The organism is Luteimonas gilva (assembly GCF_005239095.1).
Lineage (GTDB): Bacteria > Pseudomonadota > Gammaproteobacteria > Xanthomonadales > Xanthomonadaceae > Luteimonas_C > Luteimonas_C gilva.
In genome coordinates, this window is record NZ_SZUA01000002.1 from 1 (window position 1) to 53,785 (window position 53,785).

The window sequence follows — 53,785 nt, forward strand, 5'->3', positions numbered from 1 at the left end:
GGCTTCAGCCGCGAGCCTTCCTTTTCAGGTCGCGACGACGTGTGGGAAAGAGCTCGCGGCTGAAGCCGCTCCTACAAAAGCGCGCATCAACGCCGGCGTATGGGAATCCGGTCCAGCGGCACCGCGGTGACCTCGTATCCGCCGATCCGGATCGGCGCGCCCGGCGGCGGCGCCCAGGCTTGGGCGTAGAGCACTTCCCACGTCGCCGGCAGCAAGCCGTCGCTACGGCGTTCGGCTTCGTAGGCGGATGCTGCCGCGGCGAAGCGCGCGCGTCCGGTCAGCGTGTGCCGGCGCGTGCGCAGCGCGTTGGTCGCGCCAAGCGCGCGCAATTCGCGCATCAGCGCGGCCAAATCGGGATAGCCCGGCACGAACAGGTCGCGGTCGAGCACCGGGTCGCGGAAACCGGCCTGGACCATCGCATCGCCGAACTGCGCGATCGACGCGAACGGGCTGACGTGCGGCGCCGAATCCGCCCGGGCGAAGGCCGCGCGCAATTCGATCAGCGTCTCCGGACCGAAACTCGACACCAGCAAGCGCGCGCCCGGCTTGAGCACACGCCGGAATTCGGCGAACAGCGTCGGCAGATCCTCGATCCACTGCACGCACAAATTGGAGAACAGCACGTCGACGCTGGCGTCGGCGAGCGGCAGGGCGCGCGCATCGGCGCAGACGCGGTCGAAGGATCGCCACCAGCCGCCCTGCTTCTTGGCTTCGCGCAGCATCGGCAAGGCGAGGTCGAGCGCCAGCACTCTCGCTTTCGGCCAACGCTTGCGCATCGCGGCGGAAGCGCGACCCGGACCGCAGCCGAGATCGACGACGATTTGCGGCTGTCGATCTTCCAAATAGTCGAGCGATTCGAGCAGGCGCGATTCCACCTCGCGCTGCAGCGCGGCGGCGGCTTCGTAGCCTTGCGCCGAGCGCGAGAAGGCGCGGCGGACTTGGCGGGTGTCGAAGACTTCGTTCATGCCTTTGGTTTTAACCCTCTCCCGCTTGCGGGAGAGGGTTGGGTGAGGGCGCGCGGCGCTGCGAACCCGCCTCGTCGCTTTCTGGAGAAGCCAAAGTCGCTGGATTCCAGCCTTCGCGGGAATGACAGCTTGAAGCGGAAGCAAAAGTGTCGATGGCCGCCGCGACTTCGTCCGCATGTCCCAAGAACGGCGCATGCCCGCCGCCGGCGATCTCAAGAAATTCGGAATTCGGCGCGAGTGCCGCGGCGGCGCGCATGCCGGCGGGCGGCACCAAGCGGTCGCGCCGACCCGAAATCCACAAGCTCGGTACCCGCAGTTGCGGCAGCGATTCGCGCAAATCGGTTTCGTCGAGCAGCGACAGCCCTTGCTGCAGCACCCGCCGCGCCGGCTCGCCGCGCGCGAACAATTGCTGGCGCAGCGTGCGCAACTCTTCGCGGCCGTGTTCGGCGCCGATCGTGTCCAGCACCAGAAAGCGGTCGAGCGTGCTGCGGTAGTCGCTCTGCAAATCCGCGGCGAACTGCGTAAACACCTGCGGCGAGACCGCGTGCGGCCACGGCCGGCCGTCGGCGCCGTCGTCGACCACGAAGCGCGGCGTGGCGCTGATCATGACCAAGCCCCGCACCTGCGCCGACGTCGCCGCCGCGCGCAGCGCGAACAAGCCGCCGAGCGACCAGCCGATCCAGATCGCCGGCGGCGTGCGCGCGGCGATTTGCGCGACGGTCGCGTCCAGCTCGAGCGGCGTCGCGTCTTCGCGGCTGTAGCCGTGGCCGGGCAAGTCGACCAGATGCAGCGTGTAGCGATCGCGCAAGCGCGCGACCAGCGGCGCGAACACGCCGCCGTGCATCGCCCAACCGTGGACGAGCACCAGCGCCGGACCAGAGCCGGCGACTTCGATGTGCAAGCCGGCGTTCAAGCGGCGGGGGCCGCGACGGGCGCGTCTCCGAGGCGGTCGCGCGCGCGCGACAGCGTGTCGATCAAGCCGTCGATCTCGGCCGGGCTGTGCAAGGCCGACACGGTGATGCGCAAGCGCGCGCCGCCTTCGGGCACGGTCGGCGGGCGGATCGCGGCGACCCAATAGCCGGCGTCGTCCAGCGCCTGCGCGTAAGCCAGCGCGCGCGCTTCGCTGCCGCAGACGAAGGGCTGGATCGGCGTGTCCGAAGGCAGCAATTCCAAGCCGTGCGCGGCCGCAGAGGTGCGCAGGCGCACGATCGATTCGCGCAGCTTAACCCGCCGCCATTCCTCGCGGCGCGCGATCTTCACCGCGGCCAACGACGCCGCCGCTTGCGCGGGCGGGATCGCGGTGCTGTACACGTAAGGCCGCGCGGTTTCGGCCAGATGCCCGATCACGGTTTCGTCGCCTACCAGCACCGCGCCGTAGCCGCCGAGCGCTTTGCCCAGCGTGACCAATTGCAACGGCACGTCGGCCGGACCCAGGCCGCTGAACGCGACGCTGCCGCGCCCGCTCGGGCCGAGCACGCCGACGCCGTGCGCGTCGTCCACGTACACCAGCGCCTGCTGCATGCGCGCGGCCAGCATCAGCGCGCGCAACGGCGCGATGTCGCCGTCCATGCTGAACACGCCGTCGGTGGCGAGCATCGCCGCGCCGTCCGGCACGCTGCGCAACTGGCGCAACGCGCCCTCGGCGTCGGCGTGCGGATAGCGGCGCAGGCGGCAGTCGGCCAGGCGCGCGGCGTCGATCAGGCTGGCGTGGTTCAAGCGGTCTTGAACGCAGATGTCGTCGTTGCCCAGCAGCGATTGCACCACCGCCAGATTGGCCAGGAAGCCGCTGCCCATCAGCAGGCCGCGCGGATATTCCAGCCACTCGGCGATCTCGCGCTCCAACGCCTCATGCACGGCGTGATGGCCGCAAACCAGATGCGAAGCGGTGCTGCCGACGCCGTCGCGCGCGGCGGCGTCCTGCAATGCGGCGACCACGCCGAACTGCTGGGCCAGGCCCAGGTAATCGTTGCCGCAGAAGCCGACCCGCCAGCGCCCGTCGACTTCGTAGCGCGCGCCGTCGCGCCGGGTCACGTTGCGCCGCACGCGCACCCGCTGCTGCGCCTCGCGCAACGCGCGCGCCTCGCGCAGACGTTCGTGCAGGTCGGCGCGCGCCATGCTCAGGCCGCCGCTTCGACGATGTCGGCGTGGACGGTGGCGGCTTCTTCCACGATCTGCATCGGCCGCAGGCCGAGACGCGCGAACAACGCCATGTCGCGCTCGGCGTCCGGGTTGCCGGTGGTGAGCAGCTTCTCGCCGTAGAAGATCGAATTGGCGCCGGCGGCGAAGCACAGCGCCTGCAGTTCGTCGCTCATGGTCTCGCGCCCGGCCGACAGCCGGACCATAGATTGGGGCATCAGGATCCGCGCCACCGCGATGGTGCGCACGAATTCGAAAGGATCCAGTTCCGCGGTGCCGGCCAGCGGCGTGCCTTCGACCTGGACCAAGCGGTTGATCGGCACCGAATCCGGATGCGCCGGCAGATTGGCCAAAGCCTGCAGCAAACCGGCGCGCTGCGCACGCGACTCGCCCATGCCGACGATGCCGCCGCAGCAGGTCTTCATGCCGGCGTCGCGCACGTGCGCGAGCGTGTCCAGGCGGTCCTGGTATTCGCGGGTGTGGATGATTTCGCCGTAGAACTCCGGCGCGGTATCCAGGTTGTGGTTGTAGTAGTCCAGGCCGGCGGCCTTCAGCGCCTGCGCTTGGCCGTCGCTGAGCATGCCCAACGTGGCGCAGGTTTCCAGGCCCAGCGCTTTCACTTCGCGGATCATCGCCGCGACTTTCGGGATGTCGCGGTCCTTCGGCGAACGCCAGGCCGCGCCCATGCAGAAGCGCGACGCGCCGGCGGCCTTGGCCTGCTTGGCTTTTTCCAGCACCGCTTCGGTGCTCATCAGCTTGGTCGCATCGACGCCGGTGTGGTAGCGCTGCGCCTGCGGGCAGTAGGCGCAGTCCTCGGGGCAGCCGCCGGTCTTCACCGACAGCAGCGTGCTGATCTGCACTTCGGCCGGATCGAAATGGCGGCGATGGACGCTGCCGGCGCGATGCAGCAATTCGGTGAACGGCAGCGCGAACAGCGCTTCGATGTCGGCGCGCGACCAATCGTGGCGGAGGGCGGGCGCGGCGGAGAGCGGTTCGCTGACGGCTGGCATGGGTTTTTCCCGACGGACAAGGGCTGGCAAGCCCGGCAGTCTGGAAACCATGCCGGGTCCTGTCAACCGAATGCCGCCCGTGGATGTTGACGGGCTCGGCCGGCGCTTGGCGGCCCTGCTGTGGCCGCCGCGCTGCCTGCTATGCGGCGAATCGGGCCGCGGAGGCCGGGATTTGTGCCGCGACTGCGACGCGGCCTTGCCCTGGAACCGCAACGCCTGCCTACGCTGCGCCCTGCCCTTGCCCGCGCCGGCGCCCGCTTGCGGCCTTTGCCTGCGCCGGCCGCCGCCGCTGGCCGAAACCCATGCCGCCCTGGTCTACGCCTTCCCGGTGGACCGGCTGCTGCCGCGGTTGAAATTCCATGCCGACTTGGCCTGCGGCCGGCTGCTCTCGCAATTGATGATCCAAGCCTTCGCCGCCTTGCCGAGGCCCGACGCGCTGGTGCCCTTGCCGCTGCACCGCGGCCGTTTGCGCAGCCGCGGCTACGACCAAGCCTTGGAATTGGCGCGGCCGCTGGCGCACGCCTTCGCCTTGCCGCTGTTGGACGATGCGCTGATCCGCAAGCGCGGCACGCCGCCGCAATCCCGGCTCGACGCCGCCGCGCGGCGGCGCAATCTGCGCGGCGCGTTCGCGGTCGATCCCGGCGTCGTTCTGCCGCCGCACGTGGCCGTGATCGACGACGTCGTCACCACCGGCGCGACTCTGCATGCCGCGGCGCAGGCCTTGCGTCGCGCCGGCGCGCAACGCGTGGATGCGTGGGTGTGCGCGCGAACGCCGTGACCGCTTTTTTCCTTCTCCCATCGGGAGAAGGTGCCCGAAGGGCGGATGAGGGTTCGGTGTGCGATTGAAGCTACGCGCTCGCGCCGTACCCTCATCCGGCGCTACGCGCCACCTTCTCCCGATGGGAGAAGGAGAAGCAGCGCCTCAGCGCTCCGGCGCTTCCTGCTCCAGCAATTCCAGATAAGCGCTGGTCAGTTCGAGGTTGCCGGCCTTCTGCATCCGCACTTGGTAGAACAAGGTCTTGATCAGCTCTTCGTCGCTGGCGCGGCCTTCGCGGCGGGTCGTGAACTGCACCAGCGCGTCCATCGCCGATTCCTGCTGGCGCTGGTACAGCTCCTGCAGTTCGTAAGCCTTGGCGACCTTGATCCGCCAGGCCGGCGACAAGCGTTCGACCGCGTTGTTCGAATTCTGCGTGGTCTGCCAGGCGGCCGCGGTCAGCACCGCGGAGGTGACCTCCAGCCGCGAAGGCTGCTCGGCGTCGGTTTCCGATTTGACGACGTGCTCGGCTTCGGCCAGGTTCGAATTGATCTTCGGCAGCACCCGCTGCAATTCGTCCAAGTTGCTGCGCATCTCCGCCGCCACGGCTTGGCGCAGCGCGTTGGCCTGGCGATTGAGCGAACGGTCTTCCTTCCAATTGTCGATCGCCAGCGCCAAGCCCACGGCCAGCGCCACCGAGAACGCTTCGACCGCGATCTCGGGCAGCTTCTCGCGGATATGGTCGCGCAGGCGCGGACGCGGCGGCGGGTCGGCGGCGGGAGTCATCGGCGCATCTTACCCAGACCGCCCCCGACTTTCGGCAGATACCGCGCCGGCCGGAACGCTGCATCTTCTGCCGACCTTCCCCAACCGGCATCCAAGATGAAGACGTTCACGACCGCGGTACTCGCCGCCGCACTGTCGCTCGGTTCCCTGCAGGCCGCCGCCGCGGATTCGACGGCCGATGCCGAAAAGCAACTGATCGCGGCCAGCGAGGCGATGATGAATGCCCAGCTGCAGTTCGATCTGAAAGCGCTGGACGCGATCCTGGCGCCGGATTACGTCGAGATCTCGCCGGTCGGCGACGTCGACGAGCGCGCCGAAGTGATGAGCTTCTACACGCCCGAAGCCAAGGCGCAGATGCTGGCCGCCGGGATGGAGCCGGTGTCGACGGTGATGGAAGAGCCGCGGGTGCGGGTGTACGGCGACCAGGCCATCGTCGTTTCCAAAGACACCGCGACGCTGAAGGTGAAAGGCGTGGAGCAGAAACGTCCGGCGCGCGTGCTGTTCCATTTCCGCAAGCTCGGCGGCAAGTGGCTGCTGCAGTCTTCGCAGTTCACTTGGATCAAGCCGGGCGGCTGAGCGGTTATTGCTATTGTGGGAGCGGCTTCAGCCGCGAGCTCTTTCCTTCAAATCGCGACATCGCGTTGAATACAGAAAAAGCTCGCGGCTGAAGCCGCTCCCACAAAGCTAATCGGCCTTGGCGGGTTCCGGCTTGGGAATATCCGCCTTGGCCGCCTTGCCCGAACCGATGATCGCTTCTGCCCGCATCTCCACCGGCGCGTCCTTCGAGAACAGCGCGGTGGTGCCGACCGCGGTCCAGGCGGGGTAGTGGTCGCGGAACACTTCGCGATGCACTTTCAGCATCGGCTCGATTCGCTTGCGGAAATCGTCGTGGTCCTTGGCGACGTGGAAGCTGGTGATTTCGACCACATCTTCCATCGTGGCGCCAGCTTTTTCCAGATGCGCCTTCAGCTGCGCGAACATCCAGCGGATCTTCTCTTCGTCGGTCTTGCCCGGACCGCCCGCCGGAATGCCGGACACGATCACGCGGTCGCCGATCTTCACCACCGGCGAGTAATGGAAATCGTAGTAGGAACCTTCCCAGCCCGACGGCGCCAGATGCTCGCGTACGACCGGAGTTTGCGCGCCGGCCGTAGCGCACAGCGACAGGCCGAGCAGGGATAACGTCAATAGGCAGGCGCGCATCGTCGATGTCCTCGAACCGGGGAATCGGATTGCAGCGCGGGCCGATGTCCGGTGCAAGCGCCGTTCGGCGGAGGCCGGCGCGGACGCCGGCCTCCGTCGTGCGGTCAGCTCGCCGGCACCGCTTTTTCGCGCTTATTGCCCAAGAACCATAGGATGCCGCCGACCACGACCAGCGCGATCCGGATCCCGACGCCGACGTCGGCGCCCCAATGGTCCACCCAAGACAGCAGCTTGAATTCCATGTTCATGAAGTGCAGCACGAACGAACCCAGGCCGAGCAACAGCATCAGGCCGCCGATCGATTTCATCGCTTACCCCTTTGGCAATGGACCCGCTCCCCGCGGGCGAGCCGAGTCTACCCCGCAAAGGCGACGCAGGGCGTAGCCGGGCAAGGCCGCAGGCCGCACCCGGCTACGTTCAACCCGGATTGCGGAACGCGTAGTCCAGGGCAATGCCGGCGAACACCGCCATGCCGACCCAGTGGTTGTGCAGGAAGGCGCGGAAGCAGGCGTCGCGGTCGCGGTGCCGGGCCAGGACGAATTCGTAGGCGACCAGCAGCGCCGCCACGCCCAGTGCCGACCAAAAGTACACGCCCATCTGCGCCTGCCGCCCGCACAGCGCCAGCGCGGCGAAGAACATCGCGTACAGCACGCCCTGCGCGATCAAGTCCAACTCGCCGAACAGGATCGCAGTCGACTTGGCGCCGGCGCGCAGATCGTCGTCGCGGTCGACCATCGCGTACCAAGTGTCGTAGGCGGTCGACCAGAAGATGTTGGCCACGTACAGCACCCAGGCCAGCGGCAGCAGCTCGCCGCGCACGGCGGCGAAGGCCATCGGAATGCCCCAGCCGAAAGCCATGCCCAGATAGACCTGCGGCAGATAGGTATAGCGCTTCAAATACGGATAGCTGGCCGCCAGCACCACGCCGACGAAGCTCAAATACATCGTCAGCCGGTTCAATGTCGCCACCAAACCGAACGCCGCCAGCATCAGCGCCGCGAACACCAGCAAGGCTTCGCGGCCGGACACCGCGCCGGTGGCCAGCGGCCGATGCTTGGTGCGTTCGACCTGCGGGTCCAGCCAACGGTCGGCGTAGTCGTTGATCACGCAACCGGCCGAGCGGGTCAGCCAGACCCCGGCGCTGAACACGAACAGCGTCCACAGCGGCGGCACGCCTTCGGCCGCCATCCACAGGCCCCACCAGGTCGGCCAGAGCAGCAGCAGCCAGCCGATCGGCCGGTCCCCGCGCACCAATTTCCAGTACTGGCCCAGGCGCTCGCGCCAGCGCGGCACGGGCAGGGGGACGGGCGAGCTGTAGCGTTCGTAGCTCATGCGGGCGCAAGGTTAACGGCTCGCGCGGCGCGGCGCGATGATGGACAATAGGCGGCTCGGCGCCTGTAGCTCAGCCGGATAGAGTAGTGGCTTCCGAAGCCATTGGTCGGGGGTTCGAATCCCTCCAGGCGCGCCAAATGCTTGATCCGCAGGCTTTTCTGGCGGTTTTTGGGCTGGGGCGATTTATTTATACTGTGGGCATGCACGGCCTCGATTAGCGGCCGCCAAAGGTGGAACGTGCGCAATTACGACCTCGATTTTCTGAAGAAATTCTCGTTGGTGATCGTCTTCCTGATGGCGGTCACCCTCGGCCTGATCCTGTTCGCCCACCATCTGCAGGGCGTGATCCCGCCGGAAGTCTCGCCGCAGGCCGCCAAGCGCACCGAGCAGCGGATCGCACCGGTCGGTTCCGTCTACGCCGGCACCACCGGCGCCGCGCAGCAGGCCGCAGCCGTCGCGGCGGCCGCGGCCAAGGCCGCCTCGCAAGTCGCCTACGGCGGCACCACCGACGGCTCGGTGATCTTCGGCAACCTCTGCACCGGCTGCCACACCTCCGGCGCCGGCAACGCGCCGACCATGGACAAGGCCCACTGGGGTCCGCGCATCGCGCAGGGCAAGGACACCTTGTACAAGCACGCCATCGAAGGCTTCACCGGTCCCGACGGCGGAGTGATGCCGCCCAAGGGCGGCAACCCGGCGCTGACCGAAGCGCAGGTCAAGGCCACCGTCGACTGGATGGTCGACAATCTGAAGTAAGCGCCGCAAGGCATTCCGCGACGCGCACGACGCCGCCTTAGGGCGGCGTCGTCGTTATCGGGCGGCGAACGTCGGCGATCGGCACGCCAAACCCGCCGTCATCGGCGCTTCCCGCCCGCCTTGTATCATCGCGCCATGGTCCTGCCCGCCTTCCCGAACGAATCGGCCACGCTCTCGCTGCCCGGCCCCGCCGGCGCATTGGAAGCGGCCGTCGAAACCCCGGAGCCCGATGTCGCGCCGCTGCCGGTGGTCGCCGTGGTCTGCCATCCGCTGCCCACCGAAGGCGGCAGCATGCACAACAAGGTCGTGACCATGGCCGCGCGCAGCTTGCGCGAGCTCGGCGCGACCACGGTGCGCTTCAACTTCCGCGGCACCGGCCATTCCGAGGGCGAGTTCGACGAGGGCCAGGGCGAGACCGACGACTTGCGCGCGATCGTCGCCTGGGTGCGCGCGCAGCGACCCGACCATGCGCTTTGGCTGGCCGGTTTCAGCTTCGGCGCCTATGTATCGATCCGCGCGGCGGAAGAACTGAAACCCGCTGTGTTGATCTCGATCGCGCCGCCGGCCGGGCGTTGGGATTTCGAAAGGGTAGCGCTGCCCACCATGCCGTGGCTGGTGATCCAGGGCGAGAACGACGAGATCGTCGACCCGCAGGCCGTCTACGATTGGCTGAAGAAATCCAAGGCCAAGGCCGACGTGGTGCGCATGCCCGACACCAGCCATTTCTTCCACCGCAAGCTGATCGATCTGCGCGGCGCGATCAAGAACGGCGTACGCGCCTACCTGCCCGCGGCGCATGGCTGACGCGGGCGCGACGGCGACGCCGTCGGAAAACTACCGCGCCGGCGTCGCGCGCGGCGATTGGCAGGACGATCCGGCGCAGCACGCGGCCTTGCGCGAACTGGACCGCATCCACGCATCGCTCGTCGCGCCGCCGAAATCGCGCGGTTTGCTGGCGCGCATGTTCGGCGAAGGTCCGCCGCCGCCCGAACGCGGCCTGTATCTGTGGGGCGGCGTGGGCCGCGGCAAGACTTTCCTGATCGATCTGTTTTACGACGGACTGCCGATAACGCAGAAACGCCGCACCCACTTCCACCGCTTCATGCGCGACGTGCACGAACGCCTGCGCGCGCACGCCGGCGAACGCGACCCGCTGGCGATCGTCGCCAAGGAATGGCGGCGCACGCTGCGCGTGCTGGTGCTGGACGAATTCTTCGTCAGCGACATCGGCGACGCGATGCTGCTCGGCCGTCTGCTCGACCGCCTGTTCGCCGAAGGCGTGGTGCTGGTGACCACGTCCAATACGCCGCCCGGCGAGCTGTACAAGGACGGCCTGCAACGCGCGCGCTTCCTGCCGGCGATCGAGCTGATCCAGCGCTATTGCATCATCGCCCATCTCGACAGCCCCACCGACTACCGGCTGCGCGAGCTGACCCGCTCGCCGGTGTATCGCGCGCCGCTCGACGCCGGTTCCGACGCCTGGCTGGAAGCGCGCTGGCATGCGCTGGGCGGCGACGACGCTCATCGCGACGGCACCATCGAACTGGACGGACGCAAGATCGCGGTGCGCGCGCGTTGCAAGGGCATGGCCTGGTTCGATTTCGCCGAGTTGTGCGAAGGCCCGCGCGGCGCCGCCGACTACATCGAGATCGCGCGCGAATTCCACACCGTGCTGCTCGGCGGCGTGCCGCGCCTGGACGAGCGCCGCGACAATCCCGCGCGCCGCTTCATCACCCTGATCGACGAACTGTACGACCGCCACGTCAACCTGGTCTGCACCGCCGACGCCGCGCCGCCGGCCCTGTACGAAGGCGCGCGCCTGGCGGCGGCGTTCGAGCGCGCCGCTTCGCGCCTGATCGAGATGCAGTCGGCGGAATACCTCGCCCTCGAGCACCGCCAATAGTCCCCGGCGCGCCGTTTTTCGCTTTCGCCGCGGCTCGCCTTACCGGCCCGCGTCTGGAATCAAGCCGTGATCGCGGACGATGCGGCCGATCTCGCGCTCCTGCTCCATCACGGTCGCGTATAGCCAGGTGTAGTGGTCCTGGGACCAGAACTCCATCACCTGCCGGGCGCGCAATTCTCCCAACAGGGCGCGGTTGGCGCGGTATTCCAGGAATATCACCAGCAAGTGGTAGTAATTGGACTCCGCATCGCTCGAGCCGCGCGGAAAGCCGACCGGTATGTCGGGGTAGCGCTTGCGCAGCTCGCCCACGGCGGCCTGCGACTTCGCCGCGTTCTGGCCCAGGTACCAGTGCAATTGCTCGTGGACGAACGTCGACAGCAGCAATTCGTCGTCCTTCAGATGGCGCGTGTGCAGGGTCAGCACCGGATGGCTGTGCGGCAAGGCGCGCTCGTCGACGACGATCTTGCGCGTGAACAGCCACGGCGACACGTCGTATCGCGCCACGATCCGTTCGATCTGCGCCTTGGCCGCCTTCTCCGCTTCGCTGCCGCGCGCGAGCGATATCTCCAACGGCATCTGCGGCGCTTGCGCGCGCGCGACCGCGCAGCCCAGCAACAGCGCGCAAGCGAGCAATCGTCCGATCTTCATCGTCGCCCCCCTAGACCTCCGAAAGATGCGCATTATGGAATCCGCTCCGAACCGGCGGCCTACCGCCGGATGAACGGCCGCTTCCGCCCCGCGCGACCGAGCTTCGCTAGACGCCCAGGGAACGCAGGAACGCGGCGATCTTCTCGGTATAGGCCGAAGCTTCGCCGAGCGTGCGGTTGACCTGCATGTGCGACAGATCCTGCGGCAGCGTCTCCACGCGCACGCCCAAGCCCGCCGCTTTGCGCTCGAACGCCCGGGCCTGCGCGCAAGAGGCCATGACGTGACGGGTGGAACATACCGCCAGCATCGGCAAAGATCGGCGCGTCAACAGCGCATACGGCGATACCGCGCGCCATGCCGCGGCGTCGGCGCCGAACGCGCGGTCGTACAAGCGCGGATGCGGCCCCTTCATCAATCGCTCGACGTCGTAGGCGGCGCTGTCCAACAGCACCGCGCCGCGCGGCGGCGCCGCTCCGGCTTCGCGCAGCCATTCCGGCGATGCGGCAAGCACGGCCACCAAGTGCGCGCCCGCCGAGTGTCCCATCAGCGCGATGCGGTCGCGGTCCACGCCCCAGGCCGCCGCGCGATCCTGCACCGCCGCCAGCGCGCGCGCCACGTCCTGCGCCTGCTCGCGCGGCGGCGTATCGGGAAGCATGCGGTAGTTCACCGAGATCAAGGCATAGCCCTTGGGCAACCAATAGCCGGCCTTGTTCGGGATCAGCCCGGGATGGTCCTTGTCGCCGAAATTCCAGGAACCGCCGTGCACCAACAGAATCGCCGGCGCGCGCCGCGCGGCGGGCGGCAGATAGACGTCGAATCGCTGCCGCGGATCCGGGCCGTAAGCGACGTCGCGGATCGCCCGCGTTCCCGCCGGCAAGGCTTGCGCGCCCGCGTCCTCGCCGGATGCGGCCGCGGAGCGCGCCTCGGGCATTGGGGCGGCCGCGGCCAAAAGGAGCAATGCGATCGCGATGATCGACCGTTGGCGTTTCATGTCCGTTCTACCTTCTGCGATCCGAATAACGTTTCAGCTGCCGCGCAGCACGAGCGTCGCCGACAGCCCCTGCGGCGACCGGGGCGAGAGCCGCAGTTCGCCGTCATGCTGGCGCGCGACGCGATCGACGATGGCCAATCCGAGCCCGGTGCCGCCGCCCTCGCCGCGCGCGAACGGCTGGCGCACGCGCTCGGCATCGCGCGCCGACAAGCCGGGCCCGCCGTCCTCGACATCGATGCGCCAGGCCTCGCCTTCGCGGCGCAAACGCAGGCAGAACGGAGGCGCGCCGTGCTTCTGCGCATTGACCAGCAGGTTCTCCACCGCGCGCAGCAGCGCCATAGGCTTGCCGATCATCGGCGCGTAGGTCGGCGTTTCGAGCCGCCACGTCTGCTCCGATGCGCTGGCCGCATTGCGGCACAGCACCGCCAAATCGAGCGGCTCGGCGGCTTCGTCGCGTCCGTCGCGCGCGTAGGCGATGAACTGCGACAGGATCGCGTCGATCTCGGCGATATCGCGATGCATGCCGGCGCGCAGTTCCGGATCGGCCTCCGGCAGCAGCTCGGCGGCGTACTGCAGGCGGGTCAGCGGAGTGCGCAGGTCGTGCGAGATGCCGGCCAGCATGAGGCTGCGTTCTTGTGCGGCTTCGCGCACCTCGTCGCTCGCTTCGGTCAGCACCTGGGCGAGTTCCTGCACTTCGCGCGGGCCTTCCATTGCGCCGAGCTCCGGCGCTTCGCCGCGCACCAGTTCCGGCGCCGATCGCGCCAGGCGCCGCAAGGGCAGCACCAGCCGGCGCGCGTAATAAGCCGCCGCCAGCCAGACCAGCGCCGCGCCGGCGCACAGCATCAGCACCGAGAACCGCAGCACGCCGTCGCCGCGGCGATCGAAAGCCAAGGACGCCCATAACGCCGGCTGCGTATCCAGCTTCAGCCAGACCGCGTTGGCGCGGCCGACCCGGCCCAGCCGCACTTCGCGTCCGGGATCCAGCTGCTGCGGCGCCTGTTCCAGCAATTCGCGCATGAACGGCGCTACGCGCGGCGCGGGCGATGGCGGCGGCGCATCGCTCACTTCCAGGCCGGCGCGGCGCAGGTGCTCGGCTGCGCGATCGCGCGATTGGCTGCGCGCGAGTTCTTCGGCCACATCGGCGAACCCGTCCATCGCGCGCAGCAGGCGTTCGGCGGCCGGCCGCGTGGCCAATTCGCGGCCCAGCGCCACCGCCAGCACCGCCGCGCCCAGCAGCACCAGGCCGATCACCAGCGCCAGCTGGCCGAACACGCTGCGCGGCAAGAGATTCATGCGGCCGGCTCCGGCGGCACGTAGACGTAGCCCACGCCCCATACCGTCTGGAGGATCCGCGGATGGCGCGCGTCGTCTTCCAGCAAACGCCGCAGGCGCGCGACGGTGACGTCCATGCTGCGTTCGAAGGCTTCGTGTTCGCGGCCGCGCGCCAGGCTCATCAGGCGATCGCGGCTCAACGGCTGGCGCGGATGCCGCAGCAATACCGCCAGCACCGCGAATTCGCCGGAAGTCAGGCGCAGCGGTCGGCCGTCGCGGCTCAATTCGCGCCGGCCCAGATCGAGCCGGAAGGCGCCGAAGCGGATTTCGCCGCCTTCGGCCTGCGGTGCGCCCGGCGCCGGGTTCGTGCGCCGCAGCACGGAGCGGATCCGCGCCAGCAATTCGCGAGGATTGACCGGCTTGGGCAGGTAATCGTCGGCGCCGATCTCCAGACCTACGATCCGGTCGATTTCGTCGCCTTTCGCGGTCAGCATCACGATCGGCGTCGCGTCGCCCTGGCCGCGTAGGCGCCGGCAGATCTGCAGTCCGTCCTCGCCCGGCAGCATCAGGTCGAGCACGATCAGATCGTAATGGCCGCGGTCCAAGGCTTGCCGCATCTGCGCGCCGTCGCCCACGCCTTTGACCTGGAAGCCTTGCGTTTCCAGATAGCGCGTCAGCAGTTCGCGCAGGCGCAGATCGTCGTCGATCAGCAGTACGCGCGGCGGTGATCCGTTCATGTCGTCACTATCCAGGCTCGATCGCGGCGCGCAAACCCGGTGCGGACGCCGAGTTGTAAACGAATGTTTCTTGCCTGCGTTGACGACACATCTGCTCACCGGCGCGACACGTCTGACGGCCTGTGCGGGCTTAGCTTGGGCTCTCCGCGATGCGCCCCGCCTCGCGCCGACCCCACGGAGATCCCGATGAGCAAGACCCCCCTAGTGCTAGCGCTGCTGACGTTGATCGGCCCTCTGACCGCCACGATCCCGGACGCCTCCGCACAGGGCCGCGTGCGCGGCCACGCCGTGGTCCACGGCGTCGACGGCGGACGCGCCGCCGCGACGCGCGCCGCCGGGCGCGGCGAACGCGGCGCCTATGTTCGCGGCCGCAACGTGCTTAGCGACGGCCAAGGCAATGCCGCCGGCCGCAGCGGCGCTTACGCCGTGGGCGCCGACGGCGGCACGGCGCAGCGTCAAGGAAGCTTCTACCGCAACGCCGACGGCAGCGCCGGCCGCCAAGGCAGCGCTTCGATCGACGGCGCCAAAGGCGGCGGCCTGAACACCAGCGGCAGCATCGCCCGCAACGCTAACGGCGACGTCAGCGGCAGCCGCAGCACCAGCGCCACCGGCGCGAACGGCAATACCTACAACGGTTCGACCACGGTGCAGAACGGCGTCGTCACCCATACCCGCGCCTGCACCAATGCCGCAGGCGAAGCCATCGCCTGTCGCGGACGCTGACCCTCCTCGTCCCCCCGGCCAAGGACGGCCGTCTTTTTCCCATCACTGAAGAGATCGACCCATGCCCGCTTATTCCCGTTACTTTCTCGCCGCGATCCTGCTCGCCGCCTCCGCCACCGCCTGCGCCCAGAATGGCGAACGCGGCGCGCAAGCCCGCCAGAAGATGCAGGAGCGCCTTAAAGCCGCCGATGCCAACCAGGACGGCTATATCGACCGCAAGGAAGCCGATGCCGGGCTGCCGCGCGTAGCCAAGAATTTCGATGCGCTGGACAAGGACCAGGATGGCCGGCTCTCCACCGGCGAATTGCAACAGGCGGCGCAGAACGCACGCCAACGCTTCGGCCGTTGATTCTTCGCGAGCGATGGAATCTTTCGGACTCCTGCTGGTTCCGCTGCCGCTGCTGGCCGCGATCGCCGCGATCGAAGGCTGGTTGCGGCAGCGGAGGGGCCACGGCTACGACTGGAAGGCGTATTGGGCCTCGCTGGGCGATGCGCTGGGCCGGCTGGCGATCAACGGTCTATTGAAGGCCGGCATCGTCGGCGCGGCGCTGTACGCGGTGTGGGAATGGCGCATCGCCACCATGGCGATGGATCGCTGGTGGCACTGGGCGCTGCTCTTCCTCGGCCAGGAGTTCTGCTACTACTGGATGCACCGCGCCGACCACCGCATCCGCTGGTTCTGGTTGAACCATTCCGTGCACCACTCGCCGAACCAATACGCGCTGTCGGCCGCCTACCGGCTCGGCTGGACCGGCAGGATCACCGGCGCGGCGCTGTTCTTCGCGCCGCTGGTATGGATCGGTTTTCCGGCGCCGCTGGTGCTGGCCGCGCTGGCGCTGAATCTGCTGTACCAATTCTGGCTGCACACCGAACTGATCGGACGCCTGCCCAAGCCGATCGAATACGTGTTCAACACGCCGGCGCACCATCGCGTGCACCACGCCAGCAATCCGGAGTACTTGGATTGCAACTACGGCGGCGTGCTGATCCTGTTCGACCGGCTGTTCGGCTCGTTCCGCGCAGAACGCGAGGGCTTGTCCGTGCGCTACGGCTTGACCGTGCCGATATACAGCTACAACCCGTTGCGCGTCGCGTTCAACGCGTGGTTGGGAATGTTCCGCGATTTGCGCCACGCGCGAGGATGGCGCGAGCATTGGTTGACGGTGTTCGGGCCGCCCGGCTTCAAACCTATCGGATTGCGCACGGACTCGACATATCGTGTTGACGAATCATGATCACCCCGATATGTTGTGCCCGTCGGTTCCGACGGCACGCCGTCGGATGAAAAGGGAAGCCGGTGCGTTTCTAACGAAACAACTCCGGCACTGCCCCGCAGCGGTGTGTGGAAACGAAAGCCGTCATTGGCACTGGGATCCGATTCCTGGGAAGCGACGGCCGGTAGGAAAGAAGCAGGAACGAGGAACTAGAGATCAGGAACTAGTAAGCGACGCTTTTTACTAGTTCCTATTCACTCGTTCCATAGCTCCAAGTCCACGAGTCCGAAGACCTGCCGACAGCCGCGCGATGCACGCCGCGCGGTGCCGGCCGCGGAGTCTCCGGGGGGAGACGGCTGGTGACGTTGCCGGCCGTCTTCTTGCGGCCGCTGCGACACCGCTGAACCGTCCCGAGATGTCCGCCCGCCCGAGGGGGCGAGGTCGCGTCGTGGGCGTTGGTCCATGCGCGATGTCGCTTCTTCCGCCGTCCGCGAGGGACAGACGGCCCGGTGCGACATCGCAAGAGGACATCACCATGAACACCGCCGACGCCATCGTTGCGAACGAAGACCGCAACGCTTCCTTCCTGCTCACGCCGCCGCCCACCGCCACCGCGATGAGCGTGACCAAGCGCAACGGCGGCCGCGAGCCGGTCGATTTGAACAAGATCGTGCGCGCCGTGCAGCGCTGCTGCGAAGGCCTGCACGCGATCGATCCGATGCGCGTGGCCACCCGCACCATCTCCGGCCTGTACGACGGCGCGAGCACGCGCGAACTGGACGAATTGTCGATCCGCACCGCCGCGCTGCTGACCGCCGAAGAACCCGAGTACAGCCGGCTCGCGGCCCGCCTGCTGGCGGGCTACATCGCCAAAGAAGTCGCCGGCCAGGAAATCCACGCCTTCTCGCAATCGATCGCGCGCGGCTTTGATGTCGGCCTGATCAACGACCGCCTGCTGGAATTCGTGCAGACCAACGCGCGCAAGCTCAACGACGCCCTGGATCCGTCGCTGGATCTGCATTTCGACTACTTCGGCCTGCGCACGCTCTACGACCGCTACCTGCTGCGCCACCCGCACACCCGCAAGGTCATCGAAACGCCGCAGCAATTCTTCCTGCGCATCGCCTGCGCGCTGAGCGAGGACGTGCCCGAAGCCTTGGCGCTGTATCGCCGGATGGGCAACCTCGACTATCTGCCGAGCTCGCCGACGCTGTTCAACAGCGGCACCACCCACGAGCAGCTCTCGTCCTGCTTCCTGCTGGATTCGCCGCAGGATTCGCTGGAATCGATCTACCAGAAGTACGGCGACATCGCCCAGCTGTCCAAATTCAGCGGCGGCATCGGCGTCAGCTACACGCGGGTGCGTTCGCGCGGCTCGCTGATCAAATCGACCAACGGCCATTCCAACGGCATCGTGCCGTGGCTGAAGACGCTGGATTCCTCGGTGGCCGCGGTCAACCAAGGCGGCAAGCGCAAAGGCGCGGCCTGCGTCTATCTGGAGCCGTGGCACGCCGACGTGGAGGAATTCCTGGAACTGCGCGACAACACCGGCGACGAGGCGCGGCGCACGCACAATCTGAATCTCGCCAACTGGATTCCCGACCTCTTCATGAAGCGGGTGGAAGCCGGCGGCGAGTGGTCGCTGTTCGACCCGCGCATCGTGCCCGAATTCACCGACCTGTTCGGCGAAGCCTTCGAACTCGCCTACGAACAAGCCGAAAAGCAAGGCAAAGCGGTCAAGACCGTGCCGGCGCGAGAACTGTACGGCCGGATGATGCGCACCCTGGCCCAGACCGGCAACGGCTGGATGACGTTCAAGGACAAGTGCAACCGCGCCAGCAACCAGACCGGCAAGCCCGGCAACGTCATCCACTTGTCGAACCTGTGCACCGAAATCCTCGAGGTGACTTCGGCCGATGAAACCGCGGTATGCAACTTGGGCTCGATCAACCTCGTCCGCCACTTCGACGAGGACGGCTATTTCGATTTCGACAAGCTCGGCGAAACCGTGCGCCTGGCGGTGCGCCAGCTGGACCGCGTGATCGACCTGAACTTCTATCCGATCGAATCGGCGCGCCGCGGCAATCTGCGTTGGCGCCCGGTCGGCCTGGGCGTGATGGGATTGCAGGACGTGTTCTTCAAGCTGCGCCTGCCCTTCGACGGCGAACCGGCGCGCGCGCTGTCGGCGAAGATCGCCGAGACGATCTATTACTGCGCGCTGGAGACTTCGTGCGAACTGGCCGAAGAACGCGGCCGCCATCCTTCGTTTGCCGATACGCGCGCCGCCGCGGGCGAGCTGCAGTTCGACGCCTGGAGCGTCGCGCCGGAAAACATAGAACGCTGGGAAGCCCTGCGCGCGCGCATCCGCGAACACGGCTTGCGCAATTCGCTGCTGATCGCGATCGCCCCGACCGCGACCATCGCCTCGATCGCCGGCTGCTACGAATGCGTCGAGCCGCAGGTCAGCAACCTGTTCAAGCGCGAGACGTTGTCGGGCGACTTCCTGCAGGTCAACCGCTACCTGGTCGTCGAGCTGAAGAAGCTGGGACTGTGGACGCCGGAGATACGCGACGCGATCAAGCAGGCCGAAGGTTCGGTCCAGGGCTTGGCCCAAGTGCCGGAAACGCTGCGCGCGATCTACCGCACCGCCTGGGAGATTCCGATGCGCTCGCTGATCGACATGGCCGCCGACCGAGGTGCCTTTATCGACCAGTCGGCCTCGCTCAATCTGTTCATGGAAAGCCCGAACATCGGCGCGATGTCGTCGATGTACATGTACGCGTGGAAGAAGGGCATCAAGACGACTTACTACCTGCGTTCGCGGCCGGCGACGAAGATCGCGAAGACGACGGTGGGCGAAGCGGCAGCGGCAGTGGCGCCGAGCGACGCGGTCGCCTGCTCGCTGGAAAATCCGGAATCCTGCGAGGCGTGCCAGTGAAGCAGGAACTAGTGGTGAGGAACTAGGAATTAGTAGGGGTGTGGCGGAGCTGCCTGCGTAGGCTGGTAAGCATTTTGCTGATTTCGACGATCAACGACATCGCATCGGCCAACGATCGCTCCGTCAACCAACCTAGTTTCAAGCAAAGGAGAAGCTGGGTGTGCAATTCGGATAGCGATCCATGTGCGATTGCGAGGAACTGACGCTTCTCCTTTCTGGATTCTCGCGTCCATCCTTCTGCGATGTTGCTCGGAACGGAGATCGCCGCCCTGGTGATCTGCAACCTGATTCCGAACCGCTCCACGCTAGGTAACGATGTCGATTGCCGGCACACCGACTCGGCCAATTGCATCGCCTTGTTCCAGACAACCGCATTCCTGTAATTCACGCGTCACCTCGCAGTCGATTCAAGCCTGGCATCCCAAACCCAGTTTCGCTCTAGGAAAACCTTTATGACCGCGTCAGAAAATGCCCTGCTAGTTTCTAGTTCCTCACCACTAATTCCTTGCCTTCTCTCCCCCGGCTTCGAACTCACCCTGCGCCCGATGCGCTACCCGCAGTTCTACGAGATGTACCGCAACGCGATCCGCAACACCTGGACGGTGGAGGAAGTCGACTTCGCGCTGGACGTCAACGACCTGAAGCACAAATTCGGGCCAGCCGAACGCCATTTGATCGAGCGCCTGGTCGCGTTCTTCGCCACCGGCGATTCGATCGTGTCCAACAACCTGGTGCTGAACCTGTACCAGCACATCAACGCGCCCGAGGCGCGGATGTATCTGTCGCGGCAGCTGTACGAGGAAGCGCTGCACGTGCAGTTTTACCTGACCTTGCTCGACACCTACCTGCCGGACCCGAACGAACGCGCCAAGGCCTTCGCCGCGGTCGAGAACATCCCTTCGATCCGCAAGAAGGCCGAGTTCTGCTTCAAATGGATCGACTCGATCCAAGACCTGCAGCGGCTCGAGACGCGCGAGCAGCGCCGGCGCTTCCTGTTGAACCTGGTCTGCTTCGCCGGGTGCATCGAAGGCTTGTTCTTCTTCGGCGCCTTCGCCTACGTCTACTACCTGCGTTCGCGCGGCCTGCTGCACGGCCTGGCTTCCGGCACCAACTGGGTGTTCCGCGACGAAAGCTGCCACATGGCCTTCGCATTCGAAGTGATCCGCACCGCGCGCGAAGAAGAGCCGGACCTGTTCGACGACGACTTCCGCGCGCAAGTGCTGCAGATGATGTCCGAAGCGGTGGATTGCGAGGCCGCGTTCGCCGAAGACACGCTGTCCGGCGGCGTCGCCGGCCTGTCGCTGAGGGATATGCGCCAGTACTTGGAATACTGCGCCGACCAGCGCCTGGCTCAGCTCGGCATGCTCAAGCATTTCGGCGCGCGCAATCCGTTCCCGTTCATGGATCTGCAGGACGTGCAGGAACTGACCAATTTCTTCGAGCGCCGCGTATCGGCTTACCAAGTCGGCGTGCAGGGCGAGGTCGGCTTCGATCATGCCTTCTGATTCGGGCGGAACGCCCGCACCCATCGAGGCGCGGCTATTGGAGATGGTCTTCCCGGACCACACCAACCACCTCGGCACCCTGTTCGGCGGGCAAGCGCTGGCGTGGATGGACAAAGCGGCCTTCATCGCCGCTTCGCGTTACGCGCGCCGCAGCGTCGTCACCGCGCGTTCGGAGCAGGTGGATTTCCGATTGCCGATCCGGCAGGGCCAATTGGTCGAAGCCGTCGCGCGGATCGTTGAAGTCGGCCGCAGTTCGATGCAGGTGGAAGTGGAGCTGATCGCCGAAGATCTGCTCAGCGGCGAACGCGAGCCGTGCACGCGCGGCCGGTTCGTGATGATCGCGTTGGATGCGCGCGGCCGACCCACAGCGGTGCCTTCGTTGCCGGCATAGGGCGCGGTGTCAGGCCGTTCCTCTTTTGTTAGACAGGAAGAGAATCCAGTCGCGCTGCGTTCGTATCGGATAATCTGGCCGCATGTTCGATGCTTATTTGGCCCGTTGGGCCCTGACTCCCGACGGTCCGCCGCTGCACACCCACAGCAGCGACCTCTTGCCCGTGCGCTATCGCGACCGCCCCGCGATGCTGAAGATCGCGCGCGAAGCCGAAGAAAAGCTCGGCGGACTGCTGATGCGATGGTGGGACGGCGACGGCGCCGCGCCCGTGCTCGCGTACGAAGGCGACGCGTTGCTGCTCGAGCGCGCGATGGGCACGCGCTCGCTGGCGTGGATGGCCGGCAACGGCCAGGACGACGAGGCGGCGCGCATCCTCTGCGCCGCCGCCGCGCGTTTGCATGCGCCGCGCGCGAAGCCTTTGCCGGAGTTGATCGGGCTGGAACCCTGGTTCGAGCAATTGTGGCCGGCGCCGTCGAAGTACGGCGGCATCTTCGCCGAGTCGGCGCGCACCGCGCGCCTGTTGCTGGACGATCCGCAGGATAGCGTCGCGCTGCACGGCGATCTGCACCACGACAACGTGCTCGATTTCGGCGAACGCGGCTGGTTGGCGATCGATCCCAAACGCCTGCACGGCGAGCGCGGTTTCGATTACGCCAATATCTTCTGCAATCCGGAAGAACGCACCGACGTGGCGCAGGAGCGTTTCGGGCGACGCGTCGAGATCGTCGTCGAGGCGTCAGGCATCGAGCGGCGACGCTTGTTGCAATGGATCCTGGCCTGGTGCGGTTTGTCCGCGGCCTGGCGATTGGACGACGGCCAGAGCGCGGAGATCGATCTGCCTATCGCGGAGCTCGCTCTCGCCGAGCTCAACTCTTTGTAGAGCGGGCGAACCCCGCTGTTTTTAGTCCTCCCCTCAAGGGAGGGTTGTGTGGGGATGGGTTTCGAGCCGCGGCGTGAACCCATCCCCAGCCTTCCCCCTTGAAGGGGAAGGAGACAAGCAAAGCAACGGAGCAAGCTCCGCTCTACACAAGCAAAAATCAGCCTTTGGCCTCGGCGTAACGCCGCGCCACTTCCTTCCAGTCGATCACGTTGTAGAACGCGGCGATGTATTCGGGTCGGCGGTTCTGGTACTTCAGGTAATACGCGTGTTCCCACACGTCCAAGCCGAGGATCGGCGTATGGCCGGAGCCGACGCCCTTCATCAGCGGGCTGTCCTGGTTGCCGCTGTCTTCCACCGCCAACTTGCCCTTGCCGTCGACGACCAGCCAAGCCCAGCCGCTGCCGAAACGGCCGACCGCGGCCTTGGTGAAGGCTTCCTTGAATTTGTCGAAGCCGCCGAGATCGCTGTCGATCGCTTTCGCCAAATCGCCGTCGGGCTGGCCGCCGCCGTCGGGACTCATCACCGTCCAGAACAAGCTGTGGTTGGCATGGCCGCCGCCGTGGTTGCGCACCGCGCCGCGCTTGGCTTCGGGCACGGCGTCCAGATCGCGGATCAGCGCTTCGACCGGCTTGTCGGCCAGCGGCGTGCCGTCGACCGCTTCGTTGAGCTTGTCGACATAGGTCTGGTGGTGCTTGGTGTGGTGGATTTCCATCGTCTTCGCGTCGACGTGCGGTTCGAGCGCGTCGTAGGCGTAAGGCAGTTTGGGAAGCGTGTAAGCCATCGTCCTGCTCCATCGTGGGGGTTGGCGCAACCGATATGGCGCCTGCCCGCGCATGATGGAAGAGCGGCGATGAAAGAGCCGTCAGGACGATGTGTTGCGCGGTGCTGCGGCGCGCTCAAGTTAAGACCGCGTCAACTCGCCTGCTGCGCCAAGCGGCGTCGGCGGACGACGCTGAGCGCCGCGTACAGCGCGATGAGCAATGCCAAAGCGCCGCCGAGCGCCATCCATTCCTTGGCGGTCAACGTCGCCACGATCGCGGTCATGGCCAGCACCGAAATCAGCGGCACCAGGATCGCGCCTCCCGGCAGCACGAAGGGTTCGCCGCGTTCGCGCAGGTCCAACCGTTGCAAGCGCCAAGCCGACGCGCACACCAGGATGTAGACCAGGCAGTTGCCGCCGCCGGAAATCAGCACCAGCGCGTCGAAGCCGCCGGACACCAACGACGACACGTCCAGCACGCTGGCCAAAGCCAAGACGCAAGCGCAACCGGCGTGGGCGGTGATCGCGAGCAGCGGGACGCGGTATTTGGCGCTGACCGCGCCGAAAGCGCTGGGCAGATAGCCGTCGCGGCCGAGCGCGTAGACCAGGCGCGACGTGCCGAGCAGATTGCCCATCAGGAAGCCGAGCATCGACACGCACGCGGTGAGCAGCAACAGCACGCGCGCCGGCTGCCACAGCGCGCCGGCGGTGTCGGCCAGCGGCACGCCGCTTTTGCCGAGCGCAAGCCCGAGCACGCCCTGGCTGACGATCTGCAGGCCCAGATACAGCAGCACTACCAGCAGGATCGCGGCGATCGTCGCGCGCGGCACGCTGCGCGACACGTCGCGCACTTCGCCCGACGGGATCAGCGCGGTCTCCATGCCGGAGTAGGCGAACATCACCAACACCATCGAGGTGCCCATCGCGCCCCACGACGGCACGTCGGTCCAGTTCACCTGCGTCCAATCGACGAAGAACAGGCCCACCGCGGTCAGCAGGAACAGCGGCGTCAGTTTCAGCGTCGCCAGGGTGGCGATCGCGCGCGCGCCGAGCTTCACGCCGAACGCGTTCAACAGGAAGATGATCAGATAGACGCCGGCCAACAGCGCCGCGCGCATTTGCGGCGTTTCGAACGCGGGGAACAAGCTGGCGACCTGCACGCCCAGTGCGGCGGCGACGCCGGCGCTGGAAGCGACGTTGCTGATCCACATCAACGCGCCGGCGACGAAACCGGCGAACGGCCCGAACGCCGCGCTGGCGTAGGTGTAAGGCCCGCCCGTCGCCGCCGCGCGGCTGCCGACCGCGGCGAAGCATAAGGCGACCGGCAGGATCGCCAGCGCGCCGGCGATCAACGCCAGCGGCGCGGCCGCGCCCATTTGCGCCGACAGCGTGGCCGGCATCTTGAAGATGCCGGCGCCGACGATGATGTTGATCACCGCCGCGGTCAACGCGAACGATCCCACCGCGCGCACCAACGCGGCCTCGCCTTGCAATGCGCCGCCGTGGGGGGCGGATCGTGGATCGCTCATGGTCGGCCTCGTTCCCGGACGGCGCAGACTCGCACGGACCCGCCCCCGGACGCGAGTGCTGGGTTAGCATCGCTGCGTTCCGGACGGAGCCCGACGATGCGATTCCTCACCCTGGCCGCGCTCGGCGCGTTGATGTCGATCGCTCCGCAAGCCGACGCCGCGGACGCCGATGCCCTGGCCGCGAAGGTCGACGCGAAGGTGCTGGCCTGGCGCCGCGACCTCCACCAGCACCCCGAACTCGGCAACCGCGAAACGCGCACCGCCAAACTGGTCGCCGACCATCTGCGCAAGCTCGGCTTGCAGCCCAAGACCGGCGTCGCCCACACCGGCGTGACCGCACTGCTGAAAGGCGGCAAGCCCGGGCCGCGGATCGCCTTGCGCGCCGACATGGACGCGTTGCCGGTGACCGAACGCAATGCGCTGCCGTTCGCATCCAAGACCACCGCCACCTTCCGCGGCGAAACCGTCGGCGTGATGCACGCCTGCGGCCACGATGCGCACACCGCGATCCTGATGGGCGTGGCCGAAGCGCTGGTCGCGATGAAGGCCGAACTGCCGGGCGAGGTGCTGTTCGTATTCCAACCGGCGGAAGAAGGCCCGCCGGACGGCGAGCGCGGCGGCGCACCGCTAATGCTGGAACAAGGCTTGTTCGCCGATTCCAAACCCGACGCGGTGTTCGGCCTGCACGTATTCAGCACGCTCAACGCCGGCCAGATCGGCTTGCGCGCGGGGCCGACGATGGCCGCTTCCGACCGGTTCGAACTCACCGTGAAGGGACGCCAGACGCACGGCTCGCGGCCGTGGAGCGGGGTCGATCCGATCGTGGCGACCGCGCAGATCATCGACAACGCGCAGACCATCGTCAGCCGCCAGATGGACATCAGCAAGCAGCCGGTGGTGCTCACCTTCGGCGCGGTCAAGGGCGGCGTGCGCCACAACATCATTCCCGATCAAGTGCAGACCATCGGCACCATCCGCACCTTCGACGAAGGCATGCGCCAGGACGTGTTCGCGCGCTTGAAGAACCTCGCCGAACACGTCGCCGCCGCGCACGGCGCTACGGTCGACGCGAAGATTCCGCTGGAAACCGAAGGCAACCCGGTCACCGTCAACGATCCCGCGCTGGCCGCGCGGATGCGGCCGAGCTTGGAGAAGATCGCGGGCGCGCAGAACGTGGTCGACATGCCGCTGGTGATGGGTTCGGAGGATTTCTCGTATTACGCGCGGCAAGCGCCGGGGCTGTTCTTCTTCGTCGGCGCGACGCCGCAAGGGCAAGACGCCTCGAAGGCGCCGAGCAACCATTCGCCGGAATTCTTCTTGGACGAATCGGCACTGAAGCTGGGTACGCGGGCGATGCTGCAGGTGGCTTTGGATTATCTGCACGGCGGCGCAGCCGCGAAGTAGCCGCGCTTTAGTCCCTCTCCCTCTTGCGGGAGAGGGACAGGCGCGAAGCGCCAGGGAGAGGGGTCGGCTTTTGGCCAAATGCTGCAAACCGAGGAAGAGCACTCGCTTCGCTCGTTCCCCGCTCCTGCCCTTCGGGCATCCTCTCCCGCAAGGGGAGAGGAAAAAGCTGCCGCATCGCTGCTGCTGTTTCATTTTTGAAGCAAAACAGAATCTCCAACATTCCTCGCTATTCGACGAACAAACCCGCGCCAGCGCATTAATATGCGCGCATGACCCCCGCCCTTCCCCTCGGCCGCGAAGTCGCCTACCCGGCGCACTACGACCCCGCGCTGCTCTATTCGATCCCGCGCGCGTTGGGCCGCACCGCGCTCGGCGTTTGGGACGAGGCCTTGCCCTTCGTCGGCTACGATCGTTGGCACGCCTACGAACTGAGCTGGCTGGACCCGCGCGGCAAGCCGCAAATGGGCACCGCCACGCTGCGGGTGCCCGCGGATTCGCCGAACCTGATCGAATCCAAATCTCTCAAGCTGTACTTGAACTCCTTCAACGCGCATCGCTTCGACGGCGCCGATGCGGTGCTTTCGACGATGGTCGAAGACTTGTCGCAAGCGGCCGGCGCCGACGTCGCCGCCGAATTCGGGCTGCCGCCTTTCGGCGACGCCGACGAAGCCGAATCCATCGACGCGCTCGATATCGACATCGACCGCTACGGCCCGCCCGATCCCGCTTGGCTGAAAGCGGACCCGAGCGCGATCGTCGAAGAAACCCTGGCTTCGTCCCTGCTGAAATCGAACTGCCCGGTCACCGGGCAACCGGATTGGGCCAGCCTGCGCGTGAGCTATCGCGGCCCGCGTCTGGATCGCGCCGGCCTGTTGCGCTACCTGGTCTCGTTCCGCGACCACGCCGAATTCCACGAGCAGTGCGTGGAGCGGATTTTCGTCGACGTGATGGCGCGCTGCGCGCCGGGGTCGTTGTCGGTCGAGGCGCGCTACACCCGCCGCGGCGGCTTGGACATCAACCCTTGGCGGGCGACCCCGGACCGGACCGCGCCCGAGCCGCGGCGCGACCCTCGGCAGTAACCGTTTTCGTACGTCCGGTTCACATAGCCGCAATGCTTTCTTAACAAGACTCGTGCAAACGTGCGCCATCCGGACCGGGTCCGGGTAAGGAGCCGACATGAGCAACGACAAGAAAGCGGATTTTTCCGGCGTAAGCGCCAAGGTCGATACCACCGCGGACAAGGTGGAGAAGGCCGACTTTTCCGGCGTCACCGCCAAGGTGGATACCACCGCCGAGAAGGTGGGATCGCCCGAGCAGACCTACACCGTGCAGAAAGGAGACACGCTGTCGCACATTTCCAAGCAGTTCTACGGCAAGTCCAGCAAGTGGCACGCGATCTTCGAAGCCAACCGCGACCAGCTCGACGATCCGGATCTGATCAAGCCCGGCCAGGTGCTGAAGATTCCTGCCGCCGATAACGACTGACCCTCCTTTCCCGCCTCTCGAGGACACCTCCATGAACCGCAAGACTCTCGCTTACGCACTGATCGTCGCCTTGGCCGGCTCCGTCGCCCTGGTCGGTTGCAAGAAGAAGGAAGAACCCGCCGCCGCACCGCCGGCCGCCACCGAACCGGCGCCGATGCCGGAAGCCACCCCGCCCGCGCCGGCGCCCGCCGCCGCGACCGTCAGCGGCGTCACCGTCGGCACCACGGCCGCAGCAGACAAGTCCGTCGCCGCCGCGACTTCGTTCAAGTCCGGCGACAAGATCATCGTTTCGGTGAAGACCGACGGCGCCGCCAGCAACGTCGAAGTCGGCGCCAAGCTGACTTACCAGGACGGCCAAGTCGCCGGCGAACAGAAGCAGACGATCAACACCAACGGCCCGGAAACCACGAACATCGAGTTCAGCAACGCCAACCCGTGGCCGGCCGGCAAGTACACCGTCGATGTGACCTTGAACGGCGCACCGGCGGGCACGCAGCAGTCGATCGAAGTCAAGAACTGATACGCGAAGTTCGCGGAACCGAAGAAGGCGCGGCGAAAGCCGCGCCTTCTTTTTTCCTTTCGCGCCGACGCATTTTTCTAATGTCGCAAACGCGGCAAATTCATTCTTCTGGAGCGCCAGCGATCACGCAGCGAAGCGACGCCAATACGAACGGTCCACCATCGAACTACGGACCGAGACCGAGAATCGGCGTGCTGTCCAGTTGCAGCGCCCGGCGGATCGAGAAATGCGACGCTACGCACCGCCGTTGAAGTTGGGCACTTTCTTTGGTTACTTTCTTTGTGCCAGCAAAGAAAGTGACCCGGGCGTCAGCCCGGAAGCCTTTGTCCATGCGATGAGTCGCATCGCGATCATCACGCGCATCGGCGCCCCCTGGGTCCCGGCTTTCGCCGGGATGACGAGCAAAAAAGCAAAGTCGCTGGATTCCCGCCTCCGCGGGAATGACGGCTGAAGACCGGTCGGGTGCCGCAAGAGAACCGGCCCGCCCTTTGCCCCCGGCCGCGCAAACCGCGACAATACGCCCCTGGCCCGCGCCGTACGTTGCGCGGCATCGCAGGAGAAATCCCCTTGTCCGACGCGTCCCTCCCGACGCCGCCCGCCGGCGGCGCCAAGATCACCAAGCAGCCCGGCGGACTCAACGTCCCCGACCGCCCCATCGTTCCCTTCATCGAAGGCGACGGCACCGGCCCCGACATCTGGCGCGCCAGCGTGCGCGTGCTCGACGCCGCGGTGGCCAAAGCCTACAGCGGCAAGAAAAAGATCGAGTGGATGGAAGTGCTGGCCGGCGAGAAAGCCTTCAACGCCACCGGCAACTGGCTGCCCGACGCTACCGTCGACGCCTGCCGCGATTACCTGGTTTCGATCAAGGGCCCGCTGACCACGCCGGTCGGTGGCGGCATCCGCTCGCTCAACGTCGCGCTGCGCCAGATGCTGGACCTGTACGTCTGCCTGCGCCCGGTGCGCTGGTTCGAAGGCGTGCCTTCGCCGGTGAAGAAGCCGGGCGACGTCAACATGACCATCTTCCGCGAGAACACCGAGGACATCTACGCCGGCATCGAGTTCGAACCCGGCAGCGCCGACGCGCAGAAAGTGCTCGACTTCCTGCAGAAGGAATTCCCGAAGTCGTTCGACAAGATCCGTTTCGGCACCCAGGACAAGATCGACGCCTGGGACAAGCAATTGCAAGGCATCGGCATGCCGGCGCGCGCCAGCAAGGTGCAGGTCGGCGTCGGCATCAAGCCGGTGAGCTACCAGGGCACCGAGCGCCTGGTGCACAGCGCGATCACCTACGCGATCATCACCGGCGCCAAGTCGGTGACGCTGGTGCACAAGGGCAACATCATGAAGTTCAGCGAAGGCGCGTTCCGCGACTTCGGCTACCAGGTCGCGCGCGAATCCTTCGGCGCGGTCGAACTGGACGGCGGCCCCTGGCACGTGATCCCGGAAGGCAAGCCGGGCGCGGGCATCGTGATCAAGGACGCGATCGCCGACGCCTTCCTGCAGCAGATCCTGCTGCGGCCGAAGGAATACGACGTGGTCGCCACGCTCAACCTCAATGGCGATTATTTGTCCGACGCGCTGGCCGCGCAGGTCGGCGGCATCGGCATCGCGCCGGGCGCCAACATCAACTACGTCACCGGCCACGCCGTGTTCGAAGCGACCCACGGCACCGCGCCGAAGTACGCCAACCAGGACAAGGTCAATCCGGGCTCGGTGATCCTGTCCGGCGAAATGATGCTGCGCTACATGGGATGGACCGAAGCGGCGGATGCGATCATCGCCGCGATGGACAAGGCCATCGGCTCCAAGCGCGTCACCTACGACTTCGCCCGCCTGATGGACGGCGCCACCGAAGTGAAGTGCAGCGAGTTCGCGGACGAGATCATCAAGCATCTCTGAAGCGGCCGTTTCGCAACGACCTCAAAAGCCCGGCGCAAGCCGGGCTTTTTTGTTTGGGCCTGGCTTTGTAGAGCGGGGCTCGCTCCGCTGCCTTGGCTCTTTGCTTGTGTAGAGCGGAGCTTGCTCCGCTGCTTTTCGGACGAGGGCGAAAATCCAGAGCAGCGGAGCAAGCTCCGCTCTACACGAGCAACAGCAACGGCAAAATCGGCGAGCAAGCTCCGCTCTACAAAGCGGTGCCGTCGACTTCGTAGTGGACGACGTTGGGCTCGTACTCGAGCAGGAAACCCGCATCTTCGGGGTAATACTTGGCCTTCTCGACGTCGCTGCCGGCGAAGGCTTCGATCGCGTCCATCGAATCCCAATGGGTCAGGATCAGGAAATGCGCGATCCGTCCGGCCTTGCGGTGCATCAGGCTCACCGACCGATTGCCCGGCGTGCCGCGGTAATCCGGCACCGCGCGCTCGCGCAGGAATTTCAGGTATTCGTCCGCGACCGCGGTCAGGGTGATGCCATGCCAGAGTCTTGCGATCAAAGCCTCGTCCTCGCGAAAGTCAGAACACGGCCGCTTCGTGTTCGGCCAGGGAAAAGAAATCGCGCACGGACCCGACCGCGCGGTCTTCGTCGAAATCGGCGCAGGTGTAGATCACCGTGGACACGAAACGCGGCCCGGTCCAGACCGCGACGTAGATGCCCGAGTCGATCAGCGGCACGAAACCGTCGTAGCCTTCGTTCGCCGCTTTGCCTGCGCCGCTGGTGCGGTGGACGATCGGCTCGCCGTAAGTACGCAAGTTCAAGTCGCCGGTGATCCGGGCGAAGTAAGCCCGCACCGAATCCTCATCGACTTCGGTGCGGTAGTAGCCTTCGACCAGCAAGCGCTTGCGGTAGATCTCCGGCGCGATCGCGGTCAGCGCGGTCCGGTGCATGGATCGCAGCGTGGATTCGCCTGCCATCAGCGGAACGGCGACAGCGAGGTCGAGCAGACCGCGAAGATGGCGCCGCGCCGGAACGAAGCGCGCCGCTCGGGCCGCGCCGGACGACGGGGCTCATCCGCCTGCGGCTCGCAGGGAATCGGCTCGCCCTGGTCGGTCTTGCCGGCCAGGCTCAACGCCAGCTGCGGGTCCTGGATATAGCCCTGCTGGAACAGCAATCCGGTATAGAGATTCATGATCGGCTCCCATGAAACTACTTGAGTGGGATGAAAGATAGGCGCATGCTTTCCCTAGCAAAAGCGACGCTTTTGCAAGTCTTTGTTGAATTCAATTCAAATCAAAGCTATGAGCCGCCCCCCGCTGCACGCCCTGCAAGGCTTCATCGCCGCCGCCCGGCTGGGCAACCTGTCGCGCGCGGCCGAATCGCTGAACCTGACCGTCAGCGCGCTCAGCCACCAGATGCGCGGGCTGGAGGAGCGGTTGGGCCAGCAGCTGCTGGTGCGCAATTCGCGCGGGGTCGGCCTGACCGCGGACGGCGAGCGCTTATTGGAACGCGTCGCGCCGCACCTCGACGCGATCAATCAAGCCCTGCGCCCGTACGCGGCCAGGCACGACGACGTGCTGACCGTCAGCGCGACGCCCTCGATGGCCTCGGCCTGGCTGGTGCCGCGGCTGAGCGACTTCCTGGCCGCGCATCCGCAGATCGAGATCAATCTGCAATCGAGCTCGGCGGTGGTCGATTTCGCCCGCGACACCGGCGTCGACGCGGCGCTTCGCATCGGCTACGGCCACTGGCCCGGCGTGACCGCCGAGCATCTGTTCGACGAATGGCTGGTGCCGATGGCCAGCCCCGCGCTGATCGCGAAGATGGGCCGGCCGAGCTTGCAGACCCTGCGCGACTGGCCGCTGCTCGGCGATCCGGACGGACAATGGAACCGCTGGTTCGCGCGCCACGGCATCGAGCCGCCGGCGCGTTACGTGGCGTATTTCGACGATTCCGAAGCCCACCATCGCGCCGCGCTCGACGGCGTGGGCGTCGCGCTGGGACGGCTGACGCGCGCGCGACTGCTGCTCGATTCGGGGCAATTGGTGCGCCTGACCCGCGAGCGGATGAAAACCGACTATGCGCATTACCTGGTCTATCCGTCGCGCTCGGCCACGCACCGCGGCCTGCTCGCCTTCCGCGAATGGCTGCGCGGCAAAGCCGACGAGCATGCGCAGCATATGGAAGGCGCGGGGCCGGCCGACGCCTCGTCTTCGTAGAGTCGAGCTTGCTCGACTGCCCTTAACGGCCGTGGCTTACATGCGCGAAGCGAAAAAGCAGTCGAGCGAGCTCGACTCTACGTTCCGTGGCCTTCGAGACTTGCGCCGGACGCGCAGCCGCGTTGCAATCGGCCCTCCCGCCCGCTGGAGATCGTGATGCGCCTTTCCGCCAAACCCCTGCTCGCCGCAGCGCTGCTTTGCGCCTGCGCGTTTTCGGCCGTCGCCGCCGACAAGCCCGCGGCCAAAACCGATCCCGCGCTGAGCGCCGCCATCGCCGGCCAATGGCGCGATCCGAAGAACGTCGCCCGCGACGTCTACCGCCATCCGGCGCAAACGCTGACTTTCTTCGGCGTGAAGCCGAACCAGACCGTCGTCGAAATCACTCCGGGCGGCGGCTGGTACAGCGAAATCCTGGCGCCGTATCTGCAGGCCAAGGGCCAGTACGTAGCCGCGCTGGCCAAGGCTTCCGACCCCAACAGCTACGGCGGCCGCAACAACAAAGCGCTCACCGACAAGTTCGCCGCCGACAAAGCGCGCTACGGCGGCGTCAAGATCGCCGAGTTCGACGCCAAGGCGCCGTCGTTCGGCGCGGCCGGCAGCGCCGACGCGGTGCTGACTTTCCGCAACGTCCACAACTGGGTGGATGCGGGCAATGCGGAAAGCTATTTCAAAGCGTTCTACGCCGTGCTCAAGCCGGGCGGCACGCTCGGCGTGGCCGACCATCGCGCCAAGCCCGGCACCGATCTGGAAAAGATGAAGGAATCCGGCTATCTCACCGAAGCGCTGGTGATCAAGCTGGCCACCGACGCCGGCTTCAGGCTCCAGGCGAAGAGCGAGATCAACGCCAACGCGAAGGACACCACCGACCACCCGAACGGCGTGTGGACGCTGCCGCCGACCAATCGCCACGACGCGGCCGACGACGCCAAGTACAAGGCGATCGGCGAAAGCGACCGGATGACGTTGCGGTTCGTCAAGCCGAAGGCTTGAGGCCTGTGTAGCCCGGGTAAGCGCAGCGCACCCGAGACACGATCGCGGCTCGACCCCGGGTGCGCTGCGCTTACCCGGGCTACGGGATTCCCGTCCGATGCTGATCGCCTTCAACAAACCCTACGGCGTGCTGTGCCAATTCACCGACCGCAGCGCGCCGCCGCGCCGCACGCTCGCCGAATTCGGCTTGCCCGCGGACGTCTACCCCGCGGGCCGGCTCGATTTCGATTCCGAAGGCCTGCTGCTGCTGACCGACGACGGCGCGCTGGCGCACCGGCTGACCGATCCGCGCCACAAACGATCCAAGACTTACTGGGTGCAAGTGGAAGGCGCGCCGCAACCCGAACAGTTGCGAGCCTTGCGCGACGGCGTGACGCTCAACGACGGCCCCACCGCGCCGGCGCAAGCGCGCTTGCTCGACGCCGCACCCTCGCTGTGGCCGCGCGATCCGCCGGTGCGCATGCGCAAGACCGTGCCCGACGCGTGGCTGGAATTGGCGATCTCCGAAGGCCGCAATCGGCAGGTACGGCGGATGACCGCCGCGGTCGGTTTGCCGACCTTGCGCTTGGTGCGCGTCGCCGTCGCCGACCATGGGCTGGACGGATTGCGACCCGGGACGTGGCGAAGCATCGATATTCGGCCGGGCGCTTAACCATTCAGGGACGCCGTTCGCTAGGCTGAATACGTTGTCGGATGTTCGGCGGACCTGATACCGTCGTCGCGCCGATGGCGATAGGTAGTCGGTTCGGGGGCGGAATGATCGTAACGGCCAACCATGCGGGCAGGATCCTGGTCGTCGACGACCAGCCGGCCAACCTGCGCGTGGTCAGCACCCTGCTGTCCCGGCAGGGCTACGAAGTGGACAACGCCGGCGACGGCCCGACCGCATTGGAACTGTGCCGCCGGCACGCGCCGGACTTGGTGCTGTTGGACATGATGATGCCGGGCATGGACGGTTTCGGCCTGATCGCCCAGCTCAAGCAGCACGAAGAACTGCTGCGCATTCCGGTGGTGTTCCTCACCGCCGCCCACGATCGCGACTTGCTGCTGCGCGCTTTCGACGCCGGCGCCGTCGATTACGTCACCAAGCCGTTCACGCCCGAAGAACTGTTGGCGCGGGTCAGCGCGCACATCGGCTTGAAGCTGACCCGCGACCGGCTGGAACGGGTCGCCCGCGAACGCGAGGAACTAGTCAACTTGGTCGCGCACGATCTGAAGAATCCCTTGAGCAGCGTGCTGTTCGCCAGCGATCTGCTGATGAGCGGCGCCGCCCGCCCGGAACGGGCGCCGCATTATCTGCACGTGATCCGGGAAAGCGCGCAGGACGCCATCGACTACATCCACCGATATCTGGAAATGCAATCGGCCGCGCAGCAGGCGCGCAGCACTGCGGCGCCGCCGGCGACCTGCGATCTGGGCGAAGCGATGGAATGGCTGGTGCGCCGCTACGAGATGCAACTGGAGGCGCGCGGCATGCGATTGATCGTGCGGATGCCGAGCGACGAGGCGCGCGTGGCGATCGACGGCCTGGTGCTGCGCCAGGTGGCCGAAAACCTGGTCACCAACGCGATCAAATACGCCCAGGCCGGCGGCGAGCTGGAACTGTCGGCGCGCAACGGCGCGCAAGGCTATCGGCAACTGATCGCGCAGGACCGCGGACCGGGCATCTCCTTGCACCGCCAACGCGATCTGTTCAAGCCGTTCGTGCGCTTGGACGAGCATACGGGCAGCGATCCGATGTCCAGCGGCCTGGGCCTGTCGCTGGCGCGGCAGATCATCGCCAACGCCGGCGGCCATCATTGGTACGAGGATCGCGAAGGCGGCGGCGCGCGGTTCGTGATCGAACGTCCCGAAGCGCGCGGTTCGTAGGCCCGGCGCTCCACTTCGGCAGAGTCGAGCCTGCTCGACTGCTGTTGATCACGATACGAAAAGCCGTCGAGCAGGCTCGACTCTACAACACTGACTTACTCGGCGGCGGGGGTGCGCCGCGAACGCGATGTCGCCGGCCGCGACGCGCGCTTGGCTTCGACCCGCTTCGACGTGCCTTCGATCGCGCCTTGGCCGTCGCGCTGTTTCGCGCGGCGCCGAGCCATGTACCAAAGCAGCCCGCCCGCGGCGACGGCCGCCACCGCGACCGCCGGGTTGCGCTTCACCAATCGCGTGGCGACCTTCGTGCCGCTCCTCAACGCGGTCAGCGCGGCCCCGGTTTCGACCCATTTGATCGCGCTGTCGGGCACCGCCTGGCGGATGCCTTGGCCGATGCTGCCGGCCAATTCCAAGGCGCGTCCGGGCAGCGATTCGAGTTTGCTCATGTCGGTCTTCCTGGCGGAGGAACAGGCCCGCAGTGTCCGGGCGCGGGCGTTCAGGCCGCGTGAGAAGGCCAGGGTTCTTGCGAGAGCGGCTTCAGCCGCGAGCTCTTCCTTCAGCTAGCAGTTTGGTTGAAAGCTCGCGGCTGAAGCCGCTCCCGCAGAAAACGGAGCTCGATCAGGTCCCGCGCGGTTTCGCGCGATGGGTCGCGACCGCCGACCACGGATCGTCCGGCCAGGGATGCTTGGGATAACGCCCTTTCATTTCCTTCTTCACTTCCGGATAGGTGCGTTCCCAAAATCCCTTCAAATCCTGCGTGACCTGCAACGGACGCCCCGCCGGCGAGAGCAAATGCAGGGTCAGTGGCACGCGGCCTTCCGCGATCCGCGGCGTGTCGGCCAAGCCGAACAGTTCTTGCAGCTTCACCGCCAATACCGGCGGTTCGCCGTGCCGGTATTCGATGCCGCGCTCCATGCCCGACGGCACTGCGATCCGCACCGGAGCGAGCTGGTCGATGCGCTGCCGCAGGTTCCAATCGAGCGCGGCCCTCAGCGCGGAAGACAGCGCTTCCTGGTCCAGCGCGTCCAAGCGCGTTTTGCCGGCGAACGCCGGGCGCAACCAATCGTCGAGCGTTTCGAGCAAGACGGCATCGGAAAGATCCGGCAGCCCGAGTTCGGGCATCCATTCGCGCAGGCTGCGCACGCGCTCGCGCCATTGCGACAGCGCATCGGACCAGGGCAGCGCTTCCAGACCCAGTTCGCGCACCGCGTCGGTCAGCGCTTGCGCCGCTTGCGCGGGATCCGGTCTGCCGGCCGGGCGCGACGACAGCACGATGCCGTCGTAACGGCTTTCGCGCAGCGCCGTCAGCGCGCGCCGCGCGGGATCCCAACGCACCGCGTCGACCTCGCGGAAACGTTCCGGAAAATCGCGACGCAAACGCGCTTCGTCCAACGGCGCGCCGCGCAGGATCAGGGCGTCCTTCGCTTCGAAACGCAGTTCGCTGGCCACCAGCCAGGGTTCGCCGTACAAGGCGCTGTCGTCGAACAAGCGCGCCATGCGGCCGTTGGCGAGCAGATAACGGCGCGGATCGCCCGGATGCTGGTAGGCGATGCGGTCGGGGAAGGCATGCAGCAACAGATCGCCGAGCAGATGCGCTGGCGCGTCCGGCGGCGGCGCGGATTCCAGACGCAAGCGCCGCCGCCACTGCTTCGCGGCCGCGTCGATCGCCGCCAACGCGCTGCGGCTGGCGGCGCCCGCGCCGCGGCCGCTGCGGAACGCGGCCAGCGCGCGCCAGCGTTCGGCCAGCGCGTCCGAACGCGAGCGTAAAGGGTCGCGCGCTTCGATCAATGCGGCCAGATCGCAAGCTAAGGCGCGTTCGTCGTCCGCGCGCGGCGACAGCAGCATCGCCGCGATCCGCGGATGCGTGCCGAGGGCGAGCAAGCGCCTTCCGAAAGGCGCGATCGCTTCGCCGTCGAGCGCGCCGAGCCGGCGCAGCAGATCGCGCGCGGCGGCCATCGCGCCCGCGGGCGGCGGATCGACGAAACGCAAAGCCTCGCTGCCCCACGCCGCCAGCTCCAAGGCCAAGCCAGCCAATTCCACTTGCGCGATTTCGGGACGGCGCTGCGGATCCAGGCGCTGCGATTCGGGCCACAAGCGATACGCCCAACCTTCGGCGACGCGACCGGCGCGGCCGGCGCGCTGGTCGGCTGAGGCTTGCGAAATCGCTACCGCATCCAAGCGCGAAAAACCGGAGTTCGGGTCGTAGCGCGGCTCGCGTGCCAAGCCGCTGTCGATCACCGCGCGCACGCCCGGCAAAGTCACGCTGGATTCGGCGACGTTGGTGGCCAGCACCACGCGGCGCCGGCCTTGCGGATCCGGACGCAGCGCTTCGGCTTGTTTTTCGATGGGAAGTTCGCCGTGCAGCGGAATCACGACCGCGGCCGTCTCCGTACCGCTTCCCGCCTTCAACGCGGACTCGACCCTCGCGATCTCGCGCTGCCCCGGCAAGAACACCAGCACGTCGCCCGGATGCTGCGCCAGCGCGTGTTCGATCGCGCGCCGCGTCTGCGCTTCCAACGATTCTTCGCGGCGCGCCGGGAAATGGGCCACGGCCACCGGAAAACTGCGGCCGGCGCTGCCCAGGCGCGGCGCATCGAGGAATTGCGCGAGACGCTCGCCGTCCAGCGTCGCCGACATGACCACGATGCGCAGGTCTTCGCGCAGGCCGGACTGCACGTCCAGCGCCAAGGCCAGGCCCAAATCGCCGGCGAGGTGGCGCTCGTGGAATTCGTCGAACAGCAGGGCGCCGACGCCGTCCAAAGACGGATCGTCTTGCAGCATCCGGGTCAGGATGCCTTCGGTCACCACTTCGATCCGCGTCTTCGCCGATATTTTGTTCTCGAAGCGGATCCGGTAGCCGACCGTTTCGCCGACGGCCTCGCCGCGTTGCGCCGCCATGAAACCCGCCGCGGCGCGCGCCGCCACGCGTCGCGGTTCGAGCATCACGATCTTGCGGCCGCCGAGCCACTCCGCATCGAGCAGCGCCAACGGCACTTGGGTGGTCTTGCCGGCGCCGGGCGGCGCTTCCAGCACCAGGCGCGGATGCGCGGCCAGCGACTCGCGGATGCGCGGCAGCAGTTCGGCGATGGGGAACGCGGAATCCATCCGCTCAGGATAATGGTTTCCGTCGCGCGGCCTTTGAAAAACGCACGGCAGGCACCAAGCTATGCCGTCTTCCGCCCACCCTTCCTCGCTGGCCATCGCATGCAGCTCATCGATATCGGCGCCAACCTCAGCCACGACAGCTTCGATCACGACCGCGACGCCGTGCTCGCGCGCGCCCGCGAAGCCGGCGTCGCGCAGTTGGTGGTCACCGGCGCCAGCCGCGAGCATTCGCCCAAGGCGCTGGCTCTGGCGCAATCGCACCCCGGCTTCTTGTTCGCCACCGCGGGCGTGCACCCGCATCACGCGGCCGAATACACGGACGAGGCCGATGCGGAGATGCGCGCGCTGCAGGCGCATCCGGAAGTCGTCGCGGTCGGCGAATGCGGGCTGGACTATTTCCGCGATTTCTCGCCGCGCCCGGCGCAACGCAAGGCCTTCGAGCGCCAGCTGCAGATCGGCGCCGACACCGGCAAGCCGCTGTTCCTGCACCAGCGCGACGCGCACGCCGATTTCATCGCGATGATGAAGAATTTCGACGGCCGGCTCGGACCGGCCGTGGTGCATTGCTTCACCGGCACCCGCGAAGAATTGTTCGACTACCTGGACCAGGATTGGCACATCGGCATCACCGGCTGGCTCTGCGACGAGCGGCGCGGGCTGCATTTGCGCGAGCTGGTCAAGCACATCCCCGCCGAGCGGCTGATGATCGAAACCGATGCGCCTTACCTGCTGCCGCGCACGGTCAAGCCGCAGCCTTCGCATCGGCGCAACGAGCCGATGTTTTTGGCCCACATCGTCGAAGAACTGGCACGGGATCGCGGCGAAGACGTCGCGGCGACGGCCGCGGCGACCACGGCCGCGGCACGCGCGTTCTTCCGCTTGCCGGCGGCTTGAAGCGCCGGCTTAGGCCGCGAAACCTCGCTTACTCCTCGTCCGCGTCCGATTCCGCGGCCGGCGCTTGGTCGTCCAGATGCGCGCGCAGGAAGGCGCGCGCGCGGCGCCAATCGCGCCGCACCGTGCGCTCGCTGATGTCGTGGGCCAAGGCGATCTGGGCGTAGTCCATGCCCGCGAAGAATTTGCATTCGACCACGTCGACCAAGCGCGGATCCACTTCGGCCAGCGCCTGCAGCGCGTCTTCCACCGCCAGCACGTCGACGTAGTTGGTTTCCATGCCGGTTTCGCGATCCGGATCCAAGGTCAGCATCACCATGCCGCCGCCGCGCTTGGCCGCCTTGCGTTCGCGCAGATAGTCGATGAGCAGATTGCGCATGGTTTTAGAGGCCAGCGCGAAGAAGCGGGCGCGCACCAGCGGATCGTCGCCGGCCTGCTTGTCCGCGATGCGCAGATAGGCTTCGTGGACCAGGACGGTGGTGTCCAAATTGGTCCGGGCGCGGCCGCCGAGCCGATAGCGCGCGATCGTGCGCAGCTGCTCGTAGATGTCCTGGCTCAGCTGCTTCTGCACCGCCTGGCCGCCCGGGCCCATCGGCGACGGAGGGTTGGTCGGAACGCCTTGCACTGATTTCATTGGAGCGAGCTCCCGCCTCGCTTTGCCGCCGCTTCACCGACCGGCCTGCGCGGCCGACGGATGCTTCCGAGAACTGCGTCGCACTATATACGCGCTCATTCCACGCCATCGGAGCCGATCGAAGCGTCGCTGGCCCGTCTGGCGATCGTTCTGCAGCCGCGCCAATCGACATCGTTTCGAGCCGCGCCCCGCACCCGCAGCCTCGTCGGCCGCGCTGCCGGCGGATCGGCGGCTGTCTTTTCGGTTGAGGCCGTAATTCCTTCAAAATCAACCAGTTAAAACTTGGCTCGAGATGTTGGCGATGCCTCGTCCCGGGCTTCGCCAGAATGCGGGCATCTGGTTTCCGACATGTATCGTGACGGCGGTCAAAACTCAGCGCGCAGCCGCTTGAGCCGCTCATTTAGGGGGCCTATGATCCCTCGCCCGGCCCGACGAGCGGCCAGGCAAGGGGCTTGGGCGGAGCGCTCCCGAAGCCGCTTCCGGCGATCGACCCGCGCCCATTGCGAGGATCCGCGTGACTACCGCCTGGCACCCGGACAACACCATCACCGAAGTCGACCTGGCCCGGCAAGCGAAGCTGGGGGCGGTGACGGAGATGGCGATCGAAGAAACGCCGCAGGGCTACCAAGTCGTCGTGCGCTTGAGCTGGCATCCGGACCGCGTGGCCTTGCGTACGCGCCGCGCGGCCGCCGAGCCGCGCATGTTCAAGAGCCTTGAGCGTTTGGTCGGCCATATCCGCGAGCGGTATCCGACGGTGCGGCACGTCAGCATCGAATTGATGAAAGCGCCCGCAGCGAAGCGGGCCGCGCGCTAGCCGCTCCGGCCTTTCCTGCCTTCGCGGGCTGTCGAGCAGGCCTTTCCGCCTGGCCATGGGCGACGGGCTTTTTCGTCTTCAGAAATTCCATGCCGTCCATCGGAATCGCCAAGCATGTGTTCTCCGCCCCACTTTCGCGGCGTGCGCGCGCCGCCGCAGATCTCGCGAGCGCGCCGTCGCGATTCGAGCAGGGTGGGCGGACGTGGGTCTTTTAGTTCGGAATGGCCGTTCGCTATCCGGATCCTTCGCCGCGCGACCGTGCGGCGAACAAGAGTCCGCTGATGGCTGCGCGTCCGCGTTCGGACCGCCGTCCCGTAAGCGACGCCGAGGTGCGCTTCAATCGCAACGGCTATAGCTTGCTGCTGCGCAGCGAAGGCCGCCTATCGCCCGTGCGCGAAGGCCGCCGCGTTCGGCGCTGGCCGGACCTGGACCGCGCCATAGCGTTCCTGGTGAAGCACTACGGCGCGCTGCCCGTGCGGCTACGCCTTCGCGGGACGCGAACGCCCACCCCTCGCGCCGCGAACGAAACAGCGTTGTAACCGGCGCGGCGGGCGGAGCTTCGATCCCTCCGTTCGTCGCGCCGGACCTGTCCGCACACCGGCTGCGATCGATCCGCCGGCGCGTGGCCAAATTTCGTGGCCCGGAGAAAAAGAACCGCGCGGCCGGGATGCCGCGCGGGGGCCCGAATCCGGGCCGTCGCCAAATCACCGATGTGCGGCGCCGCGCTTCAAGGCGCTTCGGTCGCGACAGCCAACGCGGCGTCCGGCTCGTTCGCGCGCGTTTCGCGCACCAGGCGCACTTGTCGCACGCCGGGCTTGCAGGCGCGCCGCACTTCCGACATCAATCGCTCGCGCGCGGCATAGGCATGGCCGAAGTTGGCGATGCCCGTGAATTCGGCCACCGTCCGCTGGCTGGGCAAGCGGGCGCAATCCACCGTCAGCGCGTTGGACGGCGACGCCGCGGCCGCGGCGAGCGGGGCGGCGGCGAACAGGATCAGAGAAGACAGCTTGGCGTTCATGGGGAAGGTCCTGTCGGCGCCGGAGATTTCCGGCGACGCCAGCGTCCGGCCGGAAGCGGCAGGGGTCTTGAGGCGGCCGTTCTGCGTTTAAGAGGGTTGTGCGGAGAGGCTTAGGGAATGCTTAGGCCGCCCGTACGCGTGTCAAACTCCCGCCGCGTCGCCCCGTTTACCGTCCTCATGAGCGAATCGAACCCGCCCTCGCCGCTGGCTTTCGACGATGTCGTCATCGACTTCGCCGGACGCCGCCTGCTGCGCGCGGGCGAAGTGCAGCCGCTCGAACCCAAAGCCTTCGCCGTGCTCGCCCTGCTCGCCTCGGCGCCCGGGCGCGCGTTCGGGCGCGACGACATCCTCGACGCCGTCTGGGGGCACCGCCACGTCACTCCGGGCGTGCTGAACCGGGTCATGACCTTGTTACGGCACGCGTTGGGCGAAGACGCCAACGCACCGCGCTATCTGCACACCTTGCACGGCGTCGGCTATCGCTTCGATCTGCCCGCCGCGCCCGATCCGGCTCCGAGCGCGGAAACGGGCGGCGATCCGCCGCGCCGCCGCGCCGGCGATCGCATCGAAGCCGCCGGGAAATCGCGCTGGCGCATCGCGATCTGGGTCTCGGTCGGATTGCTGTTGGTCGCCGCTTCCGGCTGGCTGTGGCGGCGGTACGCGCACGGGGCCGACTCCGAACCCGGGGCGACGGCGCCCGTCGCCAATCCGGTGCTCGCCGTGCTGCCGCTGCGCGCCCTCGGCGACGATCCGCGCGGCCAAGCCTTCGCCGACGGCCTGAGCGAAGAACTCATCAATCTGCTGGCCCGGATCAACGGCCTGCGCGTGACCTCGTACGCCTCCTCGCTGCAATTGCGCGACGGCGCGGCGCCGCGCAGCGAAGTCGCACGGCGCCTCAACGCCACCCACTTGCTGGAAGGCAGCGTGCGTCAGGACGGCGAACGCCTGCGCATCACCTTGCGCCTGATCCAGGCCGATGGCGACCGCACGTTGTGGACGCAGAGCTACGACCGCGAATTGCGCGACATCTTCGCGATCCAGGACAGCATCGCCCGCCTGGTCGGCTCGGCGCTGCAGTTGCAGCTCAACGTCGGCTCGCGGCCGCGGCCCGGCCCGGGTGAGGATCCGCAGTTGTATCGCCGGTATTTGTTCAGCCGCGGCGACAGCGGCGGCAACGCCTCCAACCCCGCGCAAGCGGGCGCGGTCGCCGAGCGCACGATGCGCGAGATGCTGGCCGAGCATCCCGGCTATGCGCGCGCCTGGGGCGGCCTGGCCGTGACCTTGTGGATGCAGGCGCTGCGGCCGTCGCCGCGACGCGGGGACATGCGCAAGGAAGCCGATCGCGCCGCGGCCACCGCCCTGCGCCTGGACCCGAACCAGACCGACGCCCTCGCCGTGCTGTCGGCCAAGGCCTGCAACGAACAGCGTTGGAGCGATTGCCTGCGCTTGTCGCGCCGCGCGGTGGAGCTGGCGCCGTCGGACAGCGTCTGGCGCAATTGGTACGCGTACCGCCTGGCGACGATGGGCTACGTCGATGCCGCGCTGCGCGAAATGGACGTGGCGCAAGCGACCGATCCGCTGGTGCCGATGCACAACTTCACCCGCGGCAGGCTGCTGGACACGCAGGGCCGGCACGACGAAGCGCGCACGTATCTGCTGCGCGCCGATCCGGCGCTCAGCCCGACCGCGATCTTCTTCAACGCGCTGTGGCGCGGCGACCGGGCGACCGCGCGGCGCGCGGTGGAGGCTTTGCCGAAAGAAGTGCCCTGGCGCGCTTCGGAACTGGCCGCGCTGGACGCGATGGCCGATCCGAAGCTATGGCCGAAGGTGATGCCGATCATCGAAGCCAACGAAGCGCTGGCCAAGGACGGCATGGTCCCTTACGACTTCACCCGCATGCTGCTGCCGCAACGCGACTACGCGCGCGACATCGACGGTTTGGACGGTGTGCAGCAGGAAGGCTACGCCACCTACCAGTGGGTGTTCTGGCAACCCGAATCGCAGGCGCTGCGCCGGCATCCGGCGTTCCAAGCGTATTTGCGCCGCAGCGGCCTGCTCGCGTTCTGGCGCGAGCACGGGTGGCCTGACGTGTGCCGCTCCGACGGCAAAGACGGCGCGGTTTGCGATTGAGGCTAACGGCCCCTACGACGGTTTTTCATGTAGCCCGGGTAAGCGAAGCGCACCCGGGACGCCATGCCGCACCTGCCGGTAAAGCCCCGGGTGCGCTTCGCTTACCCGGGCTACGGATCACGAGCGCAAACCGACGCCGCGCTTGAGCAGCCACAGCCCCAATGCCGCCAGCGCGGCGACGAAGCCGAGCATCAGCCCGTACGCCACCCACAGCGGCACGTCGCTGCGGTCGAGCAGGCCGTAGCGGAACGCGTTGACCATGTAGAAGATCGGATTCGCGTGGGTCATCGCCTCGGCCCAGGGCGGCAGCAGCTTCACCGAATAGAACACGCCGCCCAGGTACGTCAGCGGGGTCAGGATGAAGGTCGGCACGATCGCCACGTCGTCGAACTTCTTCGCGTACACGGCGTTGACGAAGCCGGCCAGCGAGAAGATGGTCGCGCCGAGCAGCACGGTGGTGAAGGTGATCAGCGGATGCGGGACGCGCACGTGGGTGAACAGCATCGCGATCAGCAGCACGATCGCGCCGACCATCAAGCCGCGCACCACCGCGCCGGCGACGTAGCCGCCCAGGATCACCCAGTTCGGCATCGGGCTGACCAGCAATTCCTCGACGTGGCGGCCGAACTTGGCGCCGAAGAAGCTGGAGGAGATGTTGCCGTAGCTGTTCTGGATCACGCTCATCATCACCAGACCGGGGACGATGAAGTCCATGTACTTGATCCCGTCCATGGTGCCGACGCGCGAGCCGATCAGGCCGCCGAAAATCAAAAAGTACAAGGTCATGGTGATCGCCGGCGGCACCAGGGTCTGGCCCCAGATGCGCAAGATGCGGTTCACTTCGCGGCGGACGATGGTGCCGAACGCGGTGAGGTTGCGTTGCGCGGCGCTGGGTTCGGTGGCGATAGCTTGATTCATTGGCCTGTCTTTGTTCTTAAGCCGTCATTCCCGCGAAGGCGGGAATCCAGCGACTTTGATTTTCTGCAGAAAGCGACGAGGCGACCTTGGTGCGCCGCGCGCCCTCACCCAGCCCTCTCCCGCAAGCGGGAGAGGGCTTAAGCCTCACGCCACCTGCTCCGGCGGCGGCTGCGCGGTGCTGTCTTCGGCGTTTTCGCCGGTGAGCCGCACGAACAGCTCTTCCAAGCGATTGGATTTGGTCCGCATCGACCGCACCCGGATGCCCGCCTCGCCCAGCGCCGCGAATACGCGGTTCAAATCCATCGCGCGCGGCATCTCCACGTCGAGCGTATGGTCGTCGGCCGCGACCAGCGTCGTGCCTTCGATCGTCGGCAACGCTTGCGGCAAATGGCCGTCGATGTCCAACAAGAATCCTTCCACGTCGAGCTTGGCCAGCAGCGCTTTCATCGGCCCCTGCTCCACGATCCGGCCGCGGTCGATGATCGCCAGGTTGCGGCACAGGCTTTCGGCTTCTTCCAGGTAATGCGTGGTGAGGATGATCGTGGTGCCGGCGGCGTTGATCTCCTTCAGCGTCTTCCACATGCCGCGGCGGATTTCGATATCGACGCCGGCGGTCGGCTCGTCCAGGATCAACAGGCGCGGCCGGGTCATCATCGCCCGTGCGATCATCAATCGCCGCTTCATGCCGCCGGACAGCGTGCGGCTCATCATGTCCGCCTTCTCCCACAGCTGCGCGCGCTTGAGTTCTTCTTCGGCGCGCACCAGCGCTTCGGCGCGCGGCACGCCATAGAAGCCGGCGTAGTTGACCAGGATGTCGCGCGGCTTCTCGAACATGTTGAAGTTCAATTCCTGCGGCACCAGCCCGATCAGGCGCATCGCCGCGTCGCGCCGGCGCGACAGGTCCACGCCGAACACTTCCACGTCGCCGTCGGTCTTGTTGACCAGCGAGCTGACGATGCCGATCAGGGTGGACTTGCCGGCGCCGTTGGGGCCCAGCAAGGCGAAGAAATCGCCGGGCGCGACGTCGAGCGAAACGCCTTTCAGCGCCTCGACGCGGTTGTCGTAGGTTTTGCGCAGCCGGCGCACCGAAAGCGCGGGCGTTGCGGCTCCCGCCGCGGGGTTTTCAGCCATTTCCGGGACCTGCGCCGCGAGCGGCGCGGCGAATCCCGTTAGTATAGGCGGCCCCGCGGCGCCGTTCAGGCCACGGACCGTTGCAGATCCGTCGGATTTCCGTGGCCATCCAGCACTTCCCGCTCAAGCTCGTCTCGCGCCGCATGCTGGCCCCCACCGTGGGCCATTACACCTTCGTCCGCGGCGACGGCGCGCCGCTGGATTTCATCCCCGGCCAGTTCATCCAGGTCCACTTCCACTACGCCGACGGCACCGCGACCAAGCGCAGCTACTCGCTGGCTACCATTCACGACCACGCGCTGAGCCCGGGCGAAGCGGTCGAGATCGCGGTCAGCTACGTGCCCGGCGGCGCGGCTACGGCCTTGTTCGAAGGCTTGGAGGACGGCGGGCAGATCGACGCCAGCGGCCCGTTCGGCCGTTTCTGCCTGATGCCGGCGGACGCCAATCGCCGCTATCTGCTGATCGGCACCGGCACCGGCGTGACGCCGTACCGGGCGATGCTGCCGCAGATCGAGAAGCTGATCGCCGAACGCGGCATCGAAGTGGTGCTGCTGTTCGGCGCGCGCACGCCGGAAGAACTGCTGTACGGCGACGAATTCCGCGCCTTCGCCGATGCGCATTCCGCGTTCCGCTTCGTGCCTTGCTTCTCGCGAGAATTGCCGGCCGACCCGCATCCGGACGTGCGCCACGGCTACGTGCAGCAATTCCTCGACGAATTTTCGCCGAGCGATAGCGACATCGCCTATCTGTGCGGCAACCCGAACATGGTCGACGCCTGTTTCGAATCGCTGAAAGGCCACGGCCTGCCCGTACCGCAGATCCGCCGCGAGAAGTACATCAGCAACAAGTAACGACGCATCCTCGGCGCCCGAGCTTTTTTGTGGCCGAACTCCGGTCACATGCGGCCCGCCGCCACGTCATGTCATTCTGAACGCCGAGTCCTGGCAACGGAATCCGCAGGCCCATGTCCCGAAAATCCCGCTACATCGTCGTCGCGCTGCTGCTCGCCGCCTGGTTCGGCTACCGCTACTACGCCGAACACCGTAAACCGGCGGCCGCGACCACAACCGCGAACGCGCCCGCGGCGCCGCAGCGCAAGCTCGGCAGCCTGGCCTTCAAGCCCTGCACGCTGGCTTCGCCGTTCGGCGCCGGCAGCATCGAAGCGCAATGCGGTTCGCTGCAAGTCGCCGAAAATCCGGCGCAGCCGGCCGGACGCAAGATCGCGCTGAACATCGCCTGGATTCCCGCCGACGAAAAAGGCGACCACGCGCCCGACCCGGTGTTCATGCTCGCCGGCGGTCCGGGCCAGGCCGCGGCCGAAAGCTATCCGGCGGTGGCGCCCGCCTTCGCCGAAGTGTCGAAGAAGCGCGACGTGATCCTGGTCGACCAGCGCGGCACCGGAAAGTCGCACCCGTTGACCTGCAAGTCGGACGCCGGCGAAGGGGACGCCGGCGACGACGCCGCGGCGCTGCAGGCCGCGCGCGCGGAAGCGGAAACATGCCGCGACGCCTTGGCCAAGAACGCCGACCTGCGCTTCTACACCACCACCGACGCGGTGCGCGACCTGGACGCGGTGCGCAAGGCGATCGGCGCCGACAAGATCAATTTGATCGGGATTTCCTACGGCACCCGCGTCGCCCAGCAATACGCGATGCGGCACCCGGCCAATACGCGCACGATCGCGCTGGATTCGGTCGCGCCGAACACGATCTACCTGGGCAACGATTTCGCGCGCAATCTGGAGAACGCGCTGGATCTGCAATTCGGCCGCTGCGCCAAGATCCCGAACTGCGCCAAGGCGCTGGGCGATCCGCGCCAGCGCTTGAACGCCTTGATGGCCAAGCTGAAGGCCGAGCAGCCGATGGTGAGCTATCGCGACGCGGCCACCGGCGAATCCAAGCAGGAAAAACTCACGCCCATGCACGTGGCCGCCTTGGCGCGCATGTACGCCTACGCGCCTGCGGCGGCTTCGCTGCTGCCCTTGCTGATCGACGAAGCCAGCGCCGGTCGCTACGAAGGCTTGATGGCGCTGTCCAAGATGCTGACCGGCAGCCTGTCCGACCAGATGGCCTACGGCATGCAGTTGTCGGTGATCTGCAGCGAAGACGTGGACGGGGTGCGCGGCGATCCGTCGATGGCGTCCTCGCTGCTCGGCAACGCGCTGGTCGACGTGCTCGTCGCGCAATGCGCGATCTGGCCGAAGGGCGCGCGTCCCGACGATTTCCACCAACCCTTGGCGACGCCGGTGCCGGCCTTGCTGATGTCGGGCGAACTGGATCCGGTGACGCCACCGAGCTACGCCGACAGCGTGGTCAAGACGCTGCCCAACGGCCGCGCGTTGACGTTGCGCGGACAAGGCCACAACGTGATCGGCGCCGGTTGCATGCCGAAATTGTTCGCGCAGTTCCTGGACAAGGCCGATGCGAAATCGCTCGACGCCAAATGCCTGGACGCGCTGACCTACACGCCGCCCTTCACTTCCTTCAACGGTTGGGAACCCTGACCGGTCCCCGCCGCAACGGAGCATCCGCATGATTGTCGCAGAAAACCTGCGCAAGACCTTCAAAAGCAAGACCGGCGACGTGATCGCCGTCGACGGCGTCGGTTTCGAGGCGCGCGACGGCGAAATCACCGGCTTGCTCGGCCCGAACGGCGCCGGCAAAACCACCACGCTGCGCATGCTGTACACGCTGATGGCGCCGGAACAGGGCCGCGTGCTGATCGACGGCCGCGACGTCGCCGCCGATCCCGCCGCCGCGCGGCGCGCGCTGGGCGTGCTGCCGGACGCGCGCGGCGTGTACAAGCGCCTGACCGCGCGCGAGAACGTGCGCTATTTCGGCGAACTGCACGGCCTGTCGCGCGAAGAGATCGATCGGCGCACGCAGATGCTGTCGCAAGCGCTGCAGATGGACGATTTTCTCGACCGCCAGACCGAAGGCTTCTCGCAAGGCCAGCGCACCAAGACCGCGATCGCACGCGCGCTGGTGCACGATCCGCGCAATGTGATCCTGGACGAACCGACCAACGGCCTGGACGTGATGACCACCCGCGGCTTGCGCGCCTTCCTGAAGCAGCTGCGCGACGAGGGCCGCTGCGTGATTTTTTCCAGCCACATCATGCAAGAGGTCGCGGCGCTGTGCGACCGGATCGTGGTGATCGCGCACGGCCGCGTCGCCGCGCAAGGCACGCCCGACGAACTGCGCGCGCAGACGGGTCAGGACAATCTCGAAGAGGCTTTCGTCAGGCTGATCGGTTCGGATGAGGGCTTGCACGCATGAAGTCGATGTTCACCGTGTGGTGGAAAGAATTGCTGGAACTCTCGCGCGACCGGCGCACGCTGATGCTGGCGCTGGTGATGGGCCCGCTGCTGGCGCCCGCGCTTTTCGTCGGCCTGCTCACGCTGGCCGAGTCGCGCGCCAAGGACCAGATGGAGAAGCCGCTGACGATCGCCATGGTCGGCGCCGAGCAGGCGCCGAACCTGGTGGCATGGCTGGCCGGGCAAGGCATCCAGCGCAAGGATTTCAAGGGCGATCCGGACGCGGCGATCCGCAGCCAGGCCGAGGACGTGTATCTGAAGATCGGCGGCGATTACGCCCAGCAATGGCGCGACGGCGAACCGGCTTTGGTCGAAATCGTCCACGACAGCACGCGCCAGGACGCGGAAGTGCCGGTGCGGCGCTTGGAGAGCGCGTTGGCGCGTTACGGCCAGCAAGTCGGCGCATTGCGTTTGCTGTCGCGCGGGATCAATCCGGCGGTCGCCGCGCCGCTGGCGGTGTCGCACAAGGATCTGTCGACGCCGGAATCGCGCAAGGGCATCGCGATGGCGATGCTGCCTTATCTGCTGATCCTCAGCGCCTTCCTCGGCGGCGCGTACCTGATCATCGACGCCACCGCCGGCGAACGCGAACGGCAATCGCTGGAACCGCTGCTGGCGACGCCGGCGCCGCGCGGGGCGGTGGTCAGCGGCAAGATCGCCGCGGCCTGCAGTGTCGGCTTGTTGAGCCTGTTGCTGACCTTGCTTGCCTTCAAGCTGGGCGCGTCCGTCGCGCCGGGCATCGCGCGTCAACTAGATATGGGTTTGATGTCGATCGCCAAGATGCTGGCCGTGCTGCTGCCGATGCTGTTCATCGGCACGTCCCTGCTGACCTACATCGCCGCGGGCGCCAAATCGGTGAAGGAAGCGCAGAGCTATATGACCTTCCTGATGCTGATGCCGATGATTCCGACCATCGTGCTGATGGTCAGCCCGGTCAAGAACCAGCTGTGGATGTTCGCGGTGCCGTTCCTGGCGCAGAACCAGATGCTGCTGAAAGTGGTGCGCAGCGAAGCGGTGCAGCCGATGGAGTGGATGGTGTATTTCGCCGCCGGCTTCGGCCTGGCCGCGCTGCTGTGGTTCGCGGCGACGCGGCGGTATCACCAGGAGCGGTTGGCGATTTCGGCTTGAATGCTTAAGCCCTCTCCCGCTTGCGGGAGAGGGTTCGGCGAAGCGAGGCCGGTTCGACTCGGCGCCTGAATCGTCGGCTGACGATCTCTACGGCCCGCCAAGCGACATGGCTTCGCCGAACCCTCACCCCAACCCCTCTCCCGATGGGAGAGGGGCTCACAACAGCTTCGTCATGAAGACGCTGTTCGGATCTTCCTTGTAGTTTCCGAACGGCGCGCACGGGACGAATCCGAAGCTCGCGTACAGCTTCCTAGCCGGTTCGAAATAAGCCATCGAACCGGTTTCCAAGCTCAACCGACGGTAGCCGCGGCGACGCGCTTCGGCGATCAGATGTTCGAGCATTTTCGACGCCACGCCCTTGCGCAAGTACGCAGCCGCGGTACGCATGGATTTGATTTCGGCGTGCGTTGCGTCCAGTTCCTTCAGCGCGCCGCAGCCGGCCAATTCGGCGCCGTCCCAAATGCTCCAGAACGCGACGTCCGGTCGGCGCAAACCGGCGGCGTCCAGCGCATGCCGGCTTTCCGGCGGCGAGGTCAGCTGCATCGCCGACAAGTGCTCCTGGAGCAGGCCTAGGACTTCGGGCCCTTCGAGGTCGTCGGCTCTAATTTCCATGTTTCCGACGCCTCGTCGCGCCCCGTTTGTGTCCCGATCAGTCTACGGACAACAGACCGAAATACGCTATGCCCAAGGCCGAACCGACGACGAGCAAGAAGCTGGCCAGGATGCACAGCAGGCCGAGCCCCACCACCCGCCAGTTCGAATGGAAACCGTACCGGTCCGAATCGCGTATGGCTTGCTTGCTCATCTGGAAGCGATCGGCCACCAGGCGCGCGACGACGATATACAACAGGTTGATCGGGGCGGACGGGAATTTTTCCGGCAAGAGCGGGATGCCGATGGCGGCCGCGAGCAAAAAAACCGCGCCGCAATACAAAGTGATCCGTTCGCGTTCGGCTTGGCCCAATGCGCGGAAATTGGCCCAAAGGAAGTAGACCAGGCCCACCGGCCCGCCCAGGAATGCGCCTGCGGCGACCTGGGTCGGCGAATACAGCTCGATCGTTTCTCCATGGGCGAGCTGCGCGCCGACGACCGCCGCTTTCGGCGCCGCATACGGATTCTCGCTCACGCGGCCGCGCCCGCGTTCGCCGGTCCGCGCACGAACTTGCGGTACGCGAATGTGCCTTGCACGCCCCGATAGAAGTAGTAGATGAAGATCAGCGACAACACGATGCCGGTGGGCTTGCCGACCTCGATCATGATTAGGATCTTGGAAACGATGAAATAAACCAGCATCGCGACGGCGCTGGCGCGGCTGTTGCGATAAATGCCCCAGGCCAGGGCGAAAATCAGGCCGACGTCGACCAGGTTCCAGGCGGTGATTCCGGCCATCGAGTTGCCGCTCATCGCCAGCAGCGTGAATCCCAGCGTCAGCGTGCCGGACACGACCGCCGCGATCCACGCGCTGCGGATCTGCTTCGCTATCTCTTCGGGAACCCGCGGCTCCGGCGCCTCGGCCACCGCGGCGTGCGGCGCCGCATAAGGATTGTCGTTCATGGCTATTGGCTCGAATACGAAACAGCCCGGCCGATGGCCGGGCTGTCGTTCGTCGCTGCGCGTCCGCTCAGTTGCCCGGATTGAACGCGATCGTCCGCCGCGTCGTCACCGGCGAATCCACCGGCTGGAAGCGCCAGCGGCGCACTGCGGCGACGGCTTCGCGGTCGAATACGCGATCGGGCTGGGCGCTGACCACGCGTGCGGCGCTGACCGAGCCGTCCGGAGCGACGGTGAATTCGACCTGCACGCTGCCGCTTTGGCGCGCGCGCAGAGCGGCGGCCGGATAGCGCGGCTGAGGCATGCTGATCGGACGCAGGTCGTTGGACGCGGCGGCGGTGCTTGCGGCGGCGGGAGCCGGCGCGGCCGGTGCGGGTGCGGCAGCGGCGGCGCGCTGTTCGGCGGCGCGGCGCTCGGCTTCGCGCTGGGCGGCTTCGCGTTGCGCGGCTTGGGCGGCGGCGTCGGGTTGCGCCGGCGCAGGCGGCGGCGCGGCGGCCGCGGCGGCTTGCTGCTGCTGCAATTGCGCCGCGGCGCGCTGCTGATCCTGGGCTTGCTGCGCGGCGCGCTGCTTCTCCAAGTCGGCCTGGCGCTTGGCTTCGTCCTCGGTGCGGGTCTTCTCGTCGACCGCGCGCTGGGCGACGGCCTGCTGGCCGGCGGCGATGCTGGCTTTCAGGCGCGGCAGCGCCGGGGCCTGCGGATCGGTCTTCTCCATCAGCGCGTACAAACGCTGGGCTTCGACGAAGTCCTCGCGGCCGATGCTCTGCTCAGTGGCGATCAGCGCGTACGGCTGCAAGTCGGTCAGCGCACTGACGACGGCAGGGTCGTTCGGCTGCTTGTCGCGCAGCGCCAGGTAGTACTCCATGGCGTTGTTGCCGGCCGGCGCGTACAGGCGCTGCTCGCGCAGGGCGGTACTGGCGGACTCGCGCAGCTGATCGGCGCCCATCGCCGCGACCTGGGCCGAGACGGCCGGTGCCGGCGGCGCGGCCGTAGCGGCCGTTCCGGGCGTGGTGCCGTCGGCCGAAGCCGGCTCGTCCTTGCTGCAGCCGGCGACTGCGCAGGCCAGCGCTATCCCCAGCGCTAGGTGGAAACCGGGCCGGCGCTGCTCCGCCAGCCGCGAAAATGGCTTTACGACGAACATTTGCAAATCTCCCCTGTGGTGCGGTTCGCGCACGTATGCGTAGCACGCGACAGCGAGAGACGTTTGTCAACTATGAAATGCCGAGGATGTCCGTTTCCGGCTATTAAGCTGCCCGGAAAGGGCATTCGGTCACATCGGCCGAAGGGGCCGGACCGGCGTTCCGTCGCGTCGGCCTTTGCGAATCAACGGACAGGCCCTTGCCTGCAAGGCTGGAGGGGCCAGGGCCCGAATTCGTGCCTCAGCGCCGGCGCGCACGCGTCGCGGCCGCTGGCCGCCGCGGCCCGGTTCGCGAGCGCGAACGCGCGTCCGGTCGGACGATTGGCCAGATTGAGCTCGGCCAGCACCCACGCCCGTTCGGCGTCGCCGCCCGGGCCGAGGTAGAACTCGGCGGCATGGTCGGCGAACGCCAGCGGATGGCGGGCGAGCAGCGCTTCGTAGCGCCGGCGCGCCCGGTCGATGTCGCGCGCGCCCGCAGGGTCGCCGCCGCGCAGACGTATTTCCCCGAGCAGGGCTCGAGCTTCGGGCTCTTCGCTGGTCGCGAGCACGCGTTCGAGCCGCTCGGCCGCCGCCGCGTACTCGCCGCGCGCGGTTTCGAGCTCGGCCAGATGCACGTTGGCCGCGGCGAACTGCGGCAGATGCGCAAGCGCTTTACGGTAGAACGCCTCGCCGCGCGCGGGGTCGCCGGCTTGTTCCGACCACATCGTGCCGCGCGCGAAATAGAGCCATGCATACGGAAACGGCGAAGTCGTGCGCAAGCCGGCGAGCGCGCCGGCGTATTCGCGGTCGGCAAGCTCGTAACGGCCGAGCTCGGCGTAGGCGGTCGCCAGCGCGCCGTGCGTGGCGTAACCGGGCGCGCTTTCGGCTGCGATTTCCAAGGCCGGCGCCGCTTCCGCCGCGCGGGCGGTGGCGATGAGGATCGGCGTTTTTTGCGGCTCGATGCGGCTCGCCGGAACGCCTGCGCGCTGCGCCGCGTCCAGATCGGCGAGCGCATCGGCGAAGCGGTGGATCGCGGCTCGGGCCTCGGCGCGGCGCAGCAAGCCTTCTCCCGTCGCGTCCGCCGTTTCGGCGACGGCGACGGCGCGATCCAAGGCCGCGTAGTCGCCGAGATAGCGCGCCCGGGCCAGCAGCAGTTCGATGCGGCTGCCGTCGTCGTTCGCCTGCGCGATTTGGTGATCGAGATTGGCGATCGCGATCGCGCCGGAGGTCGTGGATACCCCATCCT

General features: G+C 67.0%; 59 protein-coding genes, 1 tRNA gene and 1 riboswitch (1 of these 61 cut by a window edge). Of the genes, 31 read left to right on the forward strand and 29 right to left on the reverse strand.

From position 1 onward, the window contains the following. Positions 1 to 86: 86 nt before the first annotated feature. Genes bioC through bioB form a run of 4 tightly spaced genes read right to left on the reverse strand, consistent with a single transcriptional unit; the run spans position 87 to position 4,111 of the window. Entirely contained in the window at positions 87 to 965 is an 879-nt protein-coding gene (bioC, locus tag FCE95_RS07945) for a malonyl-ACP O-methyltransferase BioC (RefSeq protein ID WP_137266498.1), read from the reverse strand. Between the two features lie 10 nt (positions 966 to 975). After that, positions 976 to 1,878 (reverse strand): pimeloyl-ACP methyl ester esterase BioH, encoded by a 903-nt coding sequence (bioH, locus tag FCE95_RS07950; protein ID WP_223266827.1) that lies wholly within the window; start codon positions 1,876 to 1,878, stop codon positions 976 to 978. Beyond that, positions 1,875 to 3,080, reverse strand: a complete 1,206-nt coding sequence (gene bioF / locus FCE95_RS07955) for an 8-amino-7-oxononanoate synthase (RefSeq protein WP_137266499.1) — start codon at positions 3,078 to 3,080, stop codon at positions 1,875 to 1,877. Before bioF ends, bioH begins: the two co-directional genes overlap by 4 nt. Positions 3,081 to 3,082: 2 nt before the next feature. Further along, the gene (gene bioB / locus FCE95_RS07960) at positions 3,083 to 4,111 is read right to left on the reverse strand and encodes a biotin synthase BioB (RefSeq protein ID WP_137266500.1); all 1,029 of its coding nucleotides are present in this window, start codon (positions 4,109 to 4,111) and stop codon (positions 3,083 to 3,085) included. Between the two features lie 49 nt (positions 4,112 to 4,160). Here bioB and FCE95_RS07965 point away from each other — a divergent pair, with 49 nt between their 5' ends. After that, positions 4,161 to 4,889: a ComF family protein gene (locus FCE95_RS07965; protein WP_425481296.1), complete on the forward strand. Its 729-nt coding sequence runs from the start codon at positions 4,161 to 4,163 to the stop codon at positions 4,887 to 4,889. Between the two features lie 144 nt (positions 4,890 to 5,033). Here FCE95_RS07965 and FCE95_RS17070 read toward each other — a convergent pair whose 3' ends face one another. Next, complete coding sequence (locus FCE95_RS17070) at positions 5,034 to 5,651, reverse strand: hypothetical protein (protein WP_189644684.1); 618 nt, start codon at positions 5,649 to 5,651, stop codon at positions 5,034 to 5,036. Between the two features lie 96 nt (positions 5,652 to 5,747). On the opposite strand from FCE95_RS17070, the gene FCE95_RS17075 reads away from it, so the two are divergent. Continuing rightward, positions 5,748 to 6,227 (forward strand): nuclear transport factor 2 family protein, encoded by a 480-nt coding sequence (locus FCE95_RS17075; RefSeq protein ID WP_189644685.1) that lies wholly within the window; start codon positions 5,748 to 5,750, stop codon positions 6,225 to 6,227. A 108-nt stretch (positions 6,228 to 6,335) separates the two neighbouring features. On the opposite strand, the gene FCE95_RS07975 is transcribed toward FCE95_RS17075, so the two are convergent. The 3 genes from FCE95_RS07975 to ubiA form a co-directional block, all read right to left on the reverse strand. Then, positions 6,336 to 6,854: a Rid family hydrolase gene (locus tag FCE95_RS07975; RefSeq protein WP_137266503.1), complete on the reverse strand. Its 519-nt coding sequence runs from the start codon at positions 6,852 to 6,854 to the stop codon at positions 6,336 to 6,338. Positions 6,855 to 6,958: 104 nt separating this feature from the next. After that, entirely contained in the window at positions 6,959 to 7,162 is a 204-nt protein-coding gene (locus FCE95_RS07980) for a hypothetical protein (RefSeq protein ID WP_137266504.1), read from the reverse strand. A 109-nt stretch (positions 7,163 to 7,271) separates the two neighbouring features. Beyond that, on the reverse strand, positions 7,272 to 8,186 hold the full coding sequence (gene ubiA, locus FCE95_RS07985; protein ID WP_137266505.1) for a 4-hydroxybenzoate octaprenyltransferase: 915 nt from the start codon (positions 8,184 to 8,186) through the stop codon (positions 7,272 to 7,274). A 59-nt stretch (positions 8,187 to 8,245) separates the two neighbouring features. Here ubiA and FCE95_RS07990 point away from each other — a divergent pair. From FCE95_RS07990 to zapE, 4 genes are all read left to right on the forward strand, one after another. Continuing rightward, a tRNA-Arg gene (locus tag FCE95_RS07990) sits at positions 8,246 to 8,322 on the forward strand. A gap of 101 nt (positions 8,323 to 8,423) precedes the next feature. Continuing rightward, complete coding sequence (locus FCE95_RS07995) at positions 8,424 to 8,942, forward strand: c-type cytochrome (protein ID WP_137266506.1); 519 nt, start codon at positions 8,424 to 8,426, stop codon at positions 8,940 to 8,942. Positions 8,943 to 9,077: 135 nt separating this feature from the next. Continuing rightward, the gene (locus FCE95_RS08000) at positions 9,078 to 9,746 is read left to right on the forward strand and encodes an alpha/beta hydrolase (protein ID WP_137266507.1); all 669 of its coding nucleotides are present in this window, start codon (positions 9,078 to 9,080) and stop codon (positions 9,744 to 9,746) included. Further along, positions 9,739 to 10,845, forward strand: coding sequence for a cell division protein ZapE (gene zapE / locus FCE95_RS08005; protein ID WP_137266508.1), 1,107 nt, complete (start codon positions 9,739 to 9,741; stop codon positions 10,843 to 10,845). The genes FCE95_RS08000 and zapE overlap by 8 nt, the downstream gene beginning before the upstream one ends. Before the next feature lie 39 nt (positions 10,846 to 10,884). Here the strand turns inward: zapE and FCE95_RS08010 are convergent, their stop codons facing one another. From FCE95_RS08010 to ompR, 4 genes are all read right to left on the reverse strand, one after another. Continuing rightward, entirely contained in the window at positions 10,885 to 11,493 is a 609-nt protein-coding gene (locus FCE95_RS08010; RefSeq protein WP_137266509.1) for a hypothetical protein, read from the reverse strand. Between the two features lie 106 nt (positions 11,494 to 11,599). Continuing rightward, the gene (locus FCE95_RS08015; protein WP_137266510.1) at positions 11,600 to 12,484 is read right to left on the reverse strand and encodes an alpha/beta hydrolase; all 885 of its coding nucleotides are present in this window, start codon (positions 12,482 to 12,484) and stop codon (positions 11,600 to 11,602) included. A gap of 33 nt (positions 12,485 to 12,517) precedes the next feature. After that, on the reverse strand, positions 12,518 to 13,777 hold the full coding sequence (locus FCE95_RS08020) for an ATP-binding protein (RefSeq protein ID WP_137266511.1): 1,260 nt from the start codon (positions 13,775 to 13,777) through the stop codon (positions 12,518 to 12,520). Further along, on the reverse strand, positions 13,774 to 14,493 hold the full coding sequence (gene ompR / locus FCE95_RS08025; RefSeq protein WP_137266512.1) for an osmolarity response regulator transcription factor OmpR: 720 nt from the start codon (positions 14,491 to 14,493) through the stop codon (positions 13,774 to 13,776). The genes FCE95_RS08020 and ompR overlap by 4 nt, the downstream gene beginning before the upstream one ends. A 186-nt stretch (positions 14,494 to 14,679) precedes the next feature. Here ompR and FCE95_RS08030 point away from each other — a divergent pair, with 186 nt between their 5' ends. From FCE95_RS08030 to FCE95_RS08045, 4 genes are all read left to right on the forward strand, one after another. Continuing rightward, positions 14,680 to 15,216 carry a hypothetical protein gene (locus tag FCE95_RS08030; RefSeq protein WP_137266513.1) on the forward strand — a complete coding sequence of 179 codons (537 nt, stop codon included), beginning with the start codon at positions 14,680 to 14,682 and terminating at the stop codon, positions 15,214 to 15,216. 61 nt (positions 15,217 to 15,277) lie between these two features. Next, the gene (locus FCE95_RS08035; RefSeq protein WP_137266514.1) at positions 15,278 to 15,565 is read left to right on the forward strand and encodes a hypothetical protein; all 288 of its coding nucleotides are present in this window, start codon (positions 15,278 to 15,280) and stop codon (positions 15,563 to 15,565) included. A 13-nt stretch (positions 15,566 to 15,578) separates the two neighbouring features. Beyond that, positions 15,579 to 16,451: a sterol desaturase family protein gene (locus FCE95_RS08040; RefSeq protein WP_137266515.1), complete on the forward strand. Its 873-nt coding sequence runs from the start codon at positions 15,579 to 15,581 to the stop codon at positions 16,449 to 16,451. Between the two features lie 6 nt (positions 16,452 to 16,457). Beyond that, positions 16,458 to 16,745, forward strand: a riboswitch (cobalamin riboswitch). Positions 16,746 to 16,965: 220 nt separating this feature from the next. Then, positions 16,966 to 19,368 carry a ribonucleoside-diphosphate reductase subunit alpha gene (locus FCE95_RS08045; RefSeq protein ID WP_137266516.1) on the forward strand — a complete coding sequence of 801 codons (2,403 nt, stop codon included), beginning with the start codon at positions 16,966 to 16,968 and terminating at the stop codon, positions 19,366 to 19,368. A gap of 22 nt (positions 19,369 to 19,390) precedes the next feature. Here the strand turns inward: FCE95_RS08045 and FCE95_RS17475 are convergent, their stop codons facing one another. Continuing rightward, a complete protein-coding gene (locus FCE95_RS17475) occupies positions 19,391 to 19,720 on the reverse strand; it encodes a four helix bundle protein (RefSeq protein ID WP_137266517.1) in 330 nt (109 codons plus the stop codon). 100 nt (positions 19,721 to 19,820) lie between these two features. Here FCE95_RS17475 and FCE95_RS08055 point away from each other — a divergent pair, with 100 nt between their 5' ends. The 3 genes from FCE95_RS08055 (at position 19,821) to FCE95_RS08065 (ending at position 22,144) form a co-directional block, all read left to right on the forward strand. Then, a complete protein-coding gene (locus tag FCE95_RS08055) occupies positions 19,821 to 20,873 on the forward strand; it encodes a ribonucleotide-diphosphate reductase subunit beta (protein ID WP_137266518.1) in 1,053 nt (350 codons plus the stop codon). Continuing rightward, a complete protein-coding gene (locus FCE95_RS08060) occupies positions 20,863 to 21,264 on the forward strand; it encodes an acyl-CoA thioesterase (RefSeq protein WP_137266519.1) in 402 nt (133 codons plus the stop codon). Before FCE95_RS08055 ends, FCE95_RS08060 begins: the two co-directional genes overlap by 11 nt. Positions 21,265 to 21,346: 82 nt before the next feature. Beyond that, positions 21,347 to 22,144 (forward strand): aminoglycoside phosphotransferase family protein, encoded by a 798-nt coding sequence (locus tag FCE95_RS08065; RefSeq protein ID WP_137266520.1) that lies wholly within the window; start codon positions 21,347 to 21,349, stop codon positions 22,142 to 22,144. Between the two features lie 157 nt (positions 22,145 to 22,301). Here the strand turns inward: FCE95_RS08065 and FCE95_RS08070 are convergent, their stop codons facing one another. Further along, positions 22,302 to 22,925, reverse strand: coding sequence for a superoxide dismutase (locus FCE95_RS08070; RefSeq protein WP_137266521.1), 624 nt, complete (start codon positions 22,923 to 22,925; stop codon positions 22,302 to 22,304). A 131-nt stretch (positions 22,926 to 23,056) separates the two neighbouring features. Then, entirely contained in the window at positions 23,057 to 24,433 is a 1,377-nt protein-coding gene (locus FCE95_RS08075; RefSeq protein ID WP_137266522.1) for an APC family permease, read from the reverse strand. 96 nt (positions 24,434 to 24,529) lie between these two features. Here FCE95_RS08075 and FCE95_RS08080 point away from each other — a divergent pair, with 96 nt between their 5' ends. From FCE95_RS08080 to icd, 6 genes are all read left to right on the forward strand, one after another. Then, a complete protein-coding gene (locus FCE95_RS08080) occupies positions 24,530 to 25,837 on the forward strand; it encodes an amidohydrolase (protein ID WP_137266523.1) in 1,308 nt (435 codons plus the stop codon). A 269-nt stretch (positions 25,838 to 26,106) separates the two neighbouring features. After that, entirely contained in the window at positions 26,107 to 26,916 is an 810-nt protein-coding gene (gene queF / locus FCE95_RS08085; RefSeq protein WP_137266524.1) for an NADPH-dependent 7-cyano-7-deazaguanine reductase QueF, read from the forward strand. A gap of 97 nt (positions 26,917 to 27,013) precedes the next feature. Beyond that, positions 27,014 to 27,322 carry a LysM peptidoglycan-binding domain-containing protein gene (locus tag FCE95_RS08090; RefSeq protein WP_137266525.1) on the forward strand — a complete coding sequence of 103 codons (309 nt, stop codon included), beginning with the start codon at positions 27,014 to 27,016 and terminating at the stop codon, positions 27,320 to 27,322. Positions 27,323 to 27,353: 31 nt separating this feature from the next. Beyond that, on the forward strand, positions 27,354 to 27,842 hold the full coding sequence (locus FCE95_RS08095; RefSeq protein WP_137266526.1) for a hypothetical protein: 489 nt from the start codon (positions 27,354 to 27,356) through the stop codon (positions 27,840 to 27,842). Positions 27,843 to 28,068: 226 nt separating this feature from the next. Further along, positions 28,069 to 28,293: a hypothetical protein gene (locus FCE95_RS08100; RefSeq protein WP_137266527.1), complete on the forward strand. Its 225-nt coding sequence runs from the start codon at positions 28,069 to 28,071 to the stop codon at positions 28,291 to 28,293. 116 nt (positions 28,294 to 28,409) lie between these two features. Next, positions 28,410 to 29,741, forward strand: coding sequence for an isocitrate dehydrogenase (NADP(+)) (gene icd, locus FCE95_RS08105; protein ID WP_137266528.1), 1,332 nt, complete (start codon positions 28,410 to 28,412; stop codon positions 29,739 to 29,741). Between the two features lie 223 nt (positions 29,742 to 29,964). Here icd and FCE95_RS08110 read toward each other — a convergent pair whose 3' ends face one another. The 3 genes from FCE95_RS08110 to FCE95_RS08120 are packed head-to-tail and all read right to left on the reverse strand — an operon-like array spanning position 29,965 to position 30,906. Next, positions 29,965 to 30,273 carry an antibiotic biosynthesis monooxygenase family protein gene (locus tag FCE95_RS08110; protein ID WP_137266529.1) on the reverse strand — a complete coding sequence of 103 codons (309 nt, stop codon included), beginning with the start codon at positions 30,271 to 30,273 and terminating at the stop codon, positions 29,965 to 29,967. A 19-nt stretch (positions 30,274 to 30,292) separates the two neighbouring features. Beyond that, on the reverse strand, positions 30,293 to 30,664 hold the full coding sequence (locus FCE95_RS08115) for a hypothetical protein (protein ID WP_137266530.1): 372 nt from the start codon (positions 30,662 to 30,664) through the stop codon (positions 30,293 to 30,295). A 26-nt stretch (positions 30,665 to 30,690) separates the two neighbouring features. Beyond that, positions 30,691 to 30,906 carry a hypothetical protein gene (locus tag FCE95_RS08120; protein WP_137266531.1) on the reverse strand — a complete coding sequence of 72 codons (216 nt, stop codon included), beginning with the start codon at positions 30,904 to 30,906 and terminating at the stop codon, positions 30,691 to 30,693. Positions 30,907 to 31,015: 109 nt separating this feature from the next. Here FCE95_RS08120 and FCE95_RS08125 point away from each other — a divergent pair, with 109 nt between their 5' ends. From FCE95_RS08125 to FCE95_RS08140, 4 genes are all read left to right on the forward strand, one after another. Next, a complete protein-coding gene (locus FCE95_RS08125) occupies positions 31,016 to 31,933 on the forward strand; it encodes a LysR substrate-binding domain-containing protein (protein ID WP_137266532.1) in 918 nt (305 codons plus the stop codon). 156 nt (positions 31,934 to 32,089) lie between these two features. Continuing rightward, a complete protein-coding gene (locus FCE95_RS08130; protein WP_137266533.1) occupies positions 32,090 to 32,923 on the forward strand; it encodes a class I SAM-dependent methyltransferase in 834 nt (277 codons plus the stop codon). Between the two features lie 97 nt (positions 32,924 to 33,020). Beyond that, entirely contained in the window at positions 33,021 to 33,575 is a 555-nt protein-coding gene (locus FCE95_RS08135) for a pseudouridine synthase (RefSeq protein ID WP_137266534.1), read from the forward strand. Between the two features lie 104 nt (positions 33,576 to 33,679). Beyond that, positions 33,680 to 34,792: a hybrid sensor histidine kinase/response regulator gene (locus FCE95_RS08140; protein WP_189644687.1), complete on the forward strand. Its 1,113-nt coding sequence runs from the start codon at positions 33,680 to 33,682 to the stop codon at positions 34,790 to 34,792. Positions 34,793 to 34,887: 95 nt separating this feature from the next. Here the strand turns inward: FCE95_RS08140 and FCE95_RS08145 are convergent, their stop codons facing one another. After that, positions 34,888 to 35,235, reverse strand: a complete 348-nt coding sequence (locus FCE95_RS08145) for a hypothetical protein (RefSeq protein WP_137266536.1) — start codon at positions 35,233 to 35,235, stop codon at positions 34,888 to 34,890. Positions 35,236 to 35,407: 172 nt separating this feature from the next. Further along, entirely contained in the window at positions 35,408 to 37,894 is a 2,487-nt protein-coding gene (hrpB, locus tag FCE95_RS08150) for an ATP-dependent helicase HrpB (RefSeq protein ID WP_137266537.1), read from the reverse strand. Between the two features lie 99 nt (positions 37,895 to 37,993). Here hrpB and FCE95_RS08155 point away from each other — a divergent pair, with 99 nt between their 5' ends. Continuing rightward, complete coding sequence (locus FCE95_RS08155; RefSeq protein WP_137266538.1) at positions 37,994 to 38,788, forward strand: TatD family hydrolase; 795 nt, start codon at positions 37,994 to 37,996, stop codon at positions 38,786 to 38,788. Positions 38,789 to 38,816: 28 nt separating this feature from the next. Here the strand turns inward: FCE95_RS08155 and FCE95_RS08160 are convergent, their stop codons facing one another. After that, positions 38,817 to 39,419, reverse strand: a complete 603-nt coding sequence (locus FCE95_RS08160; protein WP_137266539.1) for an ECF-type sigma factor — start codon at positions 39,417 to 39,419, stop codon at positions 38,817 to 38,819. Positions 39,420 to 39,933: 514 nt separating this feature from the next. On the opposite strand from FCE95_RS08160, the gene FCE95_RS08165 reads away from it, so the two are divergent. Then, on the forward strand, positions 39,934 to 40,233 hold the full coding sequence (locus FCE95_RS08165; RefSeq protein ID WP_137266540.1) for a hypothetical protein: 300 nt from the start codon (positions 39,934 to 39,936) through the stop codon (positions 40,231 to 40,233). 221 nt (positions 40,234 to 40,454) lie between these two features. Next, positions 40,455 to 40,772, forward strand: a complete 318-nt coding sequence (locus FCE95_RS08170) for a hypothetical protein (RefSeq protein WP_137266541.1) — start codon at positions 40,455 to 40,457, stop codon at positions 40,770 to 40,772. A gap of 188 nt (positions 40,773 to 40,960) precedes the next feature. On the opposite strand, the gene FCE95_RS08175 is transcribed toward FCE95_RS08170, so the two are convergent. Next, positions 40,961 to 41,251 (reverse strand): hypothetical protein, encoded by a 291-nt coding sequence (locus FCE95_RS08175; protein WP_137266542.1) that lies wholly within the window; start codon positions 41,249 to 41,251, stop codon positions 40,961 to 40,963. A 177-nt stretch (positions 41,252 to 41,428) separates the two neighbouring features. On the opposite strand from FCE95_RS08175, the gene FCE95_RS08180 reads away from it, so the two are divergent. Continuing rightward, positions 41,429 to 43,381: a winged helix-turn-helix domain-containing tetratricopeptide repeat protein gene (locus FCE95_RS08180; protein ID WP_189644688.1), complete on the forward strand. Its 1,953-nt coding sequence runs from the start codon at positions 41,429 to 41,431 to the stop codon at positions 43,379 to 43,381. Between the two features lie 117 nt (positions 43,382 to 43,498). On the opposite strand, the gene FCE95_RS08185 is transcribed toward FCE95_RS08180, so the two are convergent. Then, positions 43,499 to 44,299 carry an ABC transporter permease gene (locus FCE95_RS08185; protein ID WP_137266544.1) on the reverse strand — a complete coding sequence of 267 codons (801 nt, stop codon included), beginning with the start codon at positions 44,297 to 44,299 and terminating at the stop codon, positions 43,499 to 43,501. 144 nt (positions 44,300 to 44,443) lie between these two features. Then, positions 44,444 to 45,430, reverse strand: a complete 987-nt coding sequence (locus FCE95_RS08190; protein ID WP_137266545.1) for an ABC transporter ATP-binding protein — start codon at positions 45,428 to 45,430, stop codon at positions 44,444 to 44,446. A 143-nt stretch (positions 45,431 to 45,573) separates the two neighbouring features. Here FCE95_RS08190 and FCE95_RS08195 point away from each other — a divergent pair, with 143 nt between their 5' ends. The 4 genes from FCE95_RS08195 to FCE95_RS08210 all read left to right on the forward strand — a co-directional run bounded on the left by FCE95_RS08195 (position 45,574) and on the right by FCE95_RS08210 (position 49,874). Then, entirely contained in the window at positions 45,574 to 46,281 is a 708-nt protein-coding gene (locus FCE95_RS08195) for an FAD-binding oxidoreductase (RefSeq protein WP_425481302.1), read from the forward strand. A gap of 113 nt (positions 46,282 to 46,394) precedes the next feature. Then, positions 46,395 to 47,933 carry an alpha/beta fold hydrolase gene (locus tag FCE95_RS08200; protein WP_137266547.1) on the forward strand — a complete coding sequence of 513 codons (1,539 nt, stop codon included), beginning with the start codon at positions 46,395 to 46,397 and terminating at the stop codon, positions 47,931 to 47,933. 28 nt (positions 47,934 to 47,961) lie between these two features. Further along, positions 47,962 to 48,708, forward strand: a complete 747-nt coding sequence (locus tag FCE95_RS08205) for an ABC transporter ATP-binding protein (RefSeq protein WP_137266548.1) — start codon at positions 47,962 to 47,964, stop codon at positions 48,706 to 48,708. Continuing rightward, complete coding sequence (locus tag FCE95_RS08210) at positions 48,705 to 49,874, forward strand: ABC transporter permease (RefSeq protein ID WP_137266549.1); 1,170 nt, start codon at positions 48,705 to 48,707, stop codon at positions 49,872 to 49,874. Before FCE95_RS08205 ends, FCE95_RS08210 begins: the two co-directional genes overlap by 4 nt. Positions 49,875 to 50,030: 156 nt before the next feature. On the opposite strand, the gene FCE95_RS08215 is transcribed toward FCE95_RS08210, so the two are convergent. From FCE95_RS08215 to FCE95_RS08235, 5 genes are all read right to left on the reverse strand, one after another. After that, on the reverse strand, positions 50,031 to 50,486 hold the full coding sequence (locus FCE95_RS08215; RefSeq protein ID WP_137266550.1) for a GNAT family N-acetyltransferase: 456 nt from the start codon (positions 50,484 to 50,486) through the stop codon (positions 50,031 to 50,033). 37 nt (positions 50,487 to 50,523) lie between these two features. Continuing rightward, entirely contained in the window at positions 50,524 to 51,000 is a 477-nt protein-coding gene (locus tag FCE95_RS08220) for a hypothetical protein (RefSeq protein WP_137266551.1), read from the reverse strand. Next, positions 50,997 to 51,428, reverse strand: coding sequence for a hypothetical protein (locus FCE95_RS08225; protein WP_137266552.1), 432 nt, complete (start codon positions 51,426 to 51,428; stop codon positions 50,997 to 50,999). Before FCE95_RS08225 ends, FCE95_RS08220 begins: the two co-directional genes overlap by 4 nt. A 67-nt stretch (positions 51,429 to 51,495) precedes the next feature. Beyond that, positions 51,496 to 52,563: an energy transducer TonB gene (locus FCE95_RS08230; protein ID WP_137266553.1), complete on the reverse strand. Its 1,068-nt coding sequence runs from the start codon at positions 52,561 to 52,563 to the stop codon at positions 51,496 to 51,498. A 182-nt stretch (positions 52,564 to 52,745) separates the two neighbouring features. After that, positions 52,746 to 53,785 carry the 3' portion of a tetratricopeptide repeat protein gene (locus tag FCE95_RS08235; RefSeq protein ID WP_137266554.1) on the reverse strand. The gene runs 73 nt beyond the window's last position, so 1,040 of the gene's 1,113 nt are visible here — the last part of the coding sequence; the start codon falls outside the window, past its right edge; its stop codon occupies positions 52,746 to 52,748.

What these genes read in the sequence shown, in the direction of transcription:
- FCE95_RS08190 (WP_137266545.1), bottom strand. Translation starts at nt 45,430, where the DNA reads ATGGCTGAAAACCCCGCGGCGGGAGCCGCAACGCCCGCGCTTTCGGTG.
- FCE95_RS08030 (WP_137266513.1), top strand. Translation starts at nt 14,680, where the DNA reads ATGAGCAAGACCCCCCTAGTGCTAGCGCTGCTGACGTTGATCGGCCCT.
- FCE95_RS08095 (WP_137266526.1), top strand. Translation starts at nt 27,354, where the DNA reads ATGAACCGCAAGACTCTCGCTTACGCACTGATCGTCGCCTTGGCCGGC.
- FCE95_RS08125 (WP_137266532.1), top strand. Translation starts at nt 31,016, where the DNA reads ATGAGCCGCCCCCCGCTGCACGCCCTGCAAGGCTTCATCGCCGCCGCC.
- FCE95_RS07980 (WP_137266504.1), bottom strand. Translation starts at nt 7,162, where the DNA reads ATGAAATCGATCGGCGGCCTGATGCTGTTGCTCGGCCTGGGTTCGTTC.
- FCE95_RS08100 (WP_137266527.1), top strand. Translation starts at nt 28,069, where the DNA reads ATGCGACGCTACGCACCGCCGTTGAAGTTGGGCACTTTCTTTGGTTAC.
- FCE95_RS08045 (WP_137266516.1), top strand. Translation starts at nt 16,966, where the DNA reads ATGAACACCGCCGACGCCATCGTTGCGAACGAAGACCGCAACGCTTCC.
- FCE95_RS08145 (WP_137266536.1), bottom strand. Translation starts at nt 35,235, where the DNA reads ATGAGCAAACTCGAATCGCTGCCCGGACGCGCCTTGGAATTGGCCGGC.
- FCE95_RS08075 (WP_137266522.1), bottom strand. Translation starts at nt 24,433, where the DNA reads ATGAGCGATCCACGATCCGCCCCCCACGGCGGCGCATTGCAAGGCGAG.
- FCE95_RS07975 (WP_137266503.1), bottom strand. Translation starts at nt 6,854, where the DNA reads ATGCGCGCCTGCCTATTGACGTTATCCCTGCTCGGCCTGTCGCTGTGC.
- FCE95_RS17070 (WP_189644684.1), bottom strand. Translation starts at nt 5,651, where the DNA reads ATGACTCCCGCCGCCGACCCGCCGCCGCGTCCGCGCCTGCGCGACCAT.
- FCE95_RS08020 (WP_137266511.1), bottom strand. Translation starts at nt 13,777, where the DNA reads ATGAATCTCTTGCCGCGCAGCGTGTTCGGCCAGCTGGCGCTGGTGATC.
- bioF (WP_137266499.1), bottom strand. Translation starts at nt 3,080, where the DNA reads ATGGCGCGCGCCGACCTGCACGAACGTCTGCGCGAGGCGCGCGCGTTG.
- FCE95_RS08230 (WP_137266553.1), bottom strand. Translation starts at nt 52,563, where the DNA reads ATGTTCGTCGTAAAGCCATTTTCGCGGCTGGCGGAGCAGCGCCGGCCC.
- FCE95_RS08225 (WP_137266552.1), bottom strand. Translation starts at nt 51,428, where the DNA reads ATGAACGACAATCCTTATGCGGCGCCGCACGCCGCGGTGGCCGAGGCG.
- FCE95_RS08210 (WP_137266549.1), top strand. Translation starts at nt 48,705, where the DNA reads ATGAAGTCGATGTTCACCGTGTGGTGGAAAGAATTGCTGGAACTCTCG.
- FCE95_RS17075 (WP_189644685.1), top strand. Translation starts at nt 5,748, where the DNA reads ATGAAGACGTTCACGACCGCGGTACTCGCCGCCGCACTGTCGCTCGGT.
- FCE95_RS08175 (WP_137266542.1), bottom strand. Translation starts at nt 41,251, where the DNA reads ATGAACGCCAAGCTGTCTTCTCTGATCCTGTTCGCCGCCGCCCCGCTC.
- FCE95_RS08140 (WP_189644687.1), top strand. Translation starts at nt 33,680, where the DNA reads ATGATCGTAACGGCCAACCATGCGGGCAGGATCCTGGTCGTCGACGAC.
- FCE95_RS07965 (WP_425481296.1), top strand. Translation starts at nt 4,161, where the DNA reads ATGCCGGGTCCTGTCAACCGAATGCCGCCCGTGGATGTTGACGGGCTC.
- FCE95_RS08055 (WP_137266518.1), top strand. Translation starts at nt 19,821, where the DNA reads ATGACCGCGTCAGAAAATGCCCTGCTAGTTTCTAGTTCCTCACCACTA.
- FCE95_RS08015 (WP_137266510.1), bottom strand. Translation starts at nt 12,484, where the DNA reads ATGAAACGCCAACGGTCGATCATCGCGATCGCATTGCTCCTTTTGGCC.
- FCE95_RS08035 (WP_137266514.1), top strand. Translation starts at nt 15,278, where the DNA reads ATGCCCGCTTATTCCCGTTACTTTCTCGCCGCGATCCTGCTCGCCGCC.
- FCE95_RS08215 (WP_137266550.1), bottom strand. Translation starts at nt 50,486, where the DNA reads ATGGAAATTAGAGCCGACGACCTCGAAGGGCCCGAAGTCCTAGGCCTG.
- FCE95_RS08060 (WP_137266519.1), top strand. Translation starts at nt 20,863, where the DNA reads ATGCCTTCTGATTCGGGCGGAACGCCCGCACCCATCGAGGCGCGGCTA.
- FCE95_RS08130 (WP_137266533.1), top strand. Translation starts at nt 32,090, where the DNA reads ATGCGCCTTTCCGCCAAACCCCTGCTCGCCGCAGCGCTGCTTTGCGCC.
- FCE95_RS08200 (WP_137266547.1), top strand. Translation starts at nt 46,395, where the DNA reads ATGTCCCGAAAATCCCGCTACATCGTCGTCGCGCTGCTGCTCGCCGCC.
- FCE95_RS08180 (WP_189644688.1), top strand. Translation starts at nt 41,429, where the DNA reads ATGAGCGAATCGAACCCGCCCTCGCCGCTGGCTTTCGACGATGTCGTC.
- ubiA (WP_137266505.1), bottom strand. Translation starts at nt 8,186, where the DNA reads ATGAGCTACGAACGCTACAGCTCGCCCGTCCCCCTGCCCGTGCCGCGC.
- FCE95_RS08185 (WP_137266544.1), bottom strand. Translation starts at nt 44,299, where the DNA reads ATGAATCAAGCTATCGCCACCGAACCCAGCGCCGCGCAACGCAACCTC.
- FCE95_RS17475 (WP_137266517.1), bottom strand. Translation starts at nt 19,720, where the DNA reads ATGCAATTGGCCGAGTCGGTGTGCCGGCAATCGACATCGTTACCTAGC.
- FCE95_RS08090 (WP_137266525.1), top strand. Translation starts at nt 27,014, where the DNA reads ATGAGCAACGACAAGAAAGCGGATTTTTCCGGCGTAAGCGCCAAGGTC.
- FCE95_RS08010 (WP_137266509.1), bottom strand. Translation starts at nt 11,493, where the DNA reads ATGAAGATCGGACGATTGCTCGCTTGCGCGCTGTTGCTGGGCTGCGCG.
- FCE95_RS08115 (WP_137266530.1), bottom strand. Translation starts at nt 30,664, where the DNA reads ATGCACCGGACCGCGCTGACCGCGATCGCGCCGGAGATCTACCGCAAG.
- bioC (WP_137266498.1), bottom strand. Translation starts at nt 965, where the DNA reads ATGAACGAAGTCTTCGACACCCGCCAAGTCCGCCGCGCCTTCTCGCGC.
- FCE95_RS08135 (WP_137266534.1), top strand. Translation starts at nt 33,021, where the DNA reads ATGCTGATCGCCTTCAACAAACCCTACGGCGTGCTGTGCCAATTCACC.
- bioB (WP_137266500.1), bottom strand. Translation starts at nt 4,111, where the DNA reads ATGCCAGCCGTCAGCGAACCGCTCTCCGCCGCGCCCGCCCTCCGCCAC.
- hrpB (WP_137266537.1), bottom strand. Translation starts at nt 37,894, where the DNA reads ATGGATTCCGCGTTCCCCATCGCCGAACTGCTGCCGCGCATCCGCGAG.
- FCE95_RS08040 (WP_137266515.1), top strand. Translation starts at nt 15,579, where the DNA reads ATGGAATCTTTCGGACTCCTGCTGGTTCCGCTGCCGCTGCTGGCCGCG.
- FCE95_RS08155 (WP_137266538.1), top strand. Translation starts at nt 37,994, where the DNA reads ATGCAGCTCATCGATATCGGCGCCAACCTCAGCCACGACAGCTTCGAT.
- FCE95_RS08205 (WP_137266548.1), top strand. Translation starts at nt 47,962, where the DNA reads ATGATTGTCGCAGAAAACCTGCGCAAGACCTTCAAAAGCAAGACCGGC.
- FCE95_RS08120 (WP_137266531.1), bottom strand. Translation starts at nt 30,906, where the DNA reads ATGAATCTCTATACCGGATTGCTGTTCCAGCAGGGCTATATCCAGGAC.
- FCE95_RS08195 (WP_425481302.1), top strand. Translation starts at nt 45,574, where the DNA reads ATGCTGGCCCCCACCGTGGGCCATTACACCTTCGTCCGCGGCGACGGC.
- zapE (WP_137266508.1), top strand. Translation starts at nt 9,739, where the DNA reads ATGGCTGACGCGGGCGCGACGGCGACGCCGTCGGAAAACTACCGCGCC.
- FCE95_RS08000 (WP_137266507.1), top strand. Translation starts at nt 9,078, where the DNA reads ATGGTCCTGCCCGCCTTCCCGAACGAATCGGCCACGCTCTCGCTGCCC.
- FCE95_RS08065 (WP_137266520.1), top strand. Translation starts at nt 21,347, where the DNA reads ATGTTCGATGCTTATTTGGCCCGTTGGGCCCTGACTCCCGACGGTCCG.
- FCE95_RS08070 (WP_137266521.1), bottom strand. Translation starts at nt 22,925, where the DNA reads ATGGCTTACACGCTTCCCAAACTGCCTTACGCCTACGACGCGCTCGAA.
- ompR (WP_137266512.1), bottom strand. Translation starts at nt 14,493, where the DNA reads ATGAACGGATCACCGCCGCGCGTACTGCTGATCGACGACGATCTGCGC.
- queF (WP_137266524.1), top strand. Translation starts at nt 26,107, where the DNA reads ATGACCCCCGCCCTTCCCCTCGGCCGCGAAGTCGCCTACCCGGCGCAC.
- FCE95_RS08160 (WP_137266539.1), bottom strand. Translation starts at nt 39,419, where the DNA reads ATGAAATCAGTGCAAGGCGTTCCGACCAACCCTCCGTCGCCGATGGGC.
- FCE95_RS08080 (WP_137266523.1), top strand. Translation starts at nt 24,530, where the DNA reads ATGCGATTCCTCACCCTGGCCGCGCTCGGCGCGTTGATGTCGATCGCT.
- FCE95_RS08170 (WP_137266541.1), top strand. Translation starts at nt 40,455, where the DNA reads ATGGCCGTTCGCTATCCGGATCCTTCGCCGCGCGACCGTGCGGCGAAC.